At 70.6% G+C, this 56797-nt stretch carries 49 protein-coding genes; 35 read left to right on the plus strand and 14 right to left on the minus strand.

The features are described 5' to 3' along the window. Positions 1–397: 397 nt before the first annotated feature. Positions 398–1402: a LacI family DNA-binding transcriptional regulator gene (locus tag ACWXWW_RS06555; protein ID WP_243230102.1), complete on the minus strand. Its 1005-nt coding sequence runs from the start codon at positions 1400–1402 to the stop codon at positions 398–400. Between the two features lie 187 nt (positions 1403–1589). Here ACWXWW_RS06555 and ACWXWW_RS06560 point away from each other — a divergent pair, with 187 nt between their 5' ends. From ACWXWW_RS06560 to ACWXWW_RS06585, 6 genes are all read left to right on the plus strand, one after another. Further along, on the plus strand, positions 1590–2927 hold the full coding sequence (locus tag ACWXWW_RS06560) for an ABC transporter substrate-binding protein (RefSeq protein ID WP_455969380.1): 1338 nt from the start codon (positions 1590–1592) through the stop codon (positions 2925–2927). Between the two features lie 26 nt (positions 2928–2953). Continuing rightward, a complete protein-coding gene (locus ACWXWW_RS06565) occupies positions 2954–3877 on the plus strand; it encodes a carbohydrate ABC transporter permease (RefSeq protein ID WP_455969381.1) in 924 nt (307 codons plus the stop codon). A gap of 8 nt (positions 3878–3885) precedes the next feature. Continuing rightward, positions 3886–4716 carry a carbohydrate ABC transporter permease gene (locus ACWXWW_RS06570; RefSeq protein WP_243230122.1) on the plus strand — a complete coding sequence of 277 codons (831 nt, stop codon included), beginning with the start codon at positions 3886–3888 and terminating at the stop codon, positions 4714–4716. Between the two features lie 54 nt (positions 4717–4770). Beyond that, entirely contained in the window at positions 4771–6168 is a 1398-nt protein-coding gene (locus ACWXWW_RS06575) for a glycoside hydrolase family protein (RefSeq protein ID WP_243230123.1), read from the plus strand. A gap of 141 nt (positions 6169–6309) precedes the next feature. Then, entirely contained in the window at positions 6310–6636 is a 327-nt protein-coding gene (locus tag ACWXWW_RS06580; RefSeq protein WP_455969382.1) for a putative quinol monooxygenase, read from the plus strand. Beyond that, on the plus strand, positions 6624–7538 hold the full coding sequence (locus ACWXWW_RS06585; protein WP_455969383.1) for a carbohydrate kinase family protein: 915 nt from the start codon (positions 6624–6626) through the stop codon (positions 7536–7538). The genes ACWXWW_RS06580 and ACWXWW_RS06585 overlap by 13 nt, the downstream gene beginning before the upstream one ends. 166 nt (positions 7539–7704) lie before the next feature. Here ACWXWW_RS06585 and ACWXWW_RS06590 read toward each other — a convergent pair whose 3' ends face one another. Further along, the gene (locus tag ACWXWW_RS06590; RefSeq protein WP_455969384.1) at positions 7705–8013 is read right to left on the minus strand and encodes a hypothetical protein; all 309 of its coding nucleotides are present in this window, start codon (positions 8011–8013) and stop codon (positions 7705–7707) included. 265 nt (positions 8014–8278) lie between these two features. On the opposite strand from ACWXWW_RS06590, the gene ACWXWW_RS06595 reads away from it, so the two are divergent. The 8 genes from ACWXWW_RS06595 to ACWXWW_RS06630 all read left to right on the plus strand — a co-directional run bounded on the left by ACWXWW_RS06595 (position 8279) and on the right by ACWXWW_RS06630 (position 16575). Next, complete coding sequence (locus ACWXWW_RS06595; RefSeq protein WP_455969385.1) at positions 8279–9604, plus strand: ABC transporter substrate-binding protein; 1326 nt, start codon at positions 8279–8281, stop codon at positions 9602–9604. Beyond that, a complete protein-coding gene (locus ACWXWW_RS06600; protein ID WP_455969386.1) occupies positions 9601–10476 on the plus strand; it encodes a carbohydrate ABC transporter permease in 876 nt (291 codons plus the stop codon). Before ACWXWW_RS06595 ends, ACWXWW_RS06600 begins: the two co-directional genes overlap by 4 nt. Further along, complete coding sequence (locus ACWXWW_RS06605; RefSeq protein WP_455969387.1) at positions 10473–11309, plus strand: carbohydrate ABC transporter permease; 837 nt, start codon at positions 10473–10475, stop codon at positions 11307–11309. Before ACWXWW_RS06600 ends, ACWXWW_RS06605 begins: the two co-directional genes overlap by 4 nt. A 41-nt stretch (positions 11310–11350) precedes the next feature. Beyond that, positions 11351–12826: a hypothetical protein gene (locus ACWXWW_RS06610; RefSeq protein WP_455969388.1), complete on the plus strand. Its 1476-nt coding sequence runs from the start codon at positions 11351–11353 to the stop codon at positions 12824–12826. 74 nt (positions 12827–12900) lie between these two features. Next, a complete protein-coding gene (locus ACWXWW_RS06615) occupies positions 12901–13908 on the plus strand; it encodes a LacI family DNA-binding transcriptional regulator (RefSeq protein WP_455969389.1) in 1008 nt (335 codons plus the stop codon). Further along, complete coding sequence (locus ACWXWW_RS06620) at positions 13905–15401, plus strand: glycoside hydrolase family 32 protein (RefSeq protein WP_455969390.1); 1497 nt, start codon at positions 13905–13907, stop codon at positions 15399–15401. The genes ACWXWW_RS06615 and ACWXWW_RS06620 overlap by 4 nt, the downstream gene beginning before the upstream one ends. 75 nt (positions 15402–15476) lie before the next feature. Beyond that, positions 15477–15884 (plus strand): hypothetical protein, encoded by a 408-nt coding sequence (locus tag ACWXWW_RS06625; protein ID WP_243230204.1) that lies wholly within the window; start codon positions 15477–15479, stop codon positions 15882–15884. Between the two features lie 112 nt (positions 15885–15996). Continuing rightward, a complete protein-coding gene (locus ACWXWW_RS06630) occupies positions 15997–16575 on the plus strand; it encodes a hypothetical protein (protein WP_455969391.1) in 579 nt (192 codons plus the stop codon). 521 nt (positions 16576–17096) lie between these two features. Here the strand turns inward: ACWXWW_RS06630 and ACWXWW_RS06635 are convergent. From ACWXWW_RS06635 to ACWXWW_RS06645, 3 genes are all read right to left on the minus strand, one after another. Further along, on the minus strand, positions 17097–18503 hold the full coding sequence (locus tag ACWXWW_RS06635; protein WP_455969392.1) for a ricin-type beta-trefoil lectin domain protein: 1407 nt from the start codon (positions 18501–18503) through the stop codon (positions 17097–17099). 149 nt (positions 18504–18652) lie between these two features. Next, positions 18653–19858, minus strand: coding sequence for a low temperature requirement protein A (locus ACWXWW_RS06640; RefSeq protein ID WP_455969393.1), 1206 nt, complete (start codon positions 19856–19858; stop codon positions 18653–18655). 52 nt (positions 19859–19910) lie between these two features. Beyond that, complete coding sequence (locus tag ACWXWW_RS06645) at positions 19911–20876, minus strand: LacI family DNA-binding transcriptional regulator (protein WP_455969394.1); 966 nt, start codon at positions 20874–20876, stop codon at positions 19911–19913. A 146-nt stretch (positions 20877–21022) separates the two neighbouring features. Between ACWXWW_RS06645 and ACWXWW_RS06650 the strand changes: the two genes are divergently transcribed. From ACWXWW_RS06650 to ACWXWW_RS06675, 6 genes are all read left to right on the plus strand, one after another. After that, positions 21023–22513 (plus strand): mannitol dehydrogenase family protein, encoded by a 1491-nt coding sequence (locus tag ACWXWW_RS06650; RefSeq protein WP_455969395.1) that lies wholly within the window; start codon positions 21023–21025, stop codon positions 22511–22513. After that, entirely contained in the window at positions 22510–23514 is a 1005-nt protein-coding gene (locus tag ACWXWW_RS06655) for an L-idonate 5-dehydrogenase (protein ID WP_455969396.1), read from the plus strand. Before ACWXWW_RS06650 ends, ACWXWW_RS06655 begins: the two co-directional genes overlap by 4 nt. Positions 23515–23584: 70 nt before the next feature. Continuing rightward, positions 23585–24976, plus strand: a complete 1392-nt coding sequence (locus ACWXWW_RS06660; protein WP_455969397.1) for an MFS transporter — start codon at positions 23585–23587, stop codon at positions 24974–24976. Positions 24977–25007: 31 nt separating this feature from the next. Further along, positions 25008–26249, plus strand: a complete 1242-nt coding sequence (gene manD / locus ACWXWW_RS06665; protein ID WP_455969398.1) for a D-mannonate dehydratase ManD — start codon at positions 25008–25010, stop codon at positions 26247–26249. Continuing rightward, positions 26239–26889 (plus strand): bifunctional 4-hydroxy-2-oxoglutarate aldolase/2-dehydro-3-deoxy-phosphogluconate aldolase, encoded by a 651-nt coding sequence (locus ACWXWW_RS06670; RefSeq protein ID WP_455969399.1) that lies wholly within the window; start codon positions 26239–26241, stop codon positions 26887–26889. The genes manD and ACWXWW_RS06670 overlap by 11 nt, the downstream gene beginning before the upstream one ends. Then, positions 26886–27845, plus strand: coding sequence for a sugar kinase (locus ACWXWW_RS06675; protein WP_455969400.1), 960 nt, complete (start codon positions 26886–26888; stop codon positions 27843–27845). The genes ACWXWW_RS06670 and ACWXWW_RS06675 overlap by 4 nt, the downstream gene beginning before the upstream one ends. Before the next feature lie 29 nt (positions 27846–27874). On the opposite strand, the gene ACWXWW_RS06680 is transcribed toward ACWXWW_RS06675, so the two are convergent. Together ACWXWW_RS06680 and ACWXWW_RS06685 are read right to left on the minus strand one after the other, a co-directional pair. Next, positions 27875–28054 (minus strand): hypothetical protein, encoded by a 180-nt coding sequence (locus tag ACWXWW_RS06680; RefSeq protein ID WP_421075395.1) that lies wholly within the window; start codon positions 28052–28054, stop codon positions 27875–27877. A 27-nt stretch (positions 28055–28081) separates the two neighbouring features. Continuing rightward, on the minus strand, positions 28082–29584 hold the full coding sequence (locus ACWXWW_RS06685) for a PucR family transcriptional regulator (protein WP_455969401.1): 1503 nt from the start codon (positions 29582–29584) through the stop codon (positions 28082–28084). An 84-nt stretch (positions 29585–29668) separates the two neighbouring features. Between ACWXWW_RS06685 and gabT the strand changes: the two genes are divergently transcribed. Genes gabT through ACWXWW_RS06715 form a run of 6 tightly spaced genes read left to right on the plus strand, consistent with a single transcriptional unit; the run spans position 29669 to position 37715 of the window. After that, positions 29669–31021, plus strand: coding sequence for a 4-aminobutyrate--2-oxoglutarate transaminase (gene gabT / locus ACWXWW_RS06690; protein ID WP_455969402.1), 1353 nt, complete (start codon positions 29669–29671; stop codon positions 31019–31021). A gap of 26 nt (positions 31022–31047) precedes the next feature. Next, the gene (locus ACWXWW_RS06695; protein ID WP_455969403.1) at positions 31048–32406 is read left to right on the plus strand and encodes a flavin monoamine oxidase family protein; all 1359 of its coding nucleotides are present in this window, start codon (positions 31048–31050) and stop codon (positions 32404–32406) included. Continuing rightward, complete coding sequence (locus ACWXWW_RS06700) at positions 32403–33278, plus strand: universal stress protein (RefSeq protein ID WP_421075399.1); 876 nt, start codon at positions 32403–32405, stop codon at positions 33276–33278. Before ACWXWW_RS06695 ends, ACWXWW_RS06700 begins: the two co-directional genes overlap by 4 nt. 4 nt (positions 33279–33282) lie before the next feature. Continuing rightward, positions 33283–34830, plus strand: coding sequence for an APC family permease (locus ACWXWW_RS06705; protein ID WP_455969404.1), 1548 nt, complete (start codon positions 33283–33285; stop codon positions 34828–34830). 37 nt (positions 34831–34867) lie between these two features. Beyond that, positions 34868–36334 (plus strand): NAD-dependent succinate-semialdehyde dehydrogenase, encoded by a 1467-nt coding sequence (locus ACWXWW_RS06710; RefSeq protein WP_271173663.1) that lies wholly within the window; start codon positions 34868–34870, stop codon positions 36332–36334. 19 nt (positions 36335–36353) lie between these two features. Then, a complete protein-coding gene (locus ACWXWW_RS06715) occupies positions 36354–37715 on the plus strand; it encodes an NAD-dependent succinate-semialdehyde dehydrogenase (RefSeq protein WP_324014074.1) in 1362 nt (453 codons plus the stop codon). A gap of 110 nt (positions 37716–37825) precedes the next feature. Here the strand turns inward: ACWXWW_RS06715 and ACWXWW_RS06720 are convergent, their stop codons facing one another. After that, positions 37826–39526 (minus strand): amidase, encoded by a 1701-nt coding sequence (locus ACWXWW_RS06720; protein WP_455969405.1) that lies wholly within the window; start codon positions 39524–39526, stop codon positions 37826–37828. Continuing rightward, on the minus strand, positions 39526–40563 hold the full coding sequence (locus ACWXWW_RS06725) for an agmatine deiminase family protein (protein ID WP_455969406.1): 1038 nt from the start codon (positions 40561–40563) through the stop codon (positions 39526–39528). The genes ACWXWW_RS06720 and ACWXWW_RS06725 overlap by 1 nt, the downstream gene beginning before the upstream one ends. 64 nt (positions 40564–40627) lie before the next feature. Between ACWXWW_RS06725 and ACWXWW_RS06730 the strand changes: the two genes are divergently transcribed. After that, a complete protein-coding gene (locus ACWXWW_RS06730; protein WP_455969407.1) occupies positions 40628–41239 on the plus strand; it encodes a TetR/AcrR family transcriptional regulator in 612 nt (203 codons plus the stop codon). A gap of 163 nt (positions 41240–41402) precedes the next feature. On the opposite strand, the gene ACWXWW_RS06735 is transcribed toward ACWXWW_RS06730, so the two are convergent. Further along, a complete protein-coding gene (locus ACWXWW_RS06735) occupies positions 41403–43001 on the minus strand; it encodes an amidohydrolase (RefSeq protein ID WP_455969408.1) in 1599 nt (532 codons plus the stop codon). Further along, positions 43001–44242 carry an MFS transporter gene (locus ACWXWW_RS06740; protein WP_455969409.1) on the minus strand — a complete coding sequence of 414 codons (1242 nt, stop codon included), beginning with the start codon at positions 44240–44242 and terminating at the stop codon, positions 43001–43003. The genes ACWXWW_RS06735 and ACWXWW_RS06740 overlap by 1 nt, the downstream gene beginning before the upstream one ends. A 186-nt stretch (positions 44243–44428) precedes the next feature. On the opposite strand from ACWXWW_RS06740, the gene ACWXWW_RS06745 reads away from it, so the two are divergent. The 3 genes from ACWXWW_RS06745 (at position 44429) to ACWXWW_RS06755 (ending at position 50404) form a co-directional block, all read left to right on the plus strand. Then, positions 44429–45031: a TetR/AcrR family transcriptional regulator C-terminal domain-containing protein gene (locus ACWXWW_RS06745; protein ID WP_455969410.1), complete on the plus strand. Its 603-nt coding sequence runs from the start codon at positions 44429–44431 to the stop codon at positions 45029–45031. Between the two features lie 142 nt (positions 45032–45173). Further along, entirely contained in the window at positions 45174–49076 is a 3903-nt protein-coding gene (locus ACWXWW_RS06750; protein WP_455969411.1) for a Pls/PosA family non-ribosomal peptide synthetase, read from the plus strand. Then, positions 49073–50404 (plus strand): M1 family metallopeptidase, encoded by a 1332-nt coding sequence (locus ACWXWW_RS06755; protein WP_455969412.1) that lies wholly within the window; start codon positions 49073–49075, stop codon positions 50402–50404. The genes ACWXWW_RS06750 and ACWXWW_RS06755 overlap by 4 nt, the downstream gene beginning before the upstream one ends. Here the strand turns inward: ACWXWW_RS06755 and ACWXWW_RS06760 are convergent. Continuing rightward, a complete protein-coding gene (locus tag ACWXWW_RS06760; RefSeq protein ID WP_455969413.1) occupies positions 50392–50967 on the minus strand; it encodes a 4'-phosphopantetheinyl transferase family protein in 576 nt (191 codons plus the stop codon). The two genes, ACWXWW_RS06755 and ACWXWW_RS06760, sit on opposite strands and share 13 nt — an antisense overlap. A 35-nt stretch (positions 50968–51002) precedes the next feature. Here ACWXWW_RS06760 and ACWXWW_RS06765 point away from each other — a divergent pair, with 35 nt between their 5' ends. Continuing rightward, positions 51003–51611, plus strand: coding sequence for a GNAT family N-acetyltransferase (locus tag ACWXWW_RS06765; RefSeq protein ID WP_455969414.1), 609 nt, complete (start codon positions 51003–51005; stop codon positions 51609–51611). 54 nt (positions 51612–51665) lie between these two features. Continuing rightward, complete coding sequence (locus ACWXWW_RS06770; RefSeq protein ID WP_455969415.1) at positions 51666–52538, plus strand: sulfite exporter TauE/SafE family protein; 873 nt, start codon at positions 51666–51668, stop codon at positions 52536–52538. Between the two features lie 11 nt (positions 52539–52549). Here ACWXWW_RS06770 and ACWXWW_RS06775 read toward each other — a convergent pair whose 3' ends face one another. Continuing rightward, on the minus strand, positions 52550–53041 hold the full coding sequence (locus ACWXWW_RS06775) for an FBP domain-containing protein (protein WP_455969416.1): 492 nt from the start codon (positions 53039–53041) through the stop codon (positions 52550–52552). A 332-nt stretch (positions 53042–53373) separates the two neighbouring features. Here ACWXWW_RS06775 and ACWXWW_RS06780 point away from each other — a divergent pair, with 332 nt between their 5' ends. From ACWXWW_RS06780 to ACWXWW_RS06790, 3 genes are read left to right on the plus strand one after another with little or no spacing between them, the layout of a single operon-like run. Further along, positions 53374–53832, plus strand: coding sequence for an FAS1-like dehydratase domain-containing protein (locus ACWXWW_RS06780; RefSeq protein WP_271173650.1), 459 nt, complete (start codon positions 53374–53376; stop codon positions 53830–53832). Continuing rightward, on the plus strand, positions 53825–54229 hold the full coding sequence (locus ACWXWW_RS06785; protein WP_324014085.1) for a MaoC/PaaZ C-terminal domain-containing protein: 405 nt from the start codon (positions 53825–53827) through the stop codon (positions 54227–54229). Before ACWXWW_RS06780 ends, ACWXWW_RS06785 begins: the two co-directional genes overlap by 8 nt. Further along, a complete protein-coding gene (locus ACWXWW_RS06790) occupies positions 54226–55362 on the plus strand; it encodes a UDP-N-acetylmuramate dehydrogenase (protein ID WP_271173648.1) in 1137 nt (378 codons plus the stop codon). The genes ACWXWW_RS06785 and ACWXWW_RS06790 overlap by 4 nt, the downstream gene beginning before the upstream one ends. 118 nt (positions 55363–55480) lie before the next feature. Here the strand turns inward: ACWXWW_RS06790 and ACWXWW_RS06795 are convergent, their stop codons facing one another. Further along, positions 55481–56680 carry a pyridoxal phosphate-dependent aminotransferase gene (locus ACWXWW_RS06795; protein WP_271173647.1) on the minus strand — a complete coding sequence of 400 codons (1200 nt, stop codon included), beginning with the start codon at positions 56678–56680 and terminating at the stop codon, positions 55481–55483. Positions 56681–56797: the final 117 nt, after the last annotated feature.

The following is a 56797-nucleotide window of genomic DNA, read 5'->3' on the forward strand; positions in this document are numbered from 1 at the left end:
ACGACAAGACCGCCCGGTCATACGCGGCAGGACTCTGCCTCTCCGCCGCTCTGCAATGGATTTAGCAACACGTCCTAACCGAAACTGTCACCAATTCGTTCAGCAGACCCCACGGACCGCGCCGGACGGCAGGATCCAGAGACTTCGCATCGTGGTGTGGGGCGTCTCGGGACGGACACCGAAGCCAGGGGCACAGCTCACGATCGAGGCGGTCAGATGCCGGTTTGAACAGTGGGAGGCACTTCTGCGCCGCGGCTCGGCACCCAAAACAGACATGCCGCCAGAGCGGCTGGTTGGCCGGGATTAGATACTCTGCCGGGGGATGTCAGGCCGGCGGCTGCGGCAAGAACGTACCGCAGTCGGCGGGTGCCCTCCAGGCCCAATTTGGATAGCAGTGTCAAGATCCCGGGGGAGTTTCGTGTACGGCATGGGATCTGATGACGAGTCGTGTTCCGATTCGCGTGGTTTTCACCGGTGCAGCGTCGTTGTCGATGCGTCGGAGCAGGGTATGTACGGCTTCGGTTCCCAGTGCGTCGGGATCTTGGGCGATAACGTTGATTCCGCCGCCGAAGACGTCGGCGAGCGGGAAGTCGTCGAAGGCGATGAAGGACGCGGAGGCGACGTCGAATCCGGCGTGGATCATCGCGAGGGTGGTGAGCGAGTTCCCGGAGACGAATGCGGTTGGCGGTTCGGGTGTCTGGCTGAGCCAGGTGAGTTGTTTCGCGATGCGCGGGCTGTCGGGGGTGTGCTGGTAGATCAGTGACGGGTCTGGTGTGATTCCTGCTTCGAGCAGTGCGGAGCGGTATCCGGCGAGTCGTTCGCGTTGGGTGAAGACGTCTTCGGCGTCGCCGAGGTAGGCGATGCGCTCGTGTCCCTTGGCGATCAGGTGGTTGACGGCTGCGGTCATGCCGCCGACGTTGTCGGAGAGGACGACGTCGGTCTCGTGTCCTCGGGCGGGGCGGTCGAGACAGACGATGGGTGTGCTGTGCAGGAGCCGGGCGAGGTATGGCTTCGGTGCGGGGGTGGGGCCGAGGACGATGCCGTCGACGTGTCCGGCGGCCAGGGATTCAAGCGTCTCCCGTTCCCGTTTGGCGTCGCCGAGCATGGATGCGATGATCACGACGTACCGGTCGCCGACGGCGTGTTCGATGCTGAGCGCGAGCTGTGCGGCGAAGGGTTCTGAGATGTCTTCGCAGACGAAGGCGATGGATCCGGACGATGAGCGGCGTAGGCCCTGCGCTGCGGGATTGGGGCGGTAGGAGAGGTCTCGCATCGCGGCTTGCACCCGTTCGCGGATGCTGTCGGAGACGTACACTTCCTTGTTCAGCACGCGGGAGACCGTCTTCGTGCTCACGCCCGCGTGTCGGGCGACGTCCTTCATGGTCGCGCGGTCCCCGCTCATCCCGTCCTCCTGTGTCGTGCGATCGCCGTTCGGAATCACAGTCTAGAGGTCCTATTTTCTGTCATCGATGTCAGATGCGAAATGACGCGGACTTCGGCCTCCGGGCAGCAGTAGTTCATGGGGGTTTGCGGCCGAATCCCGATGGATCCGGGCTGGCGGTGGAATCTATCGTGTGTGGGAGCGACGGATGAGCGTGGCGATGTGTGCGACTCATCCTGACAACGTCGTCAGAGAAAGGGGCATCGCAATGCAGCGACGTGAGTTCCTCCTCGGCGCAGGGTTGGCTGGTCTCGGGCTTGTGCTCGCCGGCTGTACCGGTGCCGAGTCGCCTTCGCCGGGTAAGGGTGGTGCGATTCAGTTCTTCAACGATGCGGCATCCTGGGGCCCGGGGTACGAGTCTGCCGGTGCCGAGCTGGTGAAGAAGACGGGATGGTCGATCGATCCGCAGACGATCCCGAATGCCACCGCGTACGAGCAGGTGGTCCGTTCGCTGTTGCAGACGAAGAATCCGCCGGACCTGGTGAAGTGGGGCAGCGGCTTCCGGATGCAGGATCTTGCCCGCACGGGAGGTCTGGCCGACCTCACGAGCGCGTGGGAGGCATCTGTGGCGCAGGGCTGGCTCGACGATTCGTTGCGGTCTGCGTTCACGTTCCGTGATGGCGTGTACGGGCTGCCGTTGATCCAGGGCTTCTACGTGATGTTCTACAACGTCGCGGTGTTCGACAGGTTGGGGCTGTCTGTTCCGACGACGTGGGACGCGTTCATCGATGTCTGCGAGACGCTGAAGGCTGCGGGTATCACGCCGATCGGGACCACACAGGTGAACATCTGGCCGGTCGCGAACTGGTTCAGCATGCTCTCCACCGCGTACGACCCGGAGTGGTTCGTTCGGCTGTGCGAGAACCGGGCATCGTTCCAGGACGAGGAGGCCGAGGGCCTGATGGCCCTGTGGCAGGAGATGATCGGGAAGGGATATCACACCTCCGCGGACTCGCTCAGCGACAACTTCGCGGGCATGTTGCAGAACGAGAAGATCGGGATGTGGCCGACGCCGGTGAGCTGGAGCTCCCAGAATCTGCAGAAGCTCGGCATGAAGTCCGGTGAGGACTACGACGCGTTCCTGCTGCCGATGGTCAACGGTGACCCCCAGGCGGTGGTGACAGAGGTCGCCGGCCTGGTCGTTCCGCGGCGGTCCCCGCACGTTGCCGGTGTGACCAAGGCGATGGCGTCGTGGCTGGATCCGCAGGTGCAGCAGCCGTGGTCGGACTTCCTGTCGGGTTCCTCCGCGAATCCGACGGTGAAGTGGACGGACAAGATCAGCCAGCGCCTGCAGACCGAGATTCGCCGCGACCAGGTTCAGGTCGTCAACCGGTACTGGGAGGCCTCACCGCCTCCCCTCGTCGTCGGCGTCACGCAGGACCTCGGCGGCTTCATGGCGAATCCGACCGATCCCGCCGGCGTGCTGCGCTCGCTGCAGCAGAAGGCGGAATCCGAATGGTCCTACTGGACGGAGGCCACGCGATGAGCGCACCCAGTGAGACCCGAGCGCTGGTGACCGGCACCGGGCGGCGCGGCCGCGCCCCGCAAGGCGACAACGCTGCCGCGCTGCGCCGGCGTGATCGGATCACCCGAGGTCGTCCGCGGCTGCTGTTCCTGCTGCCCGCGGTCGCGCTGGTCGGGATTCTGAGCCTGGTACCGTTCTTCGCGACCGTGTGGCGCAGCCTCTTCGACGACGCGATCATCGACCCGCAGTTCAACTGGCTCGCCTCGTATGTGCGTCTGATCTCCGACCCGGTGATCGTGAAGTCGCTCGTCAACACCCTGATGTGGCTGGTCGGAACAGTGATCGTCCCCGTCGGCCTGGGCCTGGCGATCGCGGCGCTGACCAACTCCGTGAACTGGGGCAAGTGGGCCCGCCTCGCGATCGTGCTGCCGTATGCCCTGTCGGGGACCGCGGTCGCGGTGGTGTGGAACTTCGTGCTGCAGGACTCCGGCGCACTGAACTCGTTCCTGCGGGGCATCGGCCTCGGCGCCCTGGCACAGCCATGGCTGCTGGAGTGGCCGGGGAACACGATCATGCTGATCCTCGCGAACTCCTGGCAGGCGTCGGGTGTGGCCGTGATCCTCTACCTCGTTGGCCTCCAGGGCATCCCCCGCGAGACACTCGAGGCAGCCTCGCTGGACGGCGTCGACGGCGCGAAACGGTTCTTCCAGATCGTGCTCCCGCAGTTGCGCGGCACCACCGCCGTGGTGATGGGCATCAGCCTCGCCAACGGGCTGAAGTCCTTCGATCTAATCTGGGTGCTCACCAACGGCGGTCCCGGCCGGGCCACCGAGACGCTGGCCGTGTCGATGTACTGGCAGAGCTTCGTGCTGCAGCGCCCCGGTTCCGGCGCCGCGATCGCCGTCGTCCTCACGATCGTCGTCGTGGCCGTCTCGGTCACCTACCTGCGCAAACAGCTCAAGAACGATTGAGACCCATCATGAAGACCACATTCCGCGCGGGTACCGCGCTGCGCTCGGCGCTGATCATCCTGATCGCCGTGCTCTGGTTCATTCCGACCTACCTGATCGTCGTGAACGCCTTCACGTCCAACCAGGCCTACAACGGCGAAGTCGCCTGGTTCCCGAAGGACTTCGCCCTGTTCGAGAACATCGCCATCGCCTGGCAGGCGGTGGACCTCGGACCATCCCTGATGAACTCCCTGCTGTACGCCGTCGTCGCCGGCGCGCTCGCCGTCCTCGTCGCGGCCCTGGCCGGGTTCGCCGTCTCGGCCATCCCGGGCGGGTGGCGCACGTTCTGGTTCTGGCTGATCTACTCGGGCGCGCTGTTTCCCGCCCAGGCATTCCTGCGTCCGCTGTTCACCGGCTACGCCGAGACCGGGCTGTATGACACCCGGTGGGGCCTGTTCCTGATCTATGTCGCGACCTGCGTGCCGTTCTCGTTCTTCATCATGCGCAACCACATGCTGTCGGTCCCACCCGAGATCAACGAGGCTGCGCAGCTGGACGGCGCGAACTGGTGGACCGTGTTCACCCGGTTCTTCCTGCCGCTGTCGAAGTCGGCGCTGGCCGCGGCGTTCATCTTCCAGTTCGTCTGGGTGTGGAACGAACTGCTGTTCGGCATCACCCTCAGCTACTCCGAGGAGATCCGCCCCGTGATGGCGGCGCTGGCTGGTCTGCAGTCGAACTACGGCACCGTCGGCCCGCCGGTGGTCCTCGCCGGGGCCCTGTTCGTCTCACTGCCCACCGTGATCGTGTTCCTGCTGTTCCAGCGGGTGTTCGCCTCCAGCCTCGGCGGCGCCAAGATCTGACCCTCGTCCCCGCACCCATCTCGATCTGTCCCATCACCCCACAAAGGAGAATCCATGCCCGAGGTCTACTACCAGCATCCCGGAACCTGGTTCGGCGACTGCATGCCGATCCATCATGACGGCGCGTTCTATCTCTTCCACCAGAGAGATCTGCGCAATCCGGGACCGTTGCCGAACTGCGAGCCGTTCGGCTGGGCGCTGGCACGCACCACCGACTTCGTCACCTACGAAGACCTCGGCGACGCCATCGTGCGCGGCGGAGACCACGACCAGGACCAGTTCATCTTCGCCGGATCCGTCATCCGCGCGAACGGCAAGTTCATCGCCATGTACACCGGCTACAACCGCGACCACTTCGAAGCCGCGGGCAAGCCCTCTCAGGTGCTCATGATCGCGGAGAGCGACGACCTCATCCACTGGACCAAGACCGACAAGGCCGTTGTCGCACCGCAGCCCGGGTACGACCCCGACGACTGGCGAGACCCGTGGGTGATCTGGGATGCCGAGCGCGGTGAGTACCTGATGATCCTCGGCGCCCGCAAGGCCGGTCCGAAGACGCAGGCGACCGGAAGCACGGTCGCGTTCACCTCGAAGGACCTGGAGACCTGGGAGTTCCAGGGAGACTTCTGGGCGCCCGGGCTGTACACGATGCACGAGATGCCCGACCTCTTCCGTGAGGGCGACTGGTGGTACCACCTGGTCACCGAGTACTCCGACAAGTCCAAGACCATCTACCGTCGCGCGCGATCGCTGGACGGGCCGTGGGAGGCGCCCGTCGACGACGCCTTCGACGGGCGCGCCTACTACGCCGCCCGCTCGGTCTCCGACGGCGAGCGCCGCTACCTGGTCGGCTGGGTGCCCACCCGCTGGGACGACGACGACACCAAGACGTGGCAGTGGGGCGGCACCCTGGTGATCCACGAGATCGTCGTGCGGCCCGATGGGACGCTGGGGACGAAGATCCCCGACGCGGTCTCGGCACACCTCGCATCACGAACCGTGTCGACCACCCCTGGGTTCGCTCTCGACCGTCGCGACGGAGCCGCGCAGGAGGTGCTCGCCGCCGATGTTCCGCAGACGGCGCTCGTCTCGACGACACTGCGCGTGGACCCCGGCACACGGGTGGTGAACATCCGTTTCGGGGAAGACCCGACCGCGCAGGCCGGCTACCAGTTCGCGTTGCGCGCCGCCGAGGGGCGTCTGGAGTTCGACCGGTTCCCGAACTGGCCGTGGGGGCAGTTCGACAACCGCGATCTGGACCGCCCGCTCTCCATCGACGACGGCGCAGAACACGATGTCGCGCTGGTCTTCGACGGTGACATCGCGACGCTGTACATCGACGACGTGGCCCTGAACGCACGCTTCAACGCTCCCGCAGGTTCGCAGCTGTCGATCGAAGTTGCCGACGGTGCGATCGCCGTCGGGGACGTCGTCATCTCCACCACCCCGTGAACACATGCGGGAGGCCACGGCCCGTCGTGGGCACCGTGGCCTCCCGCCGTTCGCTTGCACGCCGTCGCACACGCAGACCCGTCTGGTGCACACCCAGACCCGTGGGGTGTGCACCAGCAGAATCTTCACGAGAGGACGAAGATGCCCACAGTCGATCACCCCGTTGTCCTGCACGCCGAGTTCACCGCCCGTCCCGGATCCGAGGACGAGGTCATGCGGCTGATCGGTGACTACGCCGAGTGCGTCCGCGACGAGCCCGGCAACATCGTCTTCGACGTGTACCGGAGAGCGGACTCGCTTGCGGACTTCTTCGTGTTCGAGGTGTACCGCGACCAGGAGGCATTCGACGCGCACCTTCGCGCGGACGCGGGAACGACATTCAACGCGCGTCTCGCCGACCACATCGTCGGAGAGGGCAGCACGCTCAGCTTCCTCAGTCCTGCCTCGGTCTCGGGATGGCGGCCATGATCGCCCCCCGAGTCCTCGTCATCGGCGAAGCTCTGATCGACGTCGTCCACCGTGCCGACGGCACGATCGACGAGAACCCCGGCGGCAGTCCCGCGAACGTCGCGATCACCCTTGGCCGCCTCGGACGATCCCCCCAGCTGCTCACCGCGCTGGGCCACGACGACCACGGTCAGCTCCTGCGGAAATGGCTTGCCGAGTCCGGCGTCACAGCCGTGCCCATCGAGATCGCACGGACAGCGACCGCGACCGCGGAACTGGACGCGGCAGGAGCGGCCACCTACGTCTTCGATATCGAATGGACCCTCGCCGGCGCCCACCCGGATCGAGTGGATCTCGTGCACGTCGGATCCATCGCCGGCCTGCTCGAGCCCGGGGCAACAGACCTGCTCCGGCTGCTTGACCAGCAGCACGATGACGCGCTGATTACCTACGATCCCAACATCCGCCCCGCCCTCATCCCCGATCACGACATCGCACGGCAACAAGTGGAAGCACTCGTCCGGCGCGCAGACGTGGTCAAAGCCAGCGATGAAGACCTTCGGTGGCTCTACCCCGACCGTGACCCTCGCGCATCCGCCCGCGCCTGGCACCGATCGGGACCTGCGATCGTCATCGTGACGGAGGGTGCGAACGGCGCCTTCGCCATCACGGAATCAGGGGAAGCCCACGTGCCGGGCCGTCCAGCCGACGTCGTGGACACCGTCGGAGCGGGAGACACCTTCATGGGCGCCATCATCGACGGACTGATCGACGTGGGCTGGGCAACCGGCAACGCTCGCGCAGCTCTGCGAACCACAGACACGAGCCACCTCACATCGATCCTCGACTGGGCCGCACGAGCAGCAGCAGTCACCGTGTCCAGACGCGGAGCGAACCCACCACACCGGAGCGAACTCGTCTGAACTCCGGCTTTGAGCGACCCCAGGCAGTTCGGCGCACGCCCGCGCCGCCCACGGAAGAGCGAGCCGCTAGCCAGACGAGCGTGGAAGTCGCAAGCAAGCGGAGCACGACCAGGCTTGTCTCCGGCTGGAGGTTCCAGCATGCTGGTGACGACCTGACCGGACTGATTCATCGCAGCGACAGGGTCTCCGGTATCGCGCGATTCGCTACGAGGAAGGCCTCGCCGAATGCGATGCTGTTGCCTCCGATTCTCGAGGGATCGGCCCATTCCTCCTGCTCGACCAGATCCAGTTCGACTCCGCGGACCGCGCATTCATGCACACCTGGGCGTACTTCGTTGAAGGGAAATACTCCTTCGCTGTGCTCCGCCTGACATGATCGGCGCGGATGGCGCCGCCACAACACCACCAATACCGCATACAACACCTGCTGGTCCTGTTCACGACGGCCGTGGTGTTCCCTGATCTGCCTGCGCATGCTCTGATCCGCTCGGCGCCCTACACACGGGACGGAATGGTCTCCGTTCCCGCTCCGGCCTGCAGCGGTGAAGAGATGAAGAAGATGGCGGTCGACGATGGCACGCTCGCGGGCCAATTGCGACATCCGCGGTACGCCGATCTGAGCCCCGTCGAGTTTTGAGGGTGCTCTTGACACCAGCGATTCTCGCCGCTTTACTCGACGTAAACGATTACGTAATCGCTTACGTAGCGGGCGAGCTCGACCAAGCCAATGGAGGATTGAGATGAGACGAGCGATGTGCGGCGTCGCCGCCGTGATCACGGCGGGCGTGTTGCTGACCGGATGCACTGGTAACGCAGGGCAGTCCGGGGCGGACGATAAGACGATCAACTACTGGGGTTACGAGGGTGGGATCTCGACGGAGACCGCGAAGCAGGTGATCGCGGAGTTCGAGGACGCGCATCCGGGGTACACCGTCAACGCTGTGGTGATGGATACCGCTGATTTCGACGTGAAGCTCCCGAGCACGCTCGGGAAGGCGTCGGGTCCCGATCTGGTGTATACGGGCACCGAGCCGAACCACCTCGGGCGTTACGTGAACGTGGGGCAGGTGTCCGCTCTCGACGATGTCTGGGAGGAGAACGGGTGGGATGACCTGGTGCCCTCGACCCAGCAGCGGCTGACGTATGGGGGTACGCCCTATGCGGTGGGCAATGAGCTGGAGACGGTCGGGCTCATGTACAACAAGGTGATCCTCGACAGGCTCGGGATCGCGGTTCCGAAGACGCTGAAGGATCTGGAGGCCGCGATGGACACGGTGCGGTCGTCCGGCGAGGGCACGACGCCGATGGTGCTCGCGTGTGGTGGTCCCTGCTATGCGGGCCTGCACATGATGCATGCGCTGGGGTACGCGACCATCCCCACCGACACGATCGTCGCCACGACATCGGACGGAGACGGGGCGTACACGGACGATGGCTGGCTGGAGATGCTCCAGAAGTTCCAGGAGTGGAATGACGCTGGGTACTTCACCGCGGATGCCAGCGGCATCCCGGACGAGAACCACACGGCAGACTTCTGCTCGGGCGGGACCGCGTTCATGGTCAAGGGCCCGTGGATGTTCAATGCGATGGCCGAATGCGAGAAGGCCAACCCGGACGCGTTCGCGTTCGGGTTCACCGGGTTCCCTGTCGCGGACGGCATGCCGTTCCAGGCGTACGTCGGCACCGGAAAGGCCTGGTTCCTGTCGTCCTCGCTCGACGGCAACGATGAGAAGCGTCAGGCTGTGCTCGACCTGGTGAAGGGCTTCACCGACGCTTCGACGTTCCCGTCCTGGATCGAGAAGGATCAGCGGTTCCCCGCGATGGCGTTCGACCCTGCCGACTATACGATGACCGGGCCGCAGCAGGAGGCGATGCAGATCATCCAGGACGCCGGTGACAACGGCGGCCCGGTCGATATCGGGTTCAACAACAGTGCGGAGGAGACGCAGGTGTGGGTTTCCGGGTTGCAAGGGATCCTGGGCGGTACGGCAACACCGCAAGAGGTCGTCGACCAGCTGCAGGCACAGCTGAAGAAGGATCAGGCCGCGTGGGCTGAGGCGAAGTGAATACGCGTCGTTGGCAGCTGACGCCCTACCTGTTCATCCTGCCGGCTGCGGCGATCTACGGTGTCTTCCTCCTCGCGCCGCTCGTTCAGACGGCGGTGATGAGCTTCTGGAAGTGGGACGGACTCTCGGCCGGGTACGACTGGGTCGGCCTGGACAACTACGTGCGGATGTTCACCGATGGTTCGGTGTGGTCGGCGGCGTGGAACAACCTGAAATGGGTGCTGCTCGCGGTCTTCCCGATCGTGATCGGGCTGGCGCTGGCGATTATCCTGCAACAGGCGAAACCTCGAGGGCGGACGGCGTACCGGGCGATCTACTTCCTGCCCTACGTGCTGCCGACCGTGGTCGTGGCGCTGGCGTGGGGGTGGATTTATCACCCGTCATTCGGCACCCTGAACGCCGGATTGCGGGCAGTCGGGTTGGACGCGTTCGCTCAGAACTGGACGGGTGACCCCCAGCTTGCACTGTTCGCGCTGGCCACGGCGGCGAACTGGACCGGGTACGGCTTCTGCATGACGCTGTTTCTCTCGGGGCTGAATGCGGTTGATCCGACGCTGTACGACGCGGCGAAGGTCGATGGCACATCGGCGTGGCAGCGGTTCCGTTACGTGACGCTGCCAGCGATCGCGAACACGACGAACATCGTGGTGCTGGTGGTCTTCATCAACACGGTGCGCGTGTTCGACATCGTGTTCGTGATGACGGCTGGTGGTCCGGCCGGCGCCACGGAGGTGCTCGGAACGAAGATCTACCGCGAGACCTTCCAGAACCTCAGCATCGGGTACGGGTCGGCGATCGCCATGTTCATGGTGCTCATCATCCTGATCACCACTGTCGTCTACCTGCGGTCGAGGGAGCGGGATTCCGCATGAGTGGTACCAGCATCAAGATGGGGGCCGGGCGGGTCGGCCTGCAGGTCATCCTCGTGCTCGTCGCGTTCGTGTCGCTCGCACCGGTCGCGGTGATCGTGTCGATCGCGCTGAAAAGCAACACCGAACTCGCGACGAACCCGCTGGGACTGCCCAACGACTGGCTCTTCAGCAACTTCGTCGATGCCTGGAACGAGGCCGGTATCGGCCGGTACATCCTGAACAGCATCGTCGTGGCGGTCCCGACCTTGGTGATCGTCGTCGCCGCCTCGAGCCTCGCCGGGTACGCGTTCGCGCTGATGCGATTCCGGGGACGGGAGGCGATCTTCCTGGTCTTCCTCATCGGGCTGATGTTGCCGGCGGTGAGCATCGTGACGGCGTTGTCGTTCATTGAGCAGAGCCTGGGCCTGTACAACACGCTGCCCGGACTCGTGCTCGCGGAGTCGGCGATATGCCTGCCCCTTGCCGTGTTCATCATGCGCGCCGCGTTCAAAGACCTTCCCGGCGAACTGCGCGAAGCGGTGTTCATCGATGGCGGCAGCGAGACGACCGCGTTCCTGCGCGTGATGTTCCCGCTGGCACGCCCCGCCGTCTCTGCGACCGTCGTGCTCACCTTCCTGACGGTGTGGAACGACTACCTCATCCCGCTCGTGCTCATCAACACGGAGCAGTTGCGAACGGTGCCACTGGGGCTCGCGTTCTTGAAGACCGCGTTCACCTCCAACACGGTGCTGGTCGCCGCATCGACCGTGCTCGCCGCCATCCCGAGCATCATCATCTACGTGCTGCTGCAGCGCCAGTTCATCCAGGGCATCGCCCAGGGATCCATCAAGTAACCCCACCCTTCACCGCGAACGACAACCGAAAGGCACCAGCAATGCTCTTCTCGTCCACCACGAACTCGACGCTCTGGGACGTGTGGCTGTACCACGAGAACGGGATCCACCACCTGTTCTACCTTGCGAACTCCCGCCCCGATCGTCCGTGGGACGGAATCGGCCTGGCGACCTCCACGGACGGAGTGCACTTCGCCGATCACGGGATGATCATCACCAAAGCCCCCGACGCGGAGTACCTCGGCGCCGGACACACCTGGAAAGCCGGCGACAAGTACGTCTTCAACTTCTCCGAGAGCAGGAACGGCCGGCTGGAGATCTTCTTCGCCGAATCGGACGACCTCCTGCACTGGCGGCGCATCCCGGCAGAACGTTCTGTGTCACAGGCGAGCACCGAATGGTACGCCGACGAGACGGAGATCTCCCAGCAACGCTGGGACAACATCTGGGTGAACCCGGATGCCAGCGGAGACGGCTTCTTCGGATACGTGACCGCCGTCGCCAAGGACGGCCCGGCCGGCCTGCGCGGAACCTGCGCGTCGGTCACGTCCCCCGACGGCATCGTCTTCACCACGGGCGCCCCGGTCATCGAACCCGGAACCTGGCCGGACCGGCTGGAGATCGGCGGCACCACCCGCGTGGGAGAGCAGTACTTCATGTTCGCCGCGCTCGCGGAGATCCCGCTCGGGCTCGACTGGGCCAAGCATCACTCCCAGGCAGTGGGGGGTGTCTATGTCCTGCGGGCCGACGCCCAGGAGGGCCCGTTCGAACTCGACCCGAACCAGCCCCCCGTGCTCGTGTCGTCAATGGGACACCACACCTACTTCGCGCGCTTCTACCCCTGCGGCGAGGAACTGCTGGTCGCCCACCACTCGTTGGAGTCGCGCCGGTTCATCGCGACGGTCATGCCGAAGATGGGAACCTGGATGGCGCCGCTGAAGAAAGCGGAGATCACGGACGGCATCCTCTCGCTGCACTGGTGGACCGGGAACGACGCGATGCTCGGGCGTGACCTGCCCCGCACCGTGGACCTGGTCGAAGCCCGACTCGCACAATCTCTGACGGTCGGCTCCGACGGCTCGGTGACCGTCGAAGCGCCGCTGTACGCTCACGCCATGATGCCGTTCCGGTATGACTTCGCCCAGGGCGCGTGCATCGAAGCGACTCTGCGGGGCACCGCATATGACGAGCGTCCCGTGGCGGCGGGGATCATCCTCGAGGGGGATCAGTCCTGGCATGGGACAGTCCTGACCCTGGACGCTGCCGGACGCTTCGAGATCGGCCGCACGAACGGGTACTCGTTCTGGGACGAGGACGGCGTCAGCACGACACCGCTGCGCGCCGACGGGAGCCAATTCCGGGTGCTGGTGCGCGGCACCTTCGTCGAGGTCTACATCGATGACGTGCTCACCCAGTGCTTCGCGCTCGACGATGTGCCCCGGGGCCGGCTGGGATTCGTCGCAGCCGCAGGAACCGTGACCGTGTCGGATATCCGTGTGCGAGAGCTGAGCCTGTGACACGCGATGTGAGCCCCTGGCCGAGTAGGCTTCACCCGAAGGCGTCCGCGCGACGCACGCACGGGAAGGACACCATGCCCACGTCGCTCGCGGATGTCGCCCGAATCTCCGGGGTGTCCACCGCGACGGTGTCCCATGTCATCAACGGCACCCGGTATGTCCGCCCCGAGACGGTGGAGAAGGTGCGCAACGCGATCGCGAACACCGGATACCGTCCCAACCCGTACGCGCGGGCATTGCGGACGGCGACATCGGAGTCGATCGGCTTCGTCGCCTCCGATGTGTCGAACTCGTACTCGACCGCGGTGATGCGAGGCATCGCCAGCGCACTGCGCAGCCGCGGATACACGCTGCTCGTCGCCGACGCCGACGAGAACCCGACGCTCGAGCACGAAGCGATCGACGCGCTCGTGGAGAGAAAGGTCGACGGGCTGATCGTCGCCCCGACCACATCGACGGATCCGGTCTCGTTCGAGCAGATCGAACAGATCGGCGTGCCCGTCGTCCTCGTCGACCGGGCGGTCCCCCTCGAACTGGACCAGGTGCTCGTGGAAAACGTCGGCTCCGTGGCCGACGTCGTCGGGCAGATGCTCGACGCCGGCCATCGACGCGTCGCCGTGGTCGGAGGTCGCGCCGGTCACAGCAGCACCGTCGAACGGTTGCAGGGATGGAGGAAGGCGCACACGGAACGCGGTCTCGCCTGCGACGAATCCCTCGCCGTATTGGACGTCTTCGACGCAGGGCAGGCGCGTCAGGCCACCACGCGGCTATTTGACCGGCCGGACCGGCCGACAGCGATCTTCTCCCTGTCGAACGTGATGAGTCTCGGCATCCTACGGGCGCTGTCCGATCTCCACCTCGTCGTTCCCAGCGACGTCTCGTTCGCGGCATTCGACGACATCGAGTGGGTCGACCTTCTCGATCATCCCGTGACCTGCCTCGCCCAGCCGACCGAGCAGATCGGTTCCACCGCCGTCGAACTGGTACTGACACGCATCGCCAACCCCGACGTCGACCACCGGGTGGTGCGCCTGGCACCGTCGCTGTGCGACCGCGGATCGATCGCGGAGCCGCCACGATGACTGCACCTGCCACCGACCTCCGACAGGCGGCACTCGCCGACCCGCTCCGGCCCGCGTTCCACTTCACCTCCCCAGCCGGGTGGCTGAACGACCCGAACGGCGTCGCGCAACACGACGGCGTGTTCCACCTCTTCTATCAGTACAACCCGTTGGCTGCAGAGCATCATCGCATCCGCTGGGGGCATGCGATCAGCACGGACCTGGTGCGCTGGCACGACCGACCGATCGCTCTGTCTCCCAGCGATGGCGGTCCCGATGCCGACGGATGCTGGTCGGGAGTGCTCGTCGACGACAACGGAACCCCCACCATCGTGTACTCCGGCAACTCCGCCGCGACGCCGACGCAGACCGCCTGCGTGGCGCGCTCCGACACATCGCTGGATCGGTGGCAGAAAGAACCGGGCAACCCGGTGATCGCCGCCCCGCCCGCAGGATACAACGTCACCGGATTCAGGGATCACTGCGTATGGCGTGAGAACGGGGCGTGGCGCCAGCTCATCGGCAGCGGTCTGCGCGGCCGAGGCGGGTGCGCATTCCTCTACGAGTCCGACGACCTCATCCGCTGGCGCGAGCTCGGCCCGCTCATCATCGGCGACGCCTCCGCACTTCCCGAGAACGACGACGCCTGGCCCGGCACGATGTGGGAATGCGTGGACTTCTTCCGCTTCACACCCGACGGCACCTCCGCACCACCCGACGCCAGAACGCACGACCCGCATCTGCTGATCTTCTCGGCATGGCACGAGGACGTCACCCGTCACTCCCTGATCGTCCGCGGCACCTACCGTGACGACCGGTTCGACGCGCACGCGTACCAGCGCCTCGACCTCGGCGGCCGGCACGCCTACGCACCCCAGACGTTCGCCGATGAATCCGGCCGACGGGTGCTGTGGTCCTGGATGCAAGAAGCCCGCCCCGCGCAGGCACAGCACGCCGCCGGGTGGTCGGGCGCCATGGCCATCCCGCGGCGGCTCTGGCTCGACGACACGCTCACCGTGCGCCAGGAGCCGGTCGCGGAACTCGCCATGCTGCGCGAAGCACCACTAGCGTTCGAACCGCACGGCGCAGGGTTCGCCGCGTCATCCGTGCAAGCCGAAGCAGAGCTCTCGGTGGACCTACCGGACGCCGGTGCCGTGCAGATCGACGTGTTCGCCACCGACGACGAGGCCGAACAAACAGTCATCACCCTGCGGCGTTCCCCGTCCACCATCGAGGTGAGCGTCGACCGGTCGCGATCGTCCCTGGACGACAACGTCGACGCCTCCCCGCACCGGGGCAAGGTACCCGGAGCCGGCGCGACCATCGACGTCCGCATCCTCCTCGACCACTCCTCACTCGAAGTGTTCGTCGACGGCATTGCGCTGACAACGCGGGTCTACCCGACTCGCGCTGACGCGACGGGCATCCGCGTCGAGCCCAGTCATGGCGCCACCGTGCGCGACGTGAAGGGGTGGCATCTCGCCCGTGCTGAAGCGCGCGATCGGACACCCTGAGCCAGGTGCTGAGAGTCACGCGGCGTCGAGACACCATGATCTTCGCCATCGCGCGAGATCGGGTACATGAGAACCATGACCGACACGCCCTTGGTAAGACAGGTAACCCTGCGCACCGCCGGCGATGTGATGGCGAACGTGCAAGTGGAGACCCTCGCGCGTGATCAGGTCCGCGCGCTCCTCGCGAAGGCGATCGAGGAAGATCGGACACGGCGCGCGGGGCGCTTCGAGGATCTCCACGCCTACCGGCACACCATAGAGTCGAGGATTTTCTACACCGTCGTCCAGATCGACACGACCGGTGACGACCAGGATCAAGCACGCATCTACGTGAACGACGGGTACATCTTCGATGGTGACCCGATCACCGCCGCTGACGAGATGCGACAGCTCGTCCAGCAGTACGACAACGACGAGCCCCAGGGCCGGCCGTACGGGGCCTGCGAGTGGATGGCGGAAGGGCATCCGTGGGTACATCGGTGAGGGTGATCGCGACGGTGGATGATCATGCCCGCCCTTTCCCCGACGCTCGGTCTTCAACGTCTCGAGACGAGTCGGTGGCACCTTCACCACCTCGACTCCGGAGCCGGAAGCGGTGACCGCACCCACGCCGCAACTCACGGAGAACGACGCGGAGATAGCCCGGCTGAGACTGCAGGTGGAAGGTCTTGCGATGGAGCTCACCGCCGCGCGCCAGCAGATCGAAGGACTCAGCAAAGAGCTGAGCACGGCCCGGCAGCTCGCGTCGAAGACCCGAAAGCAGCAGCGCACCGCGGATATCCCGATGAGGCTTGGCCGCTACTTCATCGACACGTGCGAGGTCATGCACTACCGAATCACGACGACGTGGGCAGAGCAGGTCCCCGCCGAGCAGAAGGTCGAGCTTCCCCTCGCGCCGTTCACCTTCTCGGGGAGCTTCGCGGCATCCGTCGAAGAGGTCGCGGGTGCAGATCCTGCGTTGCGTGACAAGATCGCGCGGGCCTGCGTGCGAGTGCTGACCCGGCAAGATCGAGACGCCCACCGGCTAGGTCCGGAGCGCGAGGACGGCGCCTCCGCGTGGCGCTCGTACGTCGAGCAGAAGGCCGCATCTGCGCGGCGCCTTCACTACTGGGCGATGCCCGGCGGGGCAATCGAACTGGCCCGCGTGGTCCTCCACGACGACTACCGAATCTGAGCGCAGACAGCCCCGGAAGGTCGTCCGTTTTGTGTCCGGAAATCCGCTTTGTGTCCGTGTATCTACCCGTAGGAACTCGTAGCAACAGCGCGTCGGTGCCATAGAATCAGGGGCATCAGGTGGAAACAGGACCTTGCGCCATTAACGTGAGGTCGCGGGTTCAAGCCCCGCTCCTGCTACAGATCAAGCCCCCGCTTCGGCGGGGGCTTCGTCGTGTCTGGGTGCCCGTCGCGTCGCGAGCGTCGTCCTCTCCGGAGCCTTCGTCGTGCCAGCCCGTCGTCGCCGGAGCCTTCATCATGCCGGGGCCTCCTCGCCGGAGCCTCGTGCCCCGCGGCCTGGCCTGACCTGCCTCGCTCCGGCGACCGACCGGGATCCATGTCTCGCTTCGCGCGGGAATGGCGGGCGGATGGCCGCGGCGAGTGAGACATGCGAGGCCCGAACGGCAGCGCCCCGGGACGCGGGTCGTTCCCGGGGCGCTGCGTGCGCCGCGCGCGGATGGCGTCAGGCGCGATCGGATGGCGTCAGCCGCGGCTCCAGCGCTGCGTCGCGCTCGATGCGTCGCAGCTCGCGAGAGCGAGCGACCACTCCGTCGCGGAGGTCGCGACGCACAGCGCCGGGTCCGCGAGGCTCGCGATCGTGCCGTCGGCGCGGAACTCCCACTGCTGCGTCGCGGCACCGGTGCAGTCCTCGATCGTGAGGCCGCTGCCGGCAGCGGGTGATCCCGCGACGTCGACGCACATGTCCCCGTAGACCGTGAGCGCGCCATCCGCGGTCGTGTTGAACGACTGGTTCGCGCCGCCGTTGCAGTTCCACAGCCCGAGCACGGTCCCCGGGGTCGTCGAGGCGCCGGGCACGTCGACGCAGACGCCGTGCTGCTCGCTCACGATCGGCTCGCCGGGAGGGGCGGGCGGCAGTTCATTGAGCTGCTCCTCCTTGAGGAGGCCCCAGCCCCACTGCAGCTGGGCGAGCCCCGACGCGTTCGTCACCTCGAGGTCGCCGTCGCCGACGAGCTCGGTGAGCGTGTACGAGTCGTTCGTGCGCAGGCCCGGCCAGTACACGACGCCCATTCCCTGGTCACGGGTCACCTCGGTGAGCGCGCCGAGATACGACGTCGACACGTCGCCCTCGTGGTTCCCGTAGTTCAGCCCCGTCGTCATCGGCGAGCCGGCCTCGCTCACGAGCGTCCGCCATCCGTACTCCCCGATGCGGGGCAGGAGGTTCTGCTTCCACTCCGCTTCGGTCGTGTGGTTCGCCCAGAACCCATAGAAGTGCAGGGACAGCAGCGTTCCGTCGAGCTCCTCGGCCGCGCCGACACCGGTGACGTCGTCGTTGTAGCCCGTTCCCGAGACGACCACACGCGAGCGGGGCACGTCGGAGTGCTGCGCGAGCCAGTCGACGTTCAGGTCGACCCACTCGTCGAGCGAGTAGCCGAACGGCTCGTTCATGACCTCGAAGTACACGTGCGGGTTGCGCTCGTAGGCGTCGACGACGGTGTCCCACATGGCGTCGAAGGCGGCGGGGTCATCGGCTCGTCCGTCCTTCGCGTTGTCCGCCTCCCAGTAGCTGAGGATGACGTCGAAGCCGTGCCGCGTGGCGGCGTCGATCGCGCCGCGGTACGAGTCCCACCACTCGGTGCCGACGCTCGACGGGTTGATCGGCAGGCGGACGGTGTTCGCACGCAGCTCGTGCCGGAACTCCGCCACGATGTCCGACGCCTTCTCGTAGGTGGTGCGGTAGTCGTCGGCCGTGCTGAGGCCGGATGGGACGACCTCGTCGTCCGCGTAGTTGTCGCGCGGATCGGCCCAGTTCACGCCGCGGAACTCGCTCGTTCCCTTCGGCCCGCTCGTCGGGGCGGCGGTCGCGCTGGCGGCGACCCCGCCGGTCAGCAGCAGCCCGGCGGCCACTGCGATCCCGAGTGCTCTCTTCATCGATCGGTACTCCATTCCGGCGCTGCGTCGCGCCATGGGTGGGAGCGGATGGCGCGCAATGATTGCGCAAACATCCGCGCGGCCAGCGTACCGGAGGGCGGGCTGTCTGTCTGTGGGTAGGAGGGTGCCCGGGGAGAAGTGCGCCCGCGTCAGCCGCCTGCGCGGCGTCCGCGATGCACGCGCTCGATCGTCTCTCCCGCGGCGACAACGATGAGCACGGCTGCCACCGCGACCGTGATCACGATGGCGCTCGCGAAGAGGCCCGCGATCCCGACCCCGATCATCGCGATCGCCCCCGCGAACTGGGCCCGTGGCATCCGCCCTTCGATCAGCGCGCGGAAGACGACCGTCCCCACGAGGAAGAGGAACGGGCCGGTCGTGATCGTGAGCGCGCTGACGACGCCGTGCTCGTGCGGGTGGGAGAGCGCCTGCTTGTCTCCGACGGAGAGCATCACGATGCCGCCGACGATGAGCAGGTGCACCCACGTGTAGATGATGCGCGCGAGGCGGCCGGGGGAGTCCGAGCTCTCGATCGCCTCGGCTCCCACCCGCTCGCCGTGATCGAAGTAGATCCACCAGGCGGCCGCGGCCGTGACGAACGCGCACGCCATCGCGACCACGCCCTCCGCCGACGACTCCTTCGCGACGAAGCCGAACCCCGCGACGAGGAGCCCCTCTCCGATGGCGATGAGCACGAAGAGCGAGGTGCGCTCGGCGATGTGCGCGCCGGACAGATCCCAGCGCTCGAGGGAGACCTCGCCGAGGCCGGGCACGCGGAAGCCGAGCACCGTTCCGAGGAGCTCGAGACCGAGAGCGGCGATCCACAGCGGCAGCTGCGCGGGCAGGGGGAGCAGTGCGCCCACGACCCAGAGGGCCGAGCCCGCCGTCGTCCAGATGAGGATGCACGTGAAGTCGTGCGCGATCCGCCGGTCATGCCGCAGGGTCGCCCAGACGATGAACGCCGTGCGCCCCAGCTGCAGCGCGACATACGCGAGCGCGAAGGTCCACGCGCGGTCTCCGAACGACTCCTTCGTCGCCACGGCCATGAGCAGCGCGAGGAAGGCGAGGGCGATCACCGCGACGCGCACGGGGAGCTTCGCGGGATCGAGCGTGTTCGTCACCCACGTCGTCGAGACCCAGGTCCACCACGCGGCGCAGAGCAGGATGGCACCCTCGAGCGCTCCGAGGAGCGTGCGGTGATCGAAGAGGTAGGTCGAGAGCTGGGTGAGCGCGAACACGAACGCGAGATCGAAGAACAGCTCGACGTGCGTCACGCGGTCGGCGCCGCTCGAGCGCAGCACGTCGCGCGGGAGGCCGAGCCGGGCGATCCCGGCGGCGGAGCGCTGCGCGTGCATGACGACAGCATCCCGCATGAGCGACGGCGTCGCGATGCCTCGTCCGGGAAGCTCAGTCCCCGCGGGGCGGGGCGGTCGATCCGCGCACGATGAGCTGGGAATCGAGGCTCGCGAGCTCGCGGGTCGTGCCGCCCGACATGGCCTCGAGGAGGACCTCGACCGCGAGCGAGCCGCAGCGACCGATCGCGAGACGCACTGTCGTGAGCCCCGGCTGCCGAGCGGACGCCATCTCGATGTCGTCCACGCCGACGATGCTGAGGTCGCCCGGGCAGCTCTTGCCGAGCGCGGCGATCCCCGCGTCGATCCCGAGCGCGATGAGGTCGTTGTAGGCGATCACGGCCGTCGCGCCGCTGGCGAGTGCGGGCGCGGCTGCCGCGCGACCGCCCTGGATCGAGGCCGACTGGTGGTTCAGACGCGTGAGACGCACGCCCTGGCGCTCGCAGGCCCGGGCGATCGCGTCGCCGCGACGGATGTCGGCCCAGGACAGACGCGGTCCCGCCGCGTACGCGATGTGACGGTGGCCCAGTGCCGCCAGGTGCTCGACGGCCTGCCGAGGGCCGTTCTCGGTGTCCATGACGACCGACGGCACGCCGTCGATGACGCGGTTGACGACCACCGCGGGCGTGTCGCCGACGAGCTCGCGGATGTCGTCATCCGGAAGGCGGGGGGAGCACAGCAGGATGCCGTTCAGCCGGCGGGCGCGCTCGATCTGCTCCCGCTCGCGGTGCACGTCCTCGTCCGTGTCGAACAGCACGACACGGTGGCGCCCGTGCCACGCCTGCGCGTGGATCCCCTTGAGAAGGGTCGCGTAGACGGGACTCGCGACGTCGGGCACGAGGACGCCGAACGCCTTCTCGCCGCCGTTCGCATTCGCGTTCGCGTAGCCGAGCTCGGCGGCAGCGGCGAGCACGCGCTCGAGCGTCGCGCGCGCCAGCCGGTCGGGCTCGCCGAACGCGCGCGATGCCGTCGCGAGAGACACGCCGGCGGCGCGAGCGACATCGGTCAGTGTGGCGGTCACGGGGGCCCTTCTTCGGAGAGTGCCTCTCCATGATGGCCCATGAAACGTGGATGAAAGCAGTTGACAAGTTTGTACAAACCCTGCAGGATGGCTCTCATGTCGATCGAAGAGGATCTCGCCGTCCCCCGGCGCCGCAGGAGCGCGGCATGACCGCCGTCGGACCCCGCTTCGGACGCGGGGGGTCGCGGATGGTGCGGCCCGCGGGCGTGCTCCATCTCGGGCTGGGCAACTTCCACCGCGCCCACCAGGCCGTCTACACCGCGGCGGCGATCGCCGCGGAGGGCGGCGACTGGGGCGTCGTCGGGGTCGCCTCCCGCTCGCGGTCGATCGTCGATGCCATGCGCGCGCAGGATCTCCGGTACACGGTCGCGGAGATCTCGCCGCAGGGGATGTCGCTCAGCACACCGGACGTCCACACCGACGTCTTCGTCGGGGCGGAGGAGCCCGAGCGCGTCGTCTCGCACATCGCCGACCCGGCCATGCGCGTCGTCACGCTCACCGTCACCGAGAACGGGTACAGCTACTCGCCCTCCACGGGGCACCTCGATCTCGACGGCCCCGCGATCTCGGCAGACCTCCGCGGCGACCTGCCGCGAACGACCATCGGACAGCTGGCACGCGGCCTGCAGCAACGGGCGATCGACGGCACGCCCCTCACCGTGCTCAGCTGCGACAACCTCGCGTCGAACGGAGCGCACACCGAGCGTCTCGTCCGCGAGTTCCTGACGGCGATCCCCGCGCGGGAGGGCGCGGAGGCGCTCGCCTTCCTCGACCGCGCGGTCGCGTTCCCCTCGAGCATGGTCGACCGGATCGTCCCGGCGACCACGGACGCGCTGAGGCACGAGGTCGCCGCGCGCCTGGGCGCGTGGGATGAGGTCCCGGTCCCGGCCGAGCCGTTCACGATGTGGGCCATCGAGGACAGGTTCGCCGCCGGCCGACCCGCGTGGGAGGCGGGAGGCGCCGTGTTCACCGACGAAGTCGGCCGATACGAGGACCTCAAGGTCCGGCTCCTCAACGGCACGCACTCGCTCATCGCCTACCTCGGCGCCCTGCGCGGGATCGACACGATCTCGGAGGCGATCGCCGACGCCGAGATCGAGGCCGCAGCGCGGGCCGTCCTCCGCGAGGAGTACGAGCCGTCGATCGTCGCCCCGACCGGAGTCGACCTCGTCGCCTACGAGGAGCAGCTCTTCGAGCGCTGGGGCAACAGCGCGCTCGGCCACCGGACCGCCCAGGTCGGCACGGACGGCTCGGTCAAGCTCCGCCAGCGCATCCCCGCCCCGGCCGTGCTCGCCCTGGAGAGCGGGGCGGTTCCCCATCTGATCGCGCTCACCGTCGCCGGCTACCTCGCCTGCCTCACGCCGCTGCCGCATTTCGATCCCGGACCGCAGGCTCGCGCCATGAAGGATGCCGCGCGCGAGCGGCTCGCGGAGGTCGCGGCCGGTGCCCGCGACGTGCGGGAGGTGGCGCGTCGCGCCATCGGCGAGCTGCACCTGTTCGGCGGGGAGCTCGCCGAGCAGGACGCGTTCATCGCGCGCGTGGGTGAACTCCTGCAGGCGATCACCGAGCACGGCGTGGACGCCGCCATCCGAGACGCGGTCTCCGCGTCCGCGCAGATCAAGGAGAAGAGCCGATGAAGCGACTGGCGATCCGCGCCCGCGAGGACATCCGCTGGGAGGAGGCGGATGTGCCGCAGCCCGGCGCCGGGCAGGTCCGGCTCCGCGTCCGGTACGTGGGCATCTGCGGATCCGACCTCCATTACTACTTCCACGGGGCGAACGGCGAGTACGCGATCCGGCAGCCCCTGACACCGGGGCATGAGCTGTCGGCCGAGGTCGATCTCGATCCGGAGGGCCGGCTCGCCGCGGGGACGCCGGTTACGGTTCACCCTGCGCGGTTCGGGCCGGATGCCCCGGGCCTCGAGGAGCGCCCGCACCTGCGCCCCGGCGGCGACTACCTCGGCAGCGCTGCCACCATGCCGCATCGGCAGGGCGGGGCCGCGGAGTACCTCGTCGTCGAGCAGCACATGGTCCGGCCGCTTCCGGACGGCGTGCCCCTCGAGCGCGGCGCGCTCGCCGAGCCGCTTGCCGTCGCGCTCCACGCCGTCCGGATCGCCGGCGACCTCGCGGGCAAGCGCGTCCTCGTGACCGGCGCGGGGCCGATCGGCCTCCTCGTCGTGGCGGCGGCAGTGCGCGCCGGCGCCGAGGCGGTCGCGGCCGGCGACCTCCGCGAGGAGCCGCTCGCGCGCGCCGAGGCGCTCGGCGCACGTGAGCTGCTCCTCGTGGGCCGTGACGTCGTCGCAGACGAGTCGTTCGACGTGGTGTTCGAGTGCTCGGGCGCGCCCGTCTCGCTCAGCCAGGCGATGCGGGCCGCGAAGCGCGCGGGCACCGTCGTCCAGGTCGGGATGCTGCCCGATGCGCTCATCGAGGTGAACCTCGCTCCCGCCCTGGCGAAGGAGCTCACCCTGCGCGGCGCGTTCCGGTTCTCCGACGAGATCGACGAGGCGATCGAGATGCTCGCTGCAGACGATCGACTCGACGCCGTGATCACGCACGTCGTCCCCGCGGCGGACGCCGTCTCCGCCTTCGCGACCGCTCGCGATTCATCCGCCTCTGCGAAGGTCCTGCTGTCGCTCTGACGCGACGGCGCATCCCACCCGAAGCCACCCCCGACATCCGTCCGACCAAACGGTGCAAAGGAGTACCCGAATGTCAGATGCACAGCGCATGACCGACGTCCACGATCCCGCAGCGAAGCGATCGATCCGCGACCTCGTGCGAGCCGCCATCTCCGGCTGGCTCGGCACGGCGCTGGAGTTCATGGACTACCAGCTCTACTCGCTCGCGGCGGCCCTCGTCTTCGCCGACCTGTTCTTCTCGGACGAGGACCCCGCGATGGCCGTCGTCGCCGCGATGGCCACCTACGGCGTCGGCTATGTCGCCCGCCCCGTCGGCGCCTTCTTCTTCGCGCGTCTGGGCGACAAGACCGGGCGGACGAAGGTCCTCTTCTACACGATCCTGCTGATGGGCCTCGCGACCACGCTCATCGGCGTGCTGCCCACGTACTCGCAGGTCGGCATCCTCGCGCCCATCCTTCTCGTCGTGCTCCGCATCGCGCAGGGCTTCGGCGCGGGCGCCGAGATCTCCGGAGCCGGCGTCATGCTCGCGGAGTACGCGCCGGCGAAGCGCCGCGGCATCATCGCGTCGCTCGTCGCGCTCGGCACGAACTGCGGCACGCTGCTCGCGTCGGCGATCTGGGCCGTGCTGCTCGTCGCGTTCAACGAGCAGCAGGTCATCGAATGGGCGTGGCGCATCCCCTTCATCGGCAGCGTCGTGATCATGCTCTTCGCCGTCTGGGTGCGCTTCAACCTCAAGGAGAGCCCGGTCTTCGAGGAGCGCGAGGACGTCGTCGACGGACAGGCGCTGTCGAAGCAGGAGACGATCAAGCTCGCGACCGAGACCGGCGACATCCGCACGCTCGAGGCGATGAACCGCAAGCCGATCAAGGCGTTCGTCATCGCCCTGCTCCTGCGCTTCGGCCAGGCCGGCAACTCCGGCATGATCCAGACCTACCTGATCAGCTACATCACGGTCGTGCTCCTGCTCGACCGCTCCATCGGCGTGAACGCCGTCATCGTGTCGTCGCTCGTCGCCTTCGTCACCGTGCCGCTCTCGGGCTGGCTCGGCGACCGCTTCGGCCGCAAGCGCATGTACATGGTGTGGGCCGTCGTCGCGCTCATCGTCATCGTCCCGACGATGCTCATGATCAGCAGCAAGGACACCGCGCTCGTGTTCATCGGGTACGTCGTGCTGCACAACCTCGCCGTGATGAGCTTCGCGTCGCTCGAGAACCTCACGCTGCCCGAGATCTTCGGCGCCCGCAATCGCTACACGTACACGGCGATGGCGCGCGAGATCGCGGCGATCGCCGCGACCGGAGCGGGCCCCGTGATCGCGGCGGCGTGGGTCTCCGCCGCGACCGGATCGTTCATCCCGATCATCGTGATGCTCGTCTTCTTCACGCTCTGCGCCCTCATCGCGTCGATCTGGATGCCCGAGGTCGCCGGTCGCGACCTCACTGATCCGCGCGACGCGATCTGACCGCCGCCGAACGCCCTGAAAGGAAATCCTCGTGAGCATCGAACGAGCCGACGTCATCATCACCAGCCCCGGCCGGAACTTCGTCACCCTGAAGATCACGACGAGCGACGGCGTCGTGGGGTGGGGCGACGCGACCCTCAACGGGCGGGAGCTCTCGGTCGCGTCGTACCTGAGCGAGCACGTCGCGTCGACGCTGATCGGACGCGACGAGGATCGCATCGAGGACACGTGGCAGTACCTGTACCGCGGGCCGTACTGGCGCCGGGGGCCGGTCACCATGGCGGCGATCGCCGCGGTCGACATGGCCCTCTGGGACATCAAGGCCAAGAAGGCCGGCATGCCCCTGTACCAGCTTCTCGGCGGCGCGAGCCGCACGGGCGTGCGCGTGTATGCGCACGCCTCGGGCACGGACTACGAGGCGCTCGCGAACGCGATCACGGGGTACCAGGAGCTCGGCTTCACGGCGGTCCGCGTGCAGACGGGCGTGCCGGGCCTCGGGCAGATCTACGGCGTCTCCACCTCGGGGCCGGGCGTCCGCTACGACTACGAGCCCGCCAAGCGCGCGGCGGACGGGACGGCGGCGTCGGCTCCGACCGAGGAGTCGTGGGACACCGCCGCCTACCTTGCGCACATGCCGGGGGTCTTCGAGCGCATCCGCTCCGACTTCGGTTCCGGGCTGCGGATCCTCCACGACGGCCATCACCGGATGTCGCCGATCGAGGCCGCGCGATTCGCGAAGGACATCGAGCCGTACAAGCTCTTCTGGCTCGAGGACTGCACGCCGGGGGAGGACCAGACGGCCCTGCGCCTCGTCCGCCAGCACTCGACGACGCCGCTCGCGATCGGCGAGGTGTTCAACTCCGTGCACGACTACCAGACACTCATCACGGAGCGTCTGATCGACTACGTGCGATCGGCCGTCACGCACACCGGCGGGGTCACCGCGATGAAGAAGCTGCTCGACTTCGCGGCGATCTACGGCATCCGCTCGGGCATCCACGGCCCCACCGACATCTCGCCCGTCGGGATGGCCGCGGCGCTCCACCTGGACCTCGCCATCCACAACTTCGGGATCCAGGAGTACATGCCGCACAACGCCGAGACGCTCGAGGTCTTCCAGACGTCGTTCACGCTCGACAGCGGCTTCCTGCACCCGGGCGAGACACCCGGGCTGGGCGTCGAGCTCGATGAGGAGGCGGCCTCGGCCTTCGCGTACACGAAGGCGTATCTGCCCGTGAACCGCCTGACCGACGGGACCGTCCATGACTGGTGAGCAGCGGATCGCCCTGCCGTCGCGCACCGCAGCGGCGCGCCTCGTCGTCGTGATGCGCGCGGCGGCGGCCGAGGACTACGACCGCGTGCTGGACGTGCTCCTCGACGCGGGCGTCCGCAGCGTCGAGCTCACGCTCACGACCCCGGGCACGATCGAGCGGCTGCCGGCCCTGCGCGAGCGCTACGGAGCCGTCGCCGATCTCGGCGTCGGCACGGTCGTCGACTGCGAGCAGCTGCGGCGGGCCGCGGACGCGGGCGCCGACTACATCGTCACGCCGATAACGTCGCGCGCTCTCCTGGAGGAGGCGGCGCACGCCAGGATCCCGTTCGTTCCCGGCGGCCTCACCCCGACCGAGCTCGAGAGCTCCTGGTCCGCGGGGGCGTCGGCCGTGAAGGTCTTCCCCGCCGGGCTGGTGGGCGCGGGATACGTCAAGGACCTCCGCGGGCCGTTCCCCGACATCCAGGTGGTGCCGTCCGGCGGGATCGACCTCGAGGGCGCGGCCGCGTGGCTGCGCGCGGGCGCCGTCGCGGTGAGCGTGGGCGGCCCGCTCCTCGGCGACGCGCTGCGCGGCGGGGACCTCGGCGCTCTGCGCGCGCGGGCGGAGGCCTTCGCCGCCGTGTGCGCGGAGGGCCCCCGATGACCGAGCGGACGCCGCGCGTGGTGACGCTGGGGGAGACCATGGCGCTCCTGCGCACGCGCGAGCTGGGCTCGCTGCGCCATCTCTCCGATCTGTCCTGCGGCATCGGCGGCGCGGAGAGCAACGTCGCGATCGGGCTGCGTCGTCTCGGCGTCGACGCGTCGTGGCTCGGGCGCGTCGGCGACGACGCGTTCGGCGAGCGCGTCGTCCGGGAGATCCGCGCGGAGGGCGTGGACGTGCGCGCCGTCGTGGACGGAGGGGCGCCCACGGGGCTCATGGTCAAGGAGCGGCCGTCGTCGACCTCGACCGTCGTGCGCTACTACCGCGCGGGATCCGCCGGATCCCGCCTGGAGCCCGCCGACCTCCCCGCGGGATGGATCGAGGACGCAGCGCTCCTGCACGTGTCGGGCATCACCGCCCTGATCTCCGACACGGCGCGGGCGGCCCTCCTGTCCGCGATCGACCGTGCGCGGGATGCCGGCGCGACGGTGTCCTTCGACGTGAACTACCGATCGGCCCTCGCGCCGGCCGAGGCGGCGGGACCGATCCTGCGTTCGGTCGCCGAGCGCGCAGACCTCGTCTTCGGCGGCGAGGACGAGCTCGTGCTCCTCGCTCCGGAGGGCGATGCGGAGAACGCCGCGACCCGACTCCTCTCCTCGGGTGTCGGCGAGGTGGTCGTCAAGCGCGGCGCGGATGGCGCGACCCTGCTCTCTCCCGCGGGCCGCGTCGAGGCACCCGGGCACGCGGTCGACGTCGTCGACACGGTCGGGGCCGGAGACGCCTTCGTCGCGGGCTACCTCAGCGCGTTGCTCGCGGGGATGGACGCCGCCGCGCGGCTGGCCAGGGCCAACGTCTGCGGCGGGCTCGCGTGCACGACACCTGGTGACTGGGAGGCGGGGCCGACCCTGCGCGAGATCGAGCGCTTCGGCGCATCCGGAGCGGACCCGGTCGCACGGTGAACCCGGCCCCGCGGGCCCACGCGGCCCGCTCAGTCCCCGCGTGAGCCCAGGCGCTCGATGAGCCGCAGCGCGAGCGTGATGAGGCCGGCGAGCCCGACGAGCGCGAGCACGGCGCCCAGCAGGCGCGGCGGACCGCCCGCCGCGACGACGAGCGCGATGCCGACCGCGAGCAGGACGAGCGAGAGCGCGGCCAGGCGCGTGGTCGACATCCGCCTCAGCATCCCGCCACCCTAGCGTCAGCGCGCCGCGAGGAGCGCGACCCAGATCTCGGCGCGCGCCGCGAACGACTGGAGGTCGCGCTCGAGCAGCCGCTCGGCGAGGCGGATGCGGGTGCGCACGGTGTGACGGTGCACGCCGAGCACCCGCGCGGCGTCGTCGTAGCGCGCATCGTGCAGGAGCCAGATCCGCAGCGTGTCGAGGATGGCGGTGCCGTGCACGTCGTCATGCCGCACGATGGGGGACAAAACTGTGCGCGCCACGTTCGCGGCCTCGGGGGAGAGGGTGCTCAGCACTCCGGCGGATGCGACATCGGCGAAGCGCGTGACGCCCTCGCCTCGGTCGCGCGCGATGCGCGCCTCGTCGAGCGACGCCGCGAAGGACGCGAGGGGCCCCGGCTCCGACACGCCGACCGCGACGTCGAAGCGCTCGGCGAGCTCGTCGAGCGCGAGCGGGGCATCCGCCGTGTGGACGAGAGCGATGCCGCCCTCGGGGTCGCTCCCGAAGAAGAAGCTCCCCTGCTCGCGGCCCGCGCGCAGTTCGAGGAACGCGGCGAGGGCATCCGGTGCTTCATCGGTGACCGCGACGACAACAGGGTCGGTCGGCAGTCCGCCCCACGCGGCGTCGCCGATCTCGCCCGCGAGCGCGGTGTCGCCCGTCAGGAGCGCCCGCACGACGCCGGCGCGGAGCGTGCCGCGGGCACGCGCGAGGGCCTCGTTCTGCTCGAGCGCGAACCCCGTCATCGCGACGACCGCCGTGACGACGCTGCGGGCCTCCTCGTCGAGAGCCTCGGCCCCGATGACGAGCACGCCTCGCAGCGTGCCGCCCGGTCCGAGCGTCTGGAGCGTGAACGAGCGACCGCCGACGCGGATCACCGCGGCAGCGCTCGCCCCGCGCGCGAGCATCGTCTCGCACTCCTGCTGCACACGCTCGGCCAGCGCGGGCTCGAGCGGCGCAGACGCGCGCACGGGGGCCGCCGCGGAGTCGAACAGTCCCGCCCACGCGCCCAGCTGCCGGGAGAGCTCGGAGATCGCCGAGCCGAGGCCATCCCGCCGCAGGGCGGCGAGGGCGACCGCCCGCTGCGCCGACAGCGCCCAGGTGCGCCGAGCGTACGCTCCCGCGGCGATCGCCTCGGCGACCGCGCGCGCGACCGCGATGAAGGGCGTGCGGTAGGGCACCTCGAACAGCGGCACGCCGTGCGCCTCGCACGCGGCCGAGAGCGCTTCGGGGATGCCGGTGCGGGCGACCTCGGTTCCGAACCCGAGCGCGACGACGCCTCGATGCGCGAGCCGGCGGACGTACTCCTCGTACTGCGCGGCGTCGTCTCCGGAGAACTGCGTCCCGGTCGTGAGGAGCACCATCTCCTCCGCGAGGAAGGGCGTCGGGTCCGCCAGATCCGAGCTGTGCACCCAGCGGATGGGCTGCTCGAGCGCTCCGTGCGACGCGGACGCGACGCGCAGGGCGAGGTCGCCGCGCGAGAGCAGGGCGCGGAGCGTGGGGGCGGATGGTGCGGGCTGAGACATCGTGTACAGAGCGTATAGCGAATGCATCGATTCTGTACCGCACGGCGAATGCAGTAGCTTCGGGCCCGGTCGTACGCTCGCGGCATGACCACCTCTACCCTCGCCACCGCTGTGGGCGGCCCGGCCCTGCCTCAGGAGCGCCGCCTCGTCACCTCGATCCCCGGCCCGCGCTCGCAGGAGCTGCTCGCGCGCAAGGCCGATGCGGTCGCCGCGGGCGTCGGCCACACCGCGCCCATCTCGGCCGTCGCGGCCGGCGGCGGCGTCGTCGTCGACGCCGACGGCAACTCGCTCATCGACCTCGGCTCCGGCATCGCCGTGACGACGGTGGGCAACGCGCACCCCAAGGTCGTCGAGGCCGTGCAGGCCCAGGTCGCCGCCTTCACGCACACCTGCTTCATGGTCTCGCCGTACGAGTCGTACGTCGCTGTCGCCGAGGCGCTCAACCGCCTCACCCCGGGCGACCACGCGAAGAAGTCCGCGCTGTTCAACTCCGGCGCCGAGGCCGTCGAGAACGCGGTCAAGATCGCGCGCAAGCACACGGGGCGCCAGGCCGTCGTCGCGTTCGACCACGGCTACCACGGCCGCACGAACCTCACGATGGCGCTCACCGCGAAGTCGATGCCCTACAAGAGCGGCTTCGGCCCGTTCGCGCCCGAGGTGTACCGCGCCCCGCTGTCGTACCCCTACCGCGACGGCCTGTCCGGCGCCGAGGCGGCGAAGCGCGCGATCTCGCAGATCGAGAAGCAGATCGGCGCCGACAACCTCGCGGCCGTCATCATCGAGCCCATCCAGGGCGAGGGCGGCTTCATCGTCCCGGCCGACGGATTCCTCCCCGCGATCGTCGACTGGTGCCGCTCGAACGGCGTCGTCTTCATCGCCGACGAGGTGCAGACCGGCTTCGGCCGCACGGGCGCGATGTTCGCGAGCGAGCACTTCGGCATCGTCCCCGACCTCATCACGACCGCCAAGGGCATCGCGGCCGGCCTGCCGCTGGCCGCCGTCACGGGACGCGCCGAGATCATGGACGCCTCGCACGCGGGCGGCCTCGGCGGCACCTACGGCGGCAACCCCATCGCGTGCGCAGCCGCGCTCGCGGCGATCGACGTGTTCGAGAACGACGACCTCATCTCCCGCGCACGGGAGATCGGCGACCTCATCAAGGGCCGCTTCACCGAGCTGCAGGCGAGCGACGCGCGCATCGGCGACGTCCGCGGCCTGGGCGCGATGATCGCAGTCGAGTTCGTGAACGCCGAGACGGGCGAGCCCGACGCGGCGCTCACCGCCGCGGTGGCGAAGGCGGCCATCGCGCAGGGCGTCATCGTCCTGACCTGCGGAACCTACGGCAACGTCATCCGCTTCCTGCCCCCGCTCTCGATCGACGACGCGCTGCTCGCCGAGGGTCTCGGCGTCGTCGCCGACGCGCTGGCCGCAGCCTGACGGACGACCGGAAGAAGGAGAACGACATGACGGAGATCACACGCGACGTCGTCATCGTGGGCGCGGGAGCGGCCGGCACGACGGCGGCGAACGAGCTGAAGAAGGCCGGTCTGTCGGTCGCCGTGCTCGAGGCGCGCGACCGCGTCGGCGGCCGGCTGTGGACCGACGTCGTCGACGGGGCGATGCTCGAGATCGGCGGCCAGTGGGTGTCGCCCGACCAGGACGCGCTCAAGGAGACGATCGCCGAGCTCGGTCTCGAGACCTACAGCCGCTATCGCGAGGGCGAGAGCGTCTACGTCGACGCCGACGGCAAGCTCACCCGCTTCACGGGCGAGATCTTCCCCGTGGCGCCCGAGACCGAGAAGGTCATGGTCGAGCTCATCGAGAAGCTCGACCGCCTGACGGCCGAGATCGACCCCGCGCGCCCGTGGGAGCACCCCGACGCCGAGGCGCTCGACACGATCTCGTTCGAGGGCTGGCTCGCGGGCGAGACCGACGACCAGGAGGCGCGCGACAACATCGCGCTCTTCATCGCGGGCGCGATGCTCACCAAGCCCGCCCACGCGTTCTCGGCTCTGCAGGCCCTGCACATGGCTGCGAGCGCCGGGAGCTTCTCGAACCTCGTCGACGCCGACTTCATCCTCGACAAGCGCGTCGTGGGCGGCCTGCAGCAGGTGCCGCAGCTGCTCGCCGAGCGCCTCGGCGACGACGTGCACCTGAACGCGCCCGTCCGCACGCTCCGGTGGGGCGCCGACGGCGTGATCGCGGAGGCCGACGGCATCACCGTCCGCGCCAAGTACGCGATCCTCGCGCACGCGCCGGTCCTCTACGACCGCATCTCGTTCGTGCCCGCGCTCCCGCGCCGCCAGCACCAGCTGCACCAGCACCTGTCGATGGGCTTCGTCATCAAGGTGCACGCCGTCTACGACCGGCCGTTCTGGCGCGAGCAGGGGCTCTCGGCGACCGCCTTCAGCCCGTACGAGCTGTGCCACGAGGCGTACGACAACACCAACCACGGCGACGAGCGCGGCACCCTCGTGGGCTTCGTGTCCGACAAGAACGCCGACGGCGTGTTCGAGCTCTCGGCCGAGGAGCGCAAGGAGCGCATCCTCGAGTCGATCTCGCACTACTACGGTCCCGAGGCGAAGAACCCCGTCGTGTACTACGAGAGCGACTGGGGCTCCGAGGAGTGGACGCGCGGCGCGTACGCGGCGAGCTTCGACCTCGGCGGCCTGCACCGCTACGGCAAGGACCAGTCGGCGCCCGTCGGCCCGATCCACTTCGCCTGCAGCGACCTCGCGGGTCTCGGCTACCAGCACGTGGACGGAGCGATCCGCATGGGCCGCCTCGCCGCCGCCGACATCATCGAGCGGTCCCGCTCATGACCGCGGCGCTGGTCGTCGGCTACACCGCCACCCCCGCGGGCGCGGATGCCGTCGCGCTCGCGGGCCGTCTCGCCGCCGCGACCGGCGCGAGCGTCGAGATCGTCATGGTGCTGCCGGCCGAGGGCCGCAACGCCCTGACGCCGCCCGACGCGTCCTACGACGAGTACGTCCGCGCGCAGGCGCGCGAGTGGCTGCGCGACGCGGCCGCCTCGCTCCCCGAAGGCCTCGACCACCGTGCGCACGTGCGCACGGCCGAGTCCTTCGGGGAGGGCCTCCTCGCCGCCGCGCGCGAGTTCCGCGCGTCGCACATCGTCGTCGGCGCTGCCGACGGCGGCCTCCGCGGCCGCCACCGCCTCGGGTCCGTGGCGAACGAACTGCTGCACTCGTCCGACATCCCCGTCGTCCTCGCGCCGGCGGGCTCCGTCGACGTGACGGCGCCGCTCGACCGCGTGACGGTGGCGATCGGCACGCGCCCGGGCGCCGACGTCCTCCTCGAGGATGCCGCGGCGCTCGCCGCGGCCGCTCGCGTGCCCCTGCGTCTCGTCTCGCTCGTCACCGTGGACCTCCCCGCGGGCGTGCAGACGTCCGCCATCCGCGTCGTCGGCGCCTCGCACGCCGACACCGTTCTCGAGGCCGCGCGCGCTGAGCTCCCGGCCGATGTGCCCGTCGACGTCGTCGTCGCCGAGGGCGACTCGATCGAGGACGCCGTCACCCGCCTCGCCTGGCAGCCGGGCGAGGTCGTGTTCGTCGGCTCGAGCCGTCTCGCACGCCCCCGCTTCCTGTTCCTCGGCTCGACCGCGGCGAAGATGCTGCACGAGCTGCCCGTCCCGATGATCGTCGTCTCGCGCACCCGCGCGCCTGAAGAATCCTGAGCGCATGAGCCAGAACCCGCACACCGTCGTGTCTGATCCCGTCACCACCGGCATCTCGAGCAAGGGCCTGAGCGCCGGGACGCTCGGGCTGATCGGCGCTGTCGTCCTCGGTGTCTCCACCGTGGCGCCCGCCTACACGTTCACGGCCGCGATCGGCCCGACCGCGTCCGAGGTCGGCACGCAGGTGCCCGCGATCATCATCGTGGGCTTCATCCCGATGCTCCTCGTCGCCTTCGGCTACCGCGAGCTCAACCGCGTCATGCCCGACTCGGGCACCTCGTTCACGTGGGCGACGCGCGCCTTCGGTCCGTGGATCGGCTGGATGGCCGGGTGGGGCCTGATCGCCGCGACCATCCTCGTCCTGTCGAACCTCGCGGGCATCGCGGTCGACTTCCTCTTCCTCCTGATCAGCCAGGTCGCGGGCAACGCCGAGATCGCGGAGCTGACGCGGAACCCGTTCATCAACGTGGGCGTATGCCTGCTGTTCGTGCTCGCGGCGACGTGGGTGTCGTACCGCGACCTGCAGACGTCGCAGCGCCTCCAGTACGTGCTCGTGGGCTTCCAGGTCGTCGTGCTCGTGGTGTTCGCGATCACGGCGATCACGCGCGCCGCGTCGGGTGACGCGTTCGACCCGACGCCGTTCGACCCGAACTGGTTCAACCCGTTTGCCGTCCCCTCGTTCAGCGCGGCCGTCGCCGGCCTGTCGCTGTCGATCTTCATCTTCTGGGGATGGGACCTCGTCCTCACCATGAACGAGGAGACGAAGAACCCCGAGAAGACCCCGGGCCGCGCCGCCACCGTCGTCGTGCTCGTTGTCGTGTTCCTGTACCTCATCCTCGGCATCGGCATGGTGATGTTCGCGGGCGTCGGCGACGGCGAGCTCGGCCTCGGCAACCCCGACATCCAGGAGAACGTGTTCTTCGCGCTGTCGAACCCGATCATGGGCTCGCTGGGCTTCCTCGTCTCGCTCGCGGTGCTCACGAGCTCGGCGTCGTCGCTGCAGGCCACGTTCGCGTCGCCCACCCGCACGATGCTCGCCATGGGCCACTACGGAGCGCTCCCCAAGAAGTTCGGCTCCGTGCACCCGCGGTTCTTCAGTCCCGGATACTCGACGATCGTCGCGGCGATCGTGACGAGCGTGTTCTACGCCGTCATGCGCTTCGTGAGCGAGAACACCCTGTGGGACACGATCCTCGCGCTCGGCATGCTCATCTGCTTCTACTACGGGCTGACCGCATTCGCGTGCGTCTGGTACTTCCGCCGGCAGTGGTTCGACTCGGTGCGCAACGTCTTCTTCATGCTGCTGTTCCCGCTCGTCGGCGGGATCATCCTGGCCATCCTCTTCGTGACGACCCTCATCGACACGATGGACCCGGCCTACGGAAGCGGCTCGCAGATCGGCGGCATCGGCCTCGTCTTCATCCTCGGCATCGCCGTCATCGTCATCGGCATCGCGCTGATGCTGTGGCAGGCGGCGCGCGAGCCCGCGTTCTTCCGCGGCAGCGTGCTGACCATGGATGCACCGCCCAGCCTCCGCGGCACCCGCCGCTGAACCGACCTCACCGACCATCCACCCGGAAGGAACCGACATGACGAACGACCGCGAGAGCGCCCTGCTGGCCTCGGTGCCGACCCGTCTGTTCATCGGCGGCGAGTGGGTCGACGCCCCCGAGGGCGCGACCTTCGACGTCCACGACCCCTCGACGAACGAGGTGATCGCCCGCGTCGCGGACGCGACCGCCGAGGACGGCACCCGCGCCCTCGACGCCGCGGTCGCCGCGCAGGACGCCTGGGCGGCCACCGCGCCCCGCACGCGCAGCGACATCCTGCGCCGCGCCTGGGAGCTCGTGCAGGAGCGCAAGGAGGACATCGCCCTCCTCATGACGCTCGAGATGGGCAAGCCGCTCGCGGAGGCGCGCGGCGAGGTCGTCTACGGCGGCGAGTTCCTGCGCTGGTTCAGCGAGGAGGCGGTGCGGATCACGGGCCGCTACGGCCTGAACCCGGAGGGCACCGGCCGGATGGTCGTGTCGCAGCGCCCCGTGGGCCCCTCGTTCTTCATCACCCCGTGGAACTTCCCGTTCGCGATGGCCACGCGCAAGATCGCGCCCGCGCTCGCCGCCGGCTGCACGGTCGTCATCAAGCCCCCGCAGCTCACGCCCCTCACGACGCTGTTCTTCACGCAGCTCCTCGTCGAGGCCGGCGTGCCCGCGGGCGTCGTGAACGTCGTCACGTCGGCGTCGTCGCGTCGCGTCTCGGCGCCCATCATCTCCGACCCGCGTCTGCGCAAGCTGTCGTTCACGGGTTCGACCGAGGTCGGCCGCCAGCTCATCGCGCAGGCCGCCGAGGGCGTGCTGCGCGTCTCGATGGAGCTCGGCGGCAACGCGCCGTTCGTCGTCTTCGAGGACGCCGATCTCGACAAGGCCGTGGAGGGCGCCCTCGCGGCGAAGTTCCGCAACATCGGGCAGGCGTGCACCGCGGCCAACCGCTTCATCGTGCACGAGTCCATCGCCGACGCCTTCGCGGCCAAGGTCACCGAGCGCGTCCAGGCGATGCGGATCGGCCGCGGCACCGAGGACGGCGTGGCCATCGGCCCGCTCATCGACGCCGACGCGGTCGCGAAGGCCGACGAGCTCGTGACGGACGCGACCGACCGCGGCGCCACGGTGCTCACGGGCGGCGAGAAGCTCGACGGCCCCGGGACGTTCTACGCGCCCACGGTCCTCACCGGAGTCACCGCAGGCAGCGCCATCCTGCGCGAGGAGATCTTCGGACCCGTCCTCGCGATCGCGACCTTTGCCGACGAGGACGAGGCGGTCCGCCTCGCGAACGACACCGAGTACGGCCTCGTGTCGTACGTCTACACGCAGGACCTCGCCCGCGGCCACCGGATGATCGACCGCCTCGAGACCGGCATGATGGGTCTCAACGCCGGCGTCGTCTCGAACGCGGCCGCTCCGTTCGGCGGCGTCAAGCAGTCCGGCGTCGGACGCGAGGGCGGGCTCGAGGGCATCCACGAGTACCTGTCGACGAAGTACACCCTCATCCCCAACGACTGACCGCCACGAGAGGAACATCATGAGCGACTACGCCGTCGTCGATCCCGCAACGGGCGAGACCGTCGCCGAGTACGACACCTTCACGGACGCGCAGATCCAGGACGCGATCGCGCGCGCGAGCGAGGGAGCCCGCGCCTGGGCCGCGCTCTCCGTCGCCGACCGCGCCGCGGCCGTCCGCCGTGCCGCCGCCCTGCACCGCGAGCGCCGCGACGCCCTCGCCGCGACGATCGTGCGCGAGATGGGCAAGCCGCTCGAGGCCGCGCTCGGCGAGGTCGACTTCTCGGCCGACATCATCGAGTACTACGCCGACAACGCCGAGGCGATCACGCGCGACCAGCCGATCGACATCCTGGGCGAGGGGAGCGCGGTCATCCGCCGCGCCCCGCTCGGCGTGCTGTTCGGGATCATGCCGTGGAACTTCCCGACCTACCAGGTCGCGCGGTTCGCGGGCCCGAACCTCGTGATCGGGAACGCGATCATCCTCAAGCACGCCCCCCAGTGCCCCGAGTCGGCGGCCGCGCTCGAGGAGATCTTCCGCGACGCGGGCCTGCCCGAGGGGGCCTACGTCAACGTGTACGCGACGAACGAGCAGGCGGCGACGATCATCGCCGACCCGCGCGTCCAGGGCGTCTCGGTGACCGGCTCGGAGCGCGCGGGCTCCGCCGTCGCCGCGCTCGCGGGCCAGCACCTCAAGAAGGTGGCTCTCGAGCTCGGCGGGTCGGACCCGTTCATCGTGCTCTCGGCCGACGACCTCGACGCGGTCGTGCAGGCCGCCGTCGACGCGCGCCTCGACAACAACGGCCAGGCGTGCAACGGCGCCAAGCGGTTCATCGTCGTCGACGGCCTGTACGACGAGTTCCTGTCGAAGTTCTCCTCGGCCATGGAGGCCGCGAAGGTTGGCCACCCGCTCGAGGAGGACACGGTCCTCGGGCCGCTCTCGTCGCTCGCCGCCGCGGAGCGCCTGCAGGAGCAGATCGACCGCGCGGTCGAGCAGGGCGCGCGGCTCGTCGTGGGCGGCAAGCGCGACGGCGCGTACTTCCCCGGCACCGTGCTCACCGACGTGACGCCCGAGATGGACGTCTACCGCGAGGAGCTGTTCGGCCCCGCGGGCGTCGTGTACCGCGTCGCCGACGAGGACGAGGCCGTGCGTCTCGCGAACGACACCCCGTTCGGCCTCGGGTCGTACGTCTTCACGACCGACGCCGAGCAGGCGCAGCGCGTAGCCGACCGCATCGAGGCCGGCATGGTGTACGTCAACATCGTGCTCGCCGACAGCCCCGAGCTGCCCTTCGGCGGCGTCAAGCGCAGCGGCACCTCGCGTGAGCTCGGCCTCCTCGCGGCCGATGAGTTCGTCAACAAGAAGCTCATCCGGGTGGGCTGAGCCGGGTCGGGCGGGCGGATCCGCCCCGCGGCTGCCGCCAGCCCGCCGCCAACGCGAGAGCCCCGGATGGCCACCACGGCCATCCGGGGCTCTCGCGCGTCGGCGCCGCGTCAGAGCGCGGGCGTCCGCGGCGGCATCGTGCGGCGCGCGCCCGTCGCCTCGAACGCGGCGCCGAGCGCGATGAGCGCCGCGTCGTCGTAGGCGCGGCCGGCGAAGGTGAGGCCCACGGGCATCCCGATGTCCGACATCGTGCCCATCGGAACGGTCACGGTCGGCACGCCGAAGTGGCGGATGGCGAGGTTGCCGTTCGCGACCCACACGCCGTTGCGCCAGCCGAGGTCGGCCGACTCCGGGTTCACGTCCATGTCCGCGCGGCCGACGTCGGCCATCGCGGGGAAGACGACGGCGTCGAGCCCGTTGTCGTCCATCCACTGCTCGAGGTCGACGCGGCGGGTCTCCTCGAGGCCGCGCACGCCGCTCTCAAGCTCGGGGATGTCCGTCATCGCCGCCACGGGGTGCTCGCGGACGTGCGCGGGGTACGACGCGATGTCGTCGTCGAAGCCCGTGTAGCGGTCGGGCAGCGCGCCCGCGGGATGCGGGAAGATCTGCGCGCCGTCGACCACGTCGAGCGACGGGATGGCCGGATCTCCGTTCGCGCGCAGGAAGTCGTCCCATGCCCACGCGGACAGGTCGACGATCTCGCGGTGGAGGTACTCGGGCGTGACGAGCCTGCGCGTCGTGATCTTCGGCGCACCGGGCCGGTCGCCCTCGTAGTTCGACACGAGCGGGAAGTCCACCTCCACGACGGTCGCTCCGGCCGCCTCGAGGTCGGCGCGCGCGGCCCGCCACAGCTCCATGACGGACTCGCGCGTGCTGATGCGGCGCCCGGTGGGGCCGCCGATGCCGGGGTCGTCTGAGGTGCCGGCGTCGGGATCGGCGTTGATGTACATGCGCGGCACGCCGAGGCGCTTGCCCCGCAGCGAGGCGCCGTCGGCGAGGGCCGGGTAGGAGGCGGGGCGGATGGCGGACGCCGCGGGGATCCGCACCCAGGGCTGCACGCGCCAGAAGTCGCCGCGCGTCTCGGGGTCGTCGGCGACCACGACGTCGAGCACCGCGAGCAGGTCGGCCATCGTGCGCGTGTGCGGCACGACGACGTCCATGGTCGGCACGAGCGGCCAGTTGCCGCGCACCGAGATGACGCCGCGCGAGGGCGTGTACGCGCACAGGGCGTTGCACGACGCGGGCGCGCGCCCGCTCGACCACGTCTCCTCGCCGAGGCCGAACGCCGCGAAGCTCGCGGCGGTCGCCGTGCCCGACCCGTTCGACGAGCCCGACCCGAACGCCGATGTGAGGTACTCGGCGCTGTACGGGCTCTCGGCGCGGCCGTAGAGGCCGCGCTGCATGCCGCCGTTGGCCATCGGGGGCATGTTCGTGAGACCGAGGCAGATCGCGCCGGATGCGCGCAGCCGCTCGATCGTGAACGCGTCGCGCTGGGCGACGAGATCGGCGAAGGCCGGGCTGCCCGACGCGGCCGTGAGGCCCTTCACGAGGTAGCTGTCCTTGGCCGTGTACGGGATGCCGTCCAGCGGACCGAGGAGGCGGCCGGCCGCGCGGCGGGCGTCGGACGCGCGTGCCTCGTCGCGGGCGTCGGGGTTCCGCACGACGACCGCATTGAGCGCGGTCGCGGTGCCGGGGGCGTCGAAGGCGTCGATGCGGGCGAGGTAGGCCTCGACGAGCTCGACCGCGGTCGTGCGGCCCTGCGCGAGCGCCTGCTGGAGGTCGGCGATGGACGCCTCGAGCACGTCGATCATCAGAGCGCCCCCACCGACGGCTGCTGCTGCGTGATGCAGTGGATGCCGCCGCCGCGCGCGAAGATCTCGCGGGCGTCGACCGTCTTGACGGTGCGGCCCGGGTAGACCTCCGCGAGGATGTCGCGCGCGCGGCCATCCGCCTCGTCCTCGCCGAATCCGCACGCGATGACCCCGTCGTTCACGACGAGGTGGTTGACGTAGCTCCAGTCGACGAAGCCCTCATCGTCGCGCAGCGTCGCGGGCGCGGGCAGGTCGACGATCTCGAAGGCGCGGCCCGCCGCATCGGTCTGCTGGGCGAGATGCGCGCGCAGCTCGCGCGTCACGGCGTGGTCGGGATGGTCGGGGTCGCGCTGATCGTGGAGCAGGAGGACGCCGGGGGAGGTCAGCGTCGCGACGATGTCGACGTGGCCGTTCGTGCCGAACTCGTCGTAGTCGCGCGTGAGTCCGCGCGGCAGCCAGACGACCTTCGCCGCACCGATCGTGCGGGCGAACTCGGCCTCGACGCGCTCCTTGTCGGCGTACGGGTTGCGACACGGGTCGAGCTGCACGGTCTCCGTCGCGAGCACGGTGCCCTCGCCGTCGACGTGGATGCCGCCGCCCTCGTTCACGAGCGCCGAGCTGACGATCTCCGCGCCCGCGGCGCGGCCCACGATGCGTCCGAGCTGCGCCGACAGGCGCCACTCCGCCCACGCGGGCGCGCCCCAGCCGTTGAAGGTCCAGTCGACGGCGCCGAGATCGCCCGGGCGCGTGTCGTCGACGACGAAGGTCGGGCCGACGTCGCGCATCCAGAACTCGTCGAGGGGCGCCTCGAGGAGCTCGATGTGCGACGAGAGCATCCGCCGGGCGCGCGCGACCTCGCTCGGGTCGACGACCATCGTGACGGGCTCGAACTCGGCGACGGCGTGCGCGACCGCGCTCCACGCCGTGTAGCCGGCCTCGCGCTCGGCGTCGGTGTCGCCGAGGGTGAATCCCTCTCGGGGGAACGCCATCCAGGTGCGCTCGTGCCGATCCGTCTCTGCGGGCATCCGCCAGGTCATCATCGATCCTCTCGTATATTGATCGCGTGATCAATAACTTGATTCTGACGCTAGGGTGAGGGACATGTCAAGCGAAGCGGCGCCCCCTCGCCGACGTGCGCCGCGCCGCGCTCCCGCTGAGCGCCGCGCCGAGATCGCCGCGGCGGCGCGCGCGATCGCCCTGGCCGATGGGCTGCATGCCGTGACGCTCCGCGCGATCGCCGCCCGGGCATCCGTGACTCCTGCGCTCGTCGCGCACTACGCACCGGCCATGGAGGAGCTCGTCGCGACGACCTTCGCCGGCATCGTGGGCGACGAGCTCGCCGAGGTCGCTCAGCTCGTCGCGGGGGAGGCCCCGCGGGATGCGCTGCGCGCCCTCATCGAGACCCTCCTCAGCGGGACGCGCGACGACGTCACGGCGGTGTGGGTCGAGGCGTGGGCGCTCGGACGCCGCAGCGATCCGCTCGCCGCCGCGGTGCGCGAGCAGATGGACGCGTGGGCCCGCCTGCTGCGCGAGGTGATCGAGGAGGGAGCGGCCGACGGGTCGTTCCGCGTCGAAGACCCGTCGGCCGCGGCCTGGCAGCTGCTGGGGATGATCGACGGCCTCAACGCGCAGGCCCTCGTGCGGTGGGGCGGCGCGGCAGAGCGCGCCGAGCTGCTGCTGCGCGCCGCCGAGGCCATGCTCGGCGTCCGCTGACCGACACCGCGCGTCCCGCTCGCAACCCCGCGCGTCCCGCTCGCAACCCCGCGCGTCCCGCTCGCACGCATGCATGTCTCACCCGAAGGCATGCATGTCTCACTCGTCGCGGGAATGCCGAGGCGTATCCCACGGCGAGTGAGACATGCAAAGGGGTGGTGGGTCAGGCCTCGTATGCGACGCGGCCCGCGACGACGGTCGTGACGACGCGCGCGGAGAGCAGTGCCTCCGGCCCGGCGGCGAACGGGTCCGTGTCGAGCACCGCGAAGTCGGCCGCGGCTCCCGGCACGAGGCGCCCGCGCCATCCGCCGTCGCCGATCGACGCCGCCGTGTCGCGCGTCGCGTGGACGATCGAGCGGTCGAGCGGCAGCGCGAACTGCGGGTGCGCGGCCGGCACCGACGTGTCGAGCGCCGACGCGCGCGTCGTGGCGACGTACATGTTCGCGAGCGACGCGTGCGGCGCCGTCGGCGCGTCGGTCGAGAAGGCGAGGAGGGCACCCGCGTCCTCGTACTCGGGCCAGGCGAAGGCGCGCTCGACCCGCTCGTCGTCGAGCTGAGCCGCCCAGTTGGCGAAGATGGCGGGATCCGCGTGAACCGGCTGCATCGACGCCGTGACGCCGAGGCGCGCCATCCGCTCGGCCGTGCCGGGCGCCGCGTACTCGAGATGCTCGATGCGGTGGCGTCGCGGACGCTCCCCGTTCGCGGCGATCGCGTGCTCGATCGCGTCGAGTGCCATCGTGCTCGCGCGGTCGCCGATCGCGTGCATGGCGATCTGCAGTCCCGCGGCATCCGCCGCATCGACCACGGGCCCGAGCCGCTCGGCCGGCCAGATCGGCTCGGCGTTCGTGCCGTCGGCGTACGGATGGCCCATGGCCGCCGTGCACGCGTCGATCGTGCCGTCGAGGATGAGCTTGATGCCGATGACCCGGAGCCACGGCGACGCCGTCGCGGCAGCGAGCCCGGCGGCGCGGGCGACCTGCGCGACGTTCTCCGCATCGTCGCCCGTGTTCGTCACGAACCAGTGGGCGGCCACGCGGATCGGCAGCGTGCCGCCGCGCCGCTCAGCCGCGCGTCGGAACGCCTCGAGCCCGAAGTCGTCGAACGCCATGTCGACGACCCCGGTGACGCCGGTCGCGAGGTACGCCCCGATCACGCGCTCCACCGCGGCGTCGCGCTGCGCGTCGGTCGCCGTCGCATCGCGATGCGCCCACGCGTACTGCACGGCCGCGGTCTCGTAGAGCAGTCCGGTCGGCTCGCCGTCGGCGTCGCGCTCGATGCGGCCGCCGATGGGATCGGGCGTGTCCCGCGTGATGCCGAGCTCGGCGAGCGCCGCGGTGTTGACCCAGCACGAGTGGTAGTCGTTCGCGTCGAGGTACACGGGGATGTCGGCGACGGCCTCGTCGATCATCGCGGCGGTCGGCGCCCCGCCGGGGATCGCGTCGAAGAGCCACCCGCGCCCGCGCAGCACGCCGTCGGCACCCGGGCGCGCGTCGCGGAGCCGGCTCTGGATCTCGTCGAGCGTGCGGGCGTCGGTCAGACCGACCTGCCCGAGCGCCTCGCCCGTCATGAGCAGGTGGGTGTGCGCGTCGGTGAATCCGGGCAGGACGAGGCGGCCGCCGAGGTCGACCGTCGCATCCGCGGCGGGCGCTCCGCTGGCGTCGCCGACGTACGCGAGCGTGTCGCCGTCGACGACGAGCGCCTCGGCCCAGGCGGGCTCGTCGGCGGTGAAGATGCGGGCGCTGCGGTAGAGGGTGCGGGTCATCAGGCGTTCTCCGGGATGGCGGTGCGTGCGGCTCGCTCGAGCCGCGTGGACAGGAGCGCGATCGCGCCCGCGGGGACGGCGAGCACGACGCTCGCGATGGAGAGGGCGGTCGTGAAGCCCTGGTATCCGAGCGCGCCGACGAGGGCCGCGCCGATCACGGGCGTGAGCGCCGAGCCGACGAGGTAGACCGCGAGGAGCGGGCCCGACCAGCGGCCGTCCGCGTCGAGGGCCGCCGAGGTCGAGACGAAGTACATGAAGGCGATCGCGTAGATCGTGTTCCACGCGATGAAGACGACGATGAACGCGGTCTGGTCGGCCATGAAGCCCTCGGCGAACTTGAGGGCGGCGCCCGCGAGCAGCAGGGTCGCGAGCGGCACGGCGCGGCCGAGGCGGTCGCCGACGATCATGAGGAGGATCGAGCCGAGGAGCCCGCCCGCCGTCGCTCCGCTGAGCGCGATGCCGAGGCCCTCGGGCGTGAGACCCGCCTGCTCGGCGCCCATGACTCCCGCCATCGCCCACAGCGAGTCCTCGCTCGCGGCCCAGAGCGCGAACGTGACGAGCAGGGCGAAGCCGGCGATCGTGACGGTGCGCGAGCGCGGCACCGAGGTGCGCACCATGCCGGTGGGCGGGATCTCGATCGGCATGGCCTCCGCGACGGCGGCGCCGGCGTGCGGCTCGAGCACGGGCGCGGCCGGCAGCCAGAGCGACACCGCGAGCCCGATGAGGCAGAAGAGCGCGAGCGCGCCGAACACGTCGATCGGCGCGAGCCCGATGAGGGGGAGCACGGCGAGCACGATGGTGATGACGGCGCGGTTGGCGAGCCCGTTGAAGCCCGCGACGCGATCGGGGTTGCGGAACGCCGCGAGAGCGGCCCCCGATGCGGCGACCGCGCCGCCCGCGCCGACGCCGCAGGCGAGGAGCCCCGGCAGGATGAGGGCCGGCGCGACGGCGGCTGCGCCGAAGCCGAGGAGTCCGAGGGCGAGTCCGCCGCGGGCGACGGTGCGCCGGTGCGCTCCCGCGCAGAGCGGGGCGATGGCGAGGCCGGTCACGGCGGTCAGCAGGAGCGTCGCGGTGACGAGCCAGCTCGCCGCGAGGACGTCCATGCCGAGCCCCGACTGGGCCGCCGTGATCATGTACGGCGAGAGGTTGACGCCGAGGTAGCCGGCGATGCCGATCGCGAATGTCGCGGTCGCGGTGGGGAGCCGCAGGGGCACGCGGCTCGTCAGGTCGATGGTTGACATGGGAACTCCAGAGGGGGCACGGCGCTGTGCGCGGAAGCGGATGTGCGGGCCGGCATCGGGTGGTGCGGCTCGGCCGTTTAACGAATGGTGTTCGTCAACGAACGATGTTCGTTATTATGCAGGGAAGAGACGCCGCGCGAAACCCCCGGGCGGCGATCATGCTCCGATCGGCGGAGAGGGGAGCGCATGGCCAGGCCGTCCACACCGCTGCTGTCGCCCGAGATCATCGGCGACGCGGGGCTCGCCCTGGCCCGGGCGGGGGAGCCGTTCGGCGTCAACGCGATCGCGCGCAGCCTCGGCGTGCGGCCGTCGTCGCTCTACAACCACGCCGACGGCGCCGACGCGATCCTCGAGCTCATGCGGGGGCGCCTCATCGCGTCGTACCGCGTGCAGCCGCAGGGCGTGCCGTGGGACGACTACGTGCTCGAGGTGCTGCGCGCCCAGCGCCGCATGTACGCCGACTACCCGGCTCTCGTCCCGCTGCTCGTCGACCGGACGATCACGAACCCCGACCTCATCGCGTCGTACGACGACCTCGCGACCGTGCTCGTGGAGGCGGGCTTCCCCGAGGACGAGGTCCTCACGATCATCGCCGTGATCGACGCCTTCGCGATCGGCTTCGGCCTCGACCTCGCGTCGCCCGACGAGGTCTGGCGCCCCGAGCGCGAGACCCGCACCCTCGGGCGCCTTCTCGAAGGCGGCGTGCGCGGGGAGGCGCGCGCCGCGCGGTCCTTCGAGCTCGGCGCCGCCATCCTCATCGACTCCCTGCGCGCGCGCCTGCCGCGCTGACCCGCGCGCCTGCCGCGCTGATCGGCGCGACGCGCCCGGCCGTCGTCGTGCGGCCCCGCGCCGGTCGGCGGTCGTTCACCGATCGGTAACCTGACCCCACGACGATGGCGGCGCACCCGGCGACGCCACGGATGGAGACAGGTTGACCGACACCGCGGCGGCGCAGAGCGCCGTGCTCGATCGCGGCGAGAGCGCCGCACCCCCGCGCACCCTCGTCGACATCCTCGAGGAGACCGCGCGGGCGCATCCCGACGCGTCCGCCATCGAGGACGCCGAAGGAGCGCTCAGCTACCGCGAGCTGCTCGCGCAGGTGCGGGCCGTCGCGCAGCGCCTGCGGACGCACGGGGTCCGCCGCGGAGACCGCGTCGGCGTGCGGATGGCCTCGGGAACGGCGGAGCTGTACGTCTCGATCCTCGCGGTGCTCGCCGCGGGAGCCGCGTACGTGCCCGTCGACGCGGACGACCCCCAGGAGCGCGCCGACCTCGTGTTCGGCGAGGCGAAGGTGCGCGGCGTCCTCACGGGCGGCGGGCGCTTCGAGTCCACCGACCCGTCCGCCCCGGTCGACGAGTCCGCCGAGGACCAGCGCCCCGGCCTCGACGACGACGCCTGGATCATCTTCACCTCGGGCTCGACGGGCACCCCGAAGGGCGTCGCGGTCTCGCACCGCTCGGCCGCGGCGTTCGTCGACGCCGAGGCGCGCCTCTTCCTCGCCGACGAGCCGCTCGGGCCCGGCGACCGCGTGCTCGCCGGCCTCTCCGTCGCCTTCGACGCGTCGTGCGAGGAGATGTGGCTCGCGTGGCGCTCGGGGGCGTGTCTCGTTCCCGCCCCCCGCTCGCTCGTTCGCTCGGGATCCGACCTCGGCCCGTGGCTGCTCGGCCACGGCATCACCGCCGTCTCGACCGTCCCGACGCTCGCCGCGCTGTGGCCCGCCGACACGATCGAGAACGTGCGCCTCCTCATCTTCGGCGGCGAGGCCTGCCCGCCCGAGCTCGTCGCCCGTCTCGTCGGCGAGGGTCGCGAGGTCTGGAACACCTACGGGCCCACCGAGGCCACCGTCGTGGCGTGCGCGGCGCTCATGCGCGCCGACGAGCCCGTGCGGATCGGCCTTCCGCTCGACGGATGGCAGCTGGCCGTCGTCGACGCCGACGGCCGCCCGGTCGCGGCGGGCGAGCCCGGCGAGCTCATCATCGGCGGGGTCGGCCTCGCGCGCTACCTCGACCCCGCCAAGGACGCCGAGAAGTACGCGCCCATGCCGACTCTCGGGTGGGAGCGGGCGTACCGCTCGGGCGACATGGTGCGCTTCGAGCCCGAGGGGCTCCTCTTCCAGGGCCGCGTCGACGACCAGGTGAAGGTGGGCGGGCGCCGCATCGAGCTGGGCGAGGTCGAAGCCGCGCTCCAGGACCTCCCGGGCGTCGGCGGCGCCGCGGTCGCGGTCCGCAAGACCGCGGCCGGGGTCGACATCCTCGTCGGCTACCTCGTCGCCGATGCCGGCTTCGACCGCGCCGACGCGCGCTCGCGCCTCGCCGAGCGCCTGCCCGCGCCGCTCATCCCCACCCTCGCCGTCATCGACGAGCTGCCGACGCGCACATCGGGCAAGGTCGACAAGGCCGCGCTGCCGTGGCCGCTCGCGGATGCGGGCGACGCCGACGCCTCCGACCTCGACGACGACGTCGCGTGGCTCGCGGCGCACTGGCAGGCGGTGCTCGGCATCCCCGTCGCCGATCCGGACGCCGATTTCTTCGACCTCGGCGGAGGGTCGCTCGCGGCCGCGCAGCTCGTCACGCTCATCCGCGAGACCGCGCCCGAGTTCACGGTCGCCGACGTGTACAGCCACCCGCGTCTCGCCGCGATGGCCGAAGCCGCGCTCGACACCGTCGACCCCGAGGCCGCCGGCGGGTTCAGCACGCCCGCGCCGACGCCCCGGCTCACGCAGTGGACCCAGTCGCTCGTCGGGATCCCGCTCTTCATCCTCACCGGCGCCCGCTGGCTCGTCTACGCGCTCACGGCCTCGACTCTCCTGTCGCTCGTCCCCGGGTTCGAGGCCCTCCCGGTCATCGACTGGTGGTGGACGCTCCTCGGGCTCATCGTCTTCGCGACGCCGTTCGGGCGGATGGCGCTGGGCGCGCTGTTCGCGCGGGTGCTGCTCGCGGGACTCCGGCCGGGCGACTACCGCCGCGGGGGCGCGACGCACATGCGCCTCTGGCTCGCCGAGAAGGTCACCGACCAGATCGACCCGGTCGGCCTCGCGGGTGCGCCGTGGGTCACCTACTACGCGCGCGCCCTCGGCGCGAAGATCGGCCGCGACGTCGACCTCCACACCATGCCGCCCGTGACGGGCATGCTCGAGGTCGGCTCGGGCGCCGCGATCGAGCCCGAGGTCGACCTGTCGGGGTACTGGATCGACGGCGAGACCGTCCGCATCGGCGGCATCCGCATCGGCGCCGGCGCGACGATCGGCGCGCGCAGCACCCTCGCTCCGGGAACGAAGATCGGCCAGGGCGCGGAGGTCGGCCCGGGATCCGCCGTGTTCGGCCGCGTGCGCGCGGGGCAGCACTGGTCGGGCTCGCCTGCCGTCCGGGCGGGCGCCGCGACGCGGGGATGGCCGCAGGAGCGCCCGCCCGCACCGCGTCGTCACCTGGCGCTCTATGCGCTGTCGTCGATGGGCCTCGCGCTCCTGCCGATCGTCGCGTTCGCCGCGGGTGGCCTCGTGCTCGCGCTCGGCATGCGCGGGGCAGACGACCTCGCGGAGGCCGCGCTCGCCGCGTTCGCGCTCCTCGTGCCGGCCGTCGTCGTGACCGGCCTCGTCTTCGCCGGCGCGGTCGTCGTGCTCGTGCGGCTGCTCTCGATCGGCCTGCGCGAGGGCACGTATCCCATCCGCAGCGTGCCGGCGTGGCAGGCCTGGAGCATCGAGCGCCTCCTCGACGCCGCGCGCACCGTGCTCTTCCCGATCTACTCGAGCCTCTTCACGCCCGTGTGGCTGCGGCTTCTCGGCGCGAAGGTCGGGCGCAACGTCGAGGCGTCGACGGTTCTGCTCCTGCCGTCGATGACGACGATCGACGACGGCGCGTTCCTCGCCGACGACACGATGGTCGCCTCGTACGAGCTGCGCGGCGGATGGCTCAGGGTCGCGCCCGCGCGGATCGGCAAGCGGGCGTTCCTCGGCAACTCGGGGATGGCCGCGGCCGGCCACCGCGTTCCCAAGGACGGCCTCGTCGCCGTGCTGTCGGTCGCGCCCATGAAGGCCAAGGCCGGCTCCAGCTGGCTCGGGTCGCCGCCCGTCCGCCTCCGGCGCGTCGTCGCCGAGGTCGACGAGAGCCGCACCTTCCGGCCATCCGCCCGGCTGCGCGTCGCCCGCACGCTGTGGGAGCTGTGCCGCTTCGTGCCCGTCGTGATCACGTGCGGTCTCGGGCTCGGCGTGCTGTTCGCCCTCTATGCGCTCGCCCAGCTGCTCGGCGTGGTCGTCACCCTGCTGCTCTCGGGCGTCGTCATGCTCGCGGCCGGGGCGGTCGCCGCGCTCGTCTCGACCGCCGCCAAGTGGCTCATCGTCGGGCCGATCCGCGCGGGGGAGCAGCCGCTCTGGTCGAGCTTCGTGTGGCGCACGGAGGTCTCGGACACCTTCGTCGAGATGCTCGCTGCGCCGTGGTTCGCGCGGCCCGCGTCGGGCACGCCCGCGCTCGCCGCATGGCTGCGGTCGCTCGGCGCCCGCATCGGCCGCGGCGTGTGGTGCGAGAGCTACTGGCTGCCCGAGCCCGACCTCGTCACGCTCGGCGACGGCGCGACGGTCAACCGCGGGTGCGTCGTGCAGACCCACCTGTTCCATGATCGAATCATGAGCATGGACACCGTGACGCTCGAGCCGGGGGCGACCCTCGGCCCCCACAGCGTGATCCTGCCGGCGGCCTCGATCGGCGCGCACGCGACGGTCGGCCCTGCCTCGCTCGTCATGCGCGGCGAGGCCGTGCCCGTCGGCAGCCGCTGGAGCGGCAACCCGATCGGGCCGTGGCGAGCCGTGAAGGTGCGCGCCTACCAGGCGACCGCCTCGTGACGGCCGGCCTGGGCGCCGACCCGTACGTGCCGCGCAGCGGCGACACGCGGTACCGCGTCGAGCGCTACGACGTCGACCTCGACTACCGCATCGCGACGAACCGTCTCGCGGGGCGAGCCGAGATCGCCCTCGTCACGCTCGCCGACACCTCGGTGCTGTCCTTCGACCTCGTCGGGCTGCGCGCGTCGAACGTGCAGGTGCGCGGGCGCAAGGTCGCCAAGATGCGCCAGTCGGAGCGCCGCGTGCGCGTCACGCTGTCGGAGGAGCTCCCCGCCGGGACAGCCCTCGACGTCCGCATCGACTACGCGGGTTCGCCGCGGCCGCGCCGGTCTCCCTGGGGCCCGATCGGCTGGGAGGAGCTCGAGGACGGCGTGCTCGTGGCCTCGCAGCCCACCGGCGCGCCGACCTGGTTCCCGTGCAACGACCGCGTCGCCGACAAGGCGCGGTACCGGATCGCGATCGCGTGCGACCAGAACCACCGCGTCGAGGCGACGGGGCGCCGGGTGTCGACGACGACACGCGCGGGGCGGACGACGCACGTCTTCGAGGAGGACACCCCGACGTCGGCCTACCTCGTCACGGTGCAGATCGGGCGCTACGTCTCCCGCCAGATCGCCGAGACGGCGGAGGGGGTCCCGGTCGCCGCGGTGCATCCGCCCGCACTCGCCGCGCGCGTCGACGCGGACCTCGCGGTCGTCCCGCGCATCCTCGAGACGTTCGAGCGGGCCTTCGGGCCCTACCCGATGTCGGTGTGCCGTCTCGTGGTCACCGAGGACGAGCTGGAGATCCCGCTCGAGGCGCAGGGGATGGCCGTGTTCGGCGCGAATCACATCGACGGGCGCGGCGGATCGGAGCGCCTCGTCGCCCACGAGATCGCGCACCAGTGGTTCGGCAACAGCGTGGGCGTCGGGCAGTGGCGCGACATCTGGCTCAACGAGGGCTTCGCGTGCTACGCCGAGTGGATCTGGTCCGAGGCGAAGGGCGGCCCCTCGGCCGACGAGCTCGCACGCATGCACCACGCGCGGCTGCGTCAGCTCCCGCAGGACCTCCTCCTGAGCGACCCGGGGCCCGACCTCATGTTCGACGACCGGGTCTACAAGCGCGGCGCGCTCGCGCTGCACGCCCTGCGTCTGACGATCGGCGATCCGGCGTTCTTCGATCTCGTGCGGGCGTGGACCGCGAACCACCGTCACGGCGTGGCCGCGTCGGCGGACTTCGAGCGGATGGCCGACCCCGTGCTCGCTCCGTGGCTGCACGAGCGCGCGCTGCCCGAGCTGCCGCCGCGCCGGTCCGGCCGCGCAGCGGGCCCAGCGCGTCAGGACGACTGAGACACCGCGATCGCCGCGACGTGCACGGCGTCGATCGCGAGGTCGCGCACGTCGTAGACGGCCCCCTCGAGCTCCGCGCGCCATCCGTCGCCCGCCGGGGCGAGCGCGACCGCGGCGGGATCGACGCGCAGGCCGCGGCCATCCGCCTTGAGCACGGCCTCGACCCTGGTCCAGTGCCGCAGCGGATCCTCCCCGGGCGGCACCGGGATGGGCGGAGGCACGCGCAGAGCGCTCGCCGCCTCGACGTCGGCCCCCACGCGGCGGCGGGAGACCGCCGCGAGCGATCCGCCATCAGCGTGCGACGTGCTCGCGAAGAGGCGCGCGCCATCCGCCCGCACCTCGGGAGCACCGTGCCGCGCGCCGCAGTCGGGGCAGCGCGCCGGCTCGACGACCGCGCCCTCGTCGAGCAGCGCGCGCAGCGCCGCGCGCCCGCGGAGGAACCGTGCGCGCCGCGGAGCCGTCAGCGCCGCCGCGCGCTCGGCGTCGGCGGACGACAGGGCAGGCAGGGCGGCGTCGGACGCCGCGAGCCACGCGACGCCCGGGGCGACGAGGCGGACGGGCACCTCGCGAGGCTACCGTGCGGGATAGCCTGGCGGTCGTGAGCGAACCCGCCGCGCTGATGCGTCCGTACCGCCCCTCCGATCGCGCCGCCCTCGGCGAGGTGTGCGTGCGCACCGCCGACGCGGGCGGCGACGCGACCGGCCTCCTCGGCGACGACGAGCTGTGGCCCGAGCTCTTCCTGTACCCGTACGTCGACCGTCACCCCGATCTCGCCCTCGTCGTCGAGTCGGGAGGGCGCGCGGCCGGCTACATCGTGTGCGCGCCCGACACGACCGCGTTCGAGACCTGGTTCCGCGACACGTGGTGGCCGCCGCGCGCCACGCGGTTCCCCGACCCCGGCGATCGTCCCGGGCGCGAAGCCGACCTCCTCCGGTACGCGCATCGCCGGGGCCCCGAGGACCAGCCGCATCTCGCCGCCCATCCCGCGCACCTCCACATCGACCTGCTGCCCGAGCTGCAGGGACAGGGGTGGGGGCGGCGCCTCGTCGAGACGCTGCTCGACGCGCTGCGCGAGCGCGGCGTGCCGGGCGTGCACCTCGCCGCGGATCCCGCGAACACGGGCGCGCTCGCGTTCTACCCGCGCCTGGGGTTCACCCGCGTCGAGAGCGCCCGCGACTCCGCGGTGTTCGTCCGCGCGCTGCGCTGACGCCGCGCGCGCCCCGCTGACGCCGCGCGCGGCCCGCGCGTCATCGCCGGAAACATGCCGTTGGTAGCGTGGACGGATGGCTCACGGACGGATGACGAGGGATGGCGCGGTGTCGGCGAACGGGCCGGCGCAGTGACCGAGGTGCGCCGCCGCGGCGCGGGGGCGATCGTGGCGTTCGTCGGGATCGGCGCGCTCGCGGGCTTCCTGTCCGGGCTCTTCGGCGTGGGCGGCGGCACGGTCATCGTCCCCCTGCTCGTGCTCCTCGTCGGCTTTACGCAGCGCCTGGGCGCGGGCACGTCGTCGGCGGCGATCATCCCGACGGCGATCGTCGGCGTCATCTCCTACGCCGTGAACGGCGACGTCGACTGGATCGCGGCGCTGCTCATCGCCGCGGGCGCCGTCTTCGGCGCGCAGATCGGCGTGCGGATGCTCCACGCGCTGTCGGAGCCCGTGCTCCGGTGGATCTTCGTCGGCTTCCTCGTCGTCGTCATGATCAGCCTCTTCCTCATCGTGCCCTCGCGCGACGCCGTGCTCGAGATCGACGTCTGGAGCGGCGCGGGCCTCGTCGTGCTCGGCCTCGTGACCGGCATCGTGTCGGGGCTCATCGGCGTCGGCGGCGGCATCGTCGTCGTGCCCGTCCTCATGCTGCTCTTCGGGATGAGCGACCTCGTCGCGAAGGGCACGTCGCTGCTCATGATGATCCCGACGTCGCTCTCGGGCACCGTGGCGAACATCCGCAAGCACAACGTCGACGTCGCCGCCGCCGTCGGCGTGGGCCTCGCGGCCTGCGCGACCGCGCCGCTCGGCACGTGGGTCGCGAACCTCGTCGACCCGCAGGTCGGCAACATCCTCTTCGCCGTCTTCCTCGTCGTGATCGCGGCGCAGATGGCCCAGAAGGCCATCCGCGCCGCGCGCGCGAAGGGGTGACCCCGGCGGCGTCAGCCCTCGACGCCGAGCGCGCGGATGAACGCCCGGACGTGCTCGCCGAGACGGCGGATGCGCTCGTCGCGCGCCGCCTCGCGGTCGAAGCCCTGGTACGCGAGGGGCGGGAGCTTCCGCACGGCGGCGGGGCACCCGAAGTTCGCGCACACCAGGGTGCCGATCGTGTCGCCCTTGCGGCCGGCGGGGCCCGTCTTGCGCGCCGCGAAGAACTGCACGTCGTTCGGCAGGGTCACGTCCTCGCACCATGAGCACAGGGCGCGGGCGCCCGTGCGCTGCTCGGCCTGGCGCAGGAGCACGCCCACGGGGTGCCCGCCGAGCTCCGCGACGACGTACGCGCGTCGGGGGAGCTTCGGGTCGGCCCAGCCGAGGTAGTCGAGCCGATCGAAGTCGCGCTCGGCGAAGTCGACCGGGAGGGTCAGGTCGGAGACCTCCTTGCGGGAGGCGTTGACGAAGGAGGCGCGGATGTCGCGCTCGGTCAGGGTGTTCATGTCATGTCCTCGAAGGCGGCGCGTGCGTGCGCGGCGTCGTGTGTCAGCGGGACTCCGGCCGATGGCGAGGCCGCCTGCCGTGCAGGAGGTCTCGCGAGCGGGTCGCGGTCTCGCGGGAGTGGTGAGTCTCGCGCGGATGGCGAGAGCACGGCACGCCGCAGAAGGGCGCGCCGGAGCGACGGGCCGCGCAGGGGCGCGGCGACGGCTCAGGCTCTGTCGTCGGCGCGAGCGGCGCCGACGACCTCCTCACGCCCGCGACGCGGGCTCACACGATGGGACACGTGCGGCAGTCTACCGACCGCGCCTGGAGGCGGCCTCGTTAGGATGGCCGGGTGCCTGTGAACCCGGAACTGGTCGGACGAGAGTTCCCGCCGACGCCCCCGTATCTGGTGGGTCGCGAGAAGGTGCGCGAGTTCGCGCGCGCCGTCTTCGCCGACGCGCCGCAGCACAGCGACCCGGAGGCCGCGCGCGCACTCGGCTACGCCGACGTCGTCGCGCCGCCGACCTTCGCGATGGTCGTCCAGGACCACACGCTGCAGCAGCTGCTGGGCGAGCCCGACAGCGGCATCGCGCTCGAGCGGACGATCCACGCCGAGCAGCGCTTCCGCTACACGCGCCCGATCGTCGCGGGCGACGAGCTCACGGCGCAGCTGACCGTCACGGGCATCCGCTCGGTCGGCTCGAACGCCATGATCACGAGCGACGCCGAGATCGTCGACGCCGAGGGGCGCCACGTCGTCACCGCGACGTCGGTCCTGCTCGTCGGGGGAGAGGAGAGCGCGGATGTCTGAGCTCACCGTCGGCGAGGTCGTCGCCGAGCGCACCGTGCACCTCACGCGCGAGTCCCTCGTGCGCTATGCCGGGGCATCCGGCGACTTCAATCCGATCCACTACCGTGACGACGTCGCCCAGTCGGTGGGCCTGCCCGGCGTGCTCGCACACGGCATGCTGACGATGGGCCTCGCGGTCGGCACGATCGCGGAGTGGCTCGGCGACACCGGCCGGATCGCCGAGTACGGCGTGCGCTTCACGCGCCCCGTCGTCGTGGACGCCGAGACCGGCGCCGACGTCTCGGTCGTCGCGAAGGTCGGGCAGATCGCCGACGACACCGTGCGCATCGACCTCACCGTGACGCACGCCGACACGACCGTGCTCGGCAAGGCGCAGGTGCGCGTGCGCCGCGCATGAGCGAGATCGCGCCCATCCCCCTCTCGCAGCTCACGACCCTGCGGGTCGGCGCCGCGCCCGAGCGCATGATCGACGCGCACACGCGCGACGAGCTCGTCGCGGCCCTGCGCGACGTCTGGAGCGACGACGGCGAGTGGATGGTCCTCGGCGGCGGGTCGAACCTGCTCATGGGGGACGAGCCGTTCCCCGGCACGGTCGTCCGCATCCTCACCCGCGGCTTCGAGGTCGTCGGCGGCGCACGCGAGGGCCGCGTCCGGCTGCGCGTCGAGGCCGGCCAGAACTGGGACGAGCTCGTCGCCTGGACGGTCGCGAACGGCCTCGCGGGCATCGAGGCGATGTCGGGCATCCCCGGCACGTCGGGGGCCGCGCCGATCCAGAACGTGGGCGCCTACGGGCAGGAGATCGTCCAGACGCTCGTCGAGGTCGACCTCATCGACGCGTCCACGGGCGAGGTGTCGACGGTGCCGGCCGCCGACCTCGCGCTCGGCCCGCGCACGTCGGTGCTCAAGCGCCACTACGGGTCCGTGCCCGAGCGCGAGGCGGTCATCCTCTCGCTCACGCTCGAGCTCGAGCAGGTCGGCACGGGCGAGCGGCCCATCCGCGACGCGCGGCTGCGCAGCGCCCTCGGCGTCGCGGAGGACGCGGCGGTCTCGCTGGCGTGGATCCGCGATCACGTCCTCGCGATCCGGGCGTCCAAGGGCATGGTCCTCGACGACCCCGACGCCGACACGCACAGCGCGGGCTCGTTCTTCCAGAACCCGATCCTGCCCGAGTCGGTCGCGCGCACGTTGCCCGACGAGTGCCCGCGGTGGCCCGTCGAGCCGGATCTCGACCCGGTCGTCGTCATCCCGCTCGAGTCCTACGACGGGGCCCTGCCGCGCGTGGTGAGCACACGCGCCGACGTGAAGGTGCCCGCGGCGTGGCTCATCGAGCACTCGGGCATCGAGAAGGGCTTCCGCCTGCCGCGCTCGCGCGCTGGCGTGTCGACCAAGCACGCGCTCGCGCTCACGAACCGCGGCGGTGCCACAGGCGGAGAGGTCGCCGAGCTCGCGCGCTTCATCCGCAGCCGCGTGGCGGCGGAGTTCGGCATCGTGCTGCAGCCCGAGCCCGTCCTCGTGGGTGTCGAGCTGTAGCGCCGTCCGCCCCCTACATCATCGAGACTAGCCCCCGTGGTCGAAACCGGTGCTCGGAGCACCGGTCTCGACGACGGGGGCTAGTCTCGTGGGCCGCGGTGGGCCGACCGACGGGGTGTTACGCGAAGAGCTCCTGGAGGCGCTGGACGCCCTCGAGCAGCTGGTCGTCGCCGAGCGCGTACGACAGGCGCAGGTAGCCGCTCGGGCCGAACGCCTCGCCCGGCACGACGGCGACCTCGGCCTCGTCGAGGATGAAGTCGGCGAGCTCGAGCGATGTCTCGATGCGGCGCCCCTTCCACTCGCGGCCGAGCAGGCCCTGCACGTCGGGGTACGCGTAGAACGCCCCGAGCGGGTTCGGCACGGTGACGCCCTCGATCTTCGCGAGCTCCGAGACGATGAGGCGGCGACGGCGGTCGAACGCCGTGCGGAACTCCTCGACCTCGTCCTGCGGTCCGCTGAGTGCGGTGGTCGCCGCGATCTGCGCGATGTTGTTGACGTTGCTCGTGAGGTGCGACTGGAGGTTCGCGGCGAGCTTGATCGCGTCGGAGGGCCCGACCATCCAGCCCACGCGCCATCCGGTCATGGCGTACGTCTTCGCGACGCCGTTCAGCAGCAGGGTCTGCCCGGCGAGCTCGGGGACGGCCTCGACGATCGACACGGCGCGCGTGCCCTCGTAGACGAGGTTCTGGTAGATCTCGTCGGTGATCACCCAGATGCCGTGCTCGAGCGCCCACTGGCCGATCGCGGCGGTCTCCTCGGCGGTGTAGACCGAGCCGGTGGGGTTGGAGGGCGACACGAACACGAGGACGGTCGTGCGCTCCGTGCGCGCGGCCTCGAGCTGCTCGACGGTGACCTTGTACTCCTGGTCGGCGCCCGCGAAGACCTCGACCGGGACGCCGTCGGCGAGGCGGATGGCCTCGGGGTACGTCGTCCAGTACGGCGCGGGCAGGAGCACCTCGTCGCCGGGGTTCACGACGGCCTGGAACGCCTGGTAGACGGCCTGCTTGCCGCCGTTCGTCACGACGATCTGGCTCGGCGACACCTCGAGGCCCGAGTCGCGGAGGGTCTTCGCGGCGATCGCCTCGCGCAGCGGGAGGAGACCCGCGGCGGGGGTGTAGCGGAAGTTCGCCGGGTTGCGGAGCGCCTCGGCCGCCGCGTCCACGACGAACTGCGGCGTCGAGAAGTCGGGCTCGCCGGCGGCATACGAGATGACGGGCTTGCCCTCGGCCTTCAGGGCTTTCGCCTTGGCGTCGACCTTGAGGGTCGCGGATTCGGCGATGGCGGAGAGCTTGCGAGAGAGCGGTGCGCGGTCGGTCACGCCCCCAGCGTAGTCGGCGCGACGCGGGCGCGCCGCTCGCCGACGGGGCGAAAACTCGGCCGTTCCTTCGCCCTGGTCAAGCCCGTGCGAGCCGGAGGCCCGAGGCTCCGACTCGCA

The sequence above is a fragment of the Microbacterium sp. KNMS genome (genome assembly GCF_053851835.1).

Coding starts and splice junctions, on each gene's coding strand:
- ACWXWW_RS06735 (WP_455969408.1), bottom strand. CDS start 43,001: ATGACCCGCACCCTCTACCGCAGCGCCCGCATCTTCACCGCCGACGAG.
- ACWXWW_RS06570 (WP_243230122.1), top strand. CDS start 3,886: ATGAAGACCACATTCCGCGCGGGTACCGCGCTGCGCTCGGCGCTGATC.
- ACWXWW_RS06635 (WP_455969392.1), bottom strand. CDS start 18,503: ATGAAGAGAGCACTCGGGATCGCAGTGGCCGCCGGGCTGCTGCTGACC.
- ACWXWW_RS06685 (WP_455969401.1), bottom strand. CDS start 29,584: ATGTCTCAGCCCGCACCATCCGCCCCCACGCTCCGCGCCCTGCTCTCG.
- gabT (WP_455969402.1), top strand. CDS start 29,669: ATGACCACCTCTACCCTCGCCACCGCTGTGGGCGGCCCGGCCCTGCCT.
- ACWXWW_RS06775 (WP_455969416.1), bottom strand. CDS start 53,041: ATGAACACCCTGACCGAGCGCGACATCCGCGCCTCCTTCGTCAACGCC.
- ACWXWW_RS06710 (WP_271173663.1), top strand. CDS start 34,868: ATGACGAACGACCGCGAGAGCGCCCTGCTGGCCTCGGTGCCGACCCGT.
- ACWXWW_RS06590 (WP_455969384.1), bottom strand. CDS start 8,013: ATGCGCAGGCAGATCAGGGAACACCACGGCCGTCGTGAACAGGACCAG.
- ACWXWW_RS06720 (WP_455969405.1), bottom strand. CDS start 39,526: ATGATCGACGTGCTCGAGGCGTCCATCGCCGACCTCCAGCAGGCGCTC.
- ACWXWW_RS06555 (WP_243230102.1), bottom strand. CDS start 1,402: ATGAGCGGGGACCGCGCGACCATGAAGGACGTCGCCCGACACGCGGGC.
- ACWXWW_RS06585 (WP_455969383.1), top strand. CDS start 6,624: ATGGCGGCCATGATCGCCCCCCGAGTCCTCGTCATCGGCGAAGCTCTG.
- ACWXWW_RS06580 (WP_455969382.1), top strand. CDS start 6,310: ATGCCCACAGTCGATCACCCCGTTGTCCTGCACGCCGAGTTCACCGCC.
- ACWXWW_RS06740 (WP_455969409.1), bottom strand. CDS start 44,242: ATGTCAACCATCGACCTGACGAGCCGCGTGCCCCTGCGGCTCCCCACC.
- ACWXWW_RS06675 (WP_455969400.1), top strand. CDS start 26,886: ATGACCGAGCGGACGCCGCGCGTGGTGACGCTGGGGGAGACCATGGCG.
- ACWXWW_RS06730 (WP_455969407.1), top strand. CDS start 40,628: ATGTCAAGCGAAGCGGCGCCCCCTCGCCGACGTGCGCCGCGCCGCGCT.
- ACWXWW_RS06660 (WP_455969397.1), top strand. CDS start 23,585: ATGTCAGATGCACAGCGCATGACCGACGTCCACGATCCCGCAGCGAAG.
- ACWXWW_RS06680 (WP_421075395.1), bottom strand. CDS start 28,054: ATGTCGACCACGCGCCTGGCCGCGCTCTCGCTCGTCCTGCTCGCGGTC.
- ACWXWW_RS06625 (WP_243230204.1), top strand. CDS start 15,477: ATGACCGACACGCCCTTGGTAAGACAGGTAACCCTGCGCACCGCCGGC.
- ACWXWW_RS06725 (WP_455969406.1), bottom strand. CDS start 40,563: ATGACCTGGCGGATGCCCGCAGAGACGGATCGGCACGAGCGCACCTGG.
- ACWXWW_RS06700 (WP_421075399.1), top strand. CDS start 32,403: ATGACCGCGGCGCTGGTCGTCGGCTACACCGCCACCCCCGCGGGCGCG.
- ACWXWW_RS06650 (WP_455969395.1), top strand. CDS start 21,023: ATGACCGCCGTCGGACCCCGCTTCGGACGCGGGGGGTCGCGGATGGTG.
- ACWXWW_RS06745 (WP_455969410.1), top strand. CDS start 44,429: ATGGCCAGGCCGTCCACACCGCTGCTGTCGCCCGAGATCATCGGCGAC.
- ACWXWW_RS06695 (WP_455969403.1), top strand. CDS start 31,048: ATGACGGAGATCACACGCGACGTCGTCATCGTGGGCGCGGGAGCGGCC.
- ACWXWW_RS06705 (WP_455969404.1), top strand. CDS start 33,283: ATGAGCCAGAACCCGCACACCGTCGTGTCTGATCCCGTCACCACCGGC.
- ACWXWW_RS06620 (WP_455969390.1), top strand. CDS start 13,905: ATGACTGCACCTGCCACCGACCTCCGACAGGCGGCACTCGCCGACCCG.
- ACWXWW_RS06655 (WP_455969396.1), top strand. CDS start 22,510: ATGAAGCGACTGGCGATCCGCGCCCGCGAGGACATCCGCTGGGAGGAG.
- ACWXWW_RS06790 (WP_271173648.1), top strand. CDS start 54,226: ATGAGCGAGATCGCGCCCATCCCCCTCTCGCAGCTCACGACCCTGCGG.
- ACWXWW_RS06640 (WP_455969393.1), bottom strand. CDS start 19,858: ATGCACGCGCAGCGCTCCGCCGCCGGGATCGCCCGGCTCGGCCTCCCG.
- ACWXWW_RS06610 (WP_455969388.1), top strand. CDS start 11,351: ATGCTCTTCTCGTCCACCACGAACTCGACGCTCTGGGACGTGTGGCTG.
- ACWXWW_RS06595 (WP_455969385.1), top strand. CDS start 8,279: ATGAGACGAGCGATGTGCGGCGTCGCCGCCGTGATCACGGCGGGCGTG.
- ACWXWW_RS06605 (WP_455969387.1), top strand. CDS start 10,473: ATGAGTGGTACCAGCATCAAGATGGGGGCCGGGCGGGTCGGCCTGCAG.
- ACWXWW_RS06560 (WP_455969380.1), top strand. CDS start 1,590: ATGAGCGTGGCGATGTGTGCGACTCATCCTGACAACGTCGTCAGAGAA.
- ACWXWW_RS06670 (WP_455969399.1), top strand. CDS start 26,239: ATGACTGGTGAGCAGCGGATCGCCCTGCCGTCGCGCACCGCAGCGGCG.
- ACWXWW_RS06770 (WP_455969415.1), top strand. CDS start 51,666: ATGCCGTTGGTAGCGTGGACGGATGGCTCACGGACGGATGACGAGGGA.
- ACWXWW_RS06575 (WP_243230123.1), top strand. CDS start 4,771: ATGCCCGAGGTCTACTACCAGCATCCCGGAACCTGGTTCGGCGACTGC.
- ACWXWW_RS06785 (WP_324014085.1), top strand. CDS start 53,825: ATGTCTGAGCTCACCGTCGGCGAGGTCGTCGCCGAGCGCACCGTGCAC.
- ACWXWW_RS06615 (WP_455969389.1), top strand. CDS start 12,901: ATGCCCACGTCGCTCGCGGATGTCGCCCGAATCTCCGGGGTGTCCACC.
- ACWXWW_RS06715 (WP_324014074.1), top strand. CDS start 36,354: ATGAGCGACTACGCCGTCGTCGATCCCGCAACGGGCGAGACCGTCGCC.